Origin of the sequence: Streptomyces sp. NPDC005805 (assembly GCF_040630445.1) — a bacterium.
Lineage (GTDB): Bacteria > Actinomycetota > Actinomycetes > Streptomycetales > Streptomycetaceae > Streptomyces.
On the sequence record NZ_JBEXXN010000056.1, the window covers coordinates 1 to 51,082 of the forward strand.

Sequence of the window (51,082 nt, forward strand, 5' to 3'; positions counted from 1 at the left end):
CACACATGACGGTGATCTTCGCGAACTCTCAGACCGCGAAGATCACCACCGTCGACTACAAGCAGCAGTTGATCAATTACCCAACACTTTCTGAGACGCAACCGGGGCAGCCCCTCGGCGCACCGACGCGCCGAGGGGCCGTCCCGGCGGCCGTATTGCGGTGAACCGGCGGTGGGTGCCGCTTCGCCGGCCGCTCCCGGGGGGAGGGATGCGGCCATGGACGCGAACGACGCACACACGGGCGGCCGCTACGGCGAGGACGTGTTCCCGCCCGGACAGGCGGGCGAGGGGGAGCGGATCGACCTCGGCGCCCTCGCCTACGACGGGATCACCATGGCACGGCTGCGTGCCCTCGGCGCCGGGCCCGGCTGGCGGTGCCTGGACGTGGGGGCCGGGACCGGGACGGTGTCCCGGCGGCTGCTGACGGAGGCCGGGGTGGCGGGCGTCCTCGCCGTGGACCGGGACGCCCGCTTCCTGCGGGCGGAGGCGGTGCCCGGTCTGGACGTGCTGGAGGCCGACATCACCGCCGACGGCCCCGGTGGCCTCGACACCCTGGGCCCCGCCCGCTTCCGGCTCGTCCACGCGCGCTTCGTGCTGATGCACCTGCCCGAGCGGGAGCGCCTGATCACCCGGCTCGCCCGACTCGTCGAGCCGGGCGGGGTGCTGGTGCTCAGCGACGCGGTCGACCTGACGAGCGACCGCGCGCCCGCCACGCCGTACACCACCGCGATGCGGGCGATGTGGCGGGCGCTGCGGGACACCATCGGCACCGATGTCTCGCCGGTGCCCGCCTATCCGCAGGCGCTGCGCGCGGCCGGGCTGGAGTCCGTCGCCGCCGAGATCCAGGTGCCGCCCCTGCTGCCCGGCAGTCCGCTGAGCCGCTTCTGGGCGGACACCTGGGAGCGGAGCCGGGCGGCGATGCTCGCCACCGGGGCGATCGACGACGCGGGTCTGGACGCGGCGATCCGGTATCTCGGCTCCGAGGAGTGCGCCGCGCTGTCGGCCGGCATGCTCACCGCCTGGGGACACCGGCCCCGGGACGGCGCACCGCGCTGACCCACCGCCCGCCCGCCGCCCCGCCGGCCGTCAGGCGTACCGCGGCCGTCAGGTCTCGTCCGGCGGTGTCACCGGGATCTCCGCCCACACCTGCTTGCCCCCGCTCAGCGGCACCGCGCCCCACGCCGCCGTCGTCGCCTCCACGATCAGCAGGCCCCGGCCGCCCGTCGCGTCCCACTCCACCTGCGGCTTGACCGGGCTGCGCGGGGAGGCGTCGTTCACGGAGACGCGCAGGCGGTCCCCGGAGAGGGTCAGATTGAGCCGGACCTCGCCCTTGGTGTGCGCGATCGCGTTCGTCACCAGCTCGGAGACGACCAGCAGAGCCACGTCCACCTCCTCGCGCACCCCCCACGCCCGCAGGGTGCGGGCCGTGAAGCGGCGGGCGTGCTGGACCGCGTCCGGCAGGCGCCACACCGTCCAGTGGGTGCGCCGGGCGCGCGCCGGGGTGCCGTCGTAGCGCAGCAGCAGCACAGCCACGTCGTCGTCCCGCCTGTTCCCGTCGCCGAGCAGCCCGTCCGCGACGCGGCCGGGGTCGGCGGGGTCCGCGGCGGCCAGGGCCGCCCGGACCCGGGCCATCCCGTCCTCCAGGGACAGCTGCGCCGACTCCACCAGGCCGTCGGTCAGCAGGGTCAGCAGGGTGCCCGGGACGAGCCCCGCCTCGGTCATGGGGAACTCCGCGTCCGCGACCACCCCCAGCGGAGGGCCGCCCTCCACCACCGGCTCCCGGGTCGTGCCGTCCGGGTCCCGCAGCAGCGGTGGCAGATGCCCGGCCCGCACGAACCGCGCCTCGCCCTCCTCCATGTCCAGGTCGACATAGAGACAGGTCGCGAAAAGGTCGGTCTCCATGCCGACCAGCAGCCGGTTCGCCCGTGCCATGACCACGTCCGGCGGGTGGCCCTCCACCGCGTACGCCCGGACCGCCGTGCGCATCTGGCCCATGATGGTCGCCGCGCCCGCGCTGTGGCCCTGGACATCGCCGATCACCAGCGCCACATGCCCGTCGGCGAGCGGGATCACGTCGTACCAGTCGCCGCCCACCTCCAGCCCCCGGGTCGCCGGGAGGTAGCGGGCGACCGCCACCCCGCCCGGCAGCGGGGGCAGTTTGCGCGGCAGCAGGCTGCGCTGGAGCATCGTCGCCAGTTCGTGCCCGGCGTTCAGCGCGTGCGCCCGGGTCAGCGCCTGGCCGACCAGCCCGGCGACCGCCGTCAGCAGCGAGCGCTCCTCGGGGACGAAGGTGTGCGGCTCGTCCCACCCCACCAGGCACACCCCGACCATCCGGCCCTCCGCGGGCAGCGGCAGGACCGCCAGACCGCCCGGCCCGATGCCCCGCAGCCCCTCCTCCAGCCCGCCCGCCGAGGACCACAGGCTCATATGCCCCTCGCGCAGGGCGCTCTGGAGGGTCGGCAGCGCGTGGTACGCGGCGTCCGGCCACTCCGAGCGCCACTCGGACTGCCAGGTGCGGGGCCAGGCGTGGTGGTCGGGCGGGTCGAGCACGGTGACGAACAGCCGGTCCGCCTTCAGCTCCGCGAGCGCGATCCGGTCCGCCCCCAGCGGCCCGCGCAGCGCGGCCACCACCAGTCGGCTCACCTCCCGGACCGTGGTGGCGCCCGCCAGCCGCGCGGACAGCTCCTGCACCAGGGCGACGTCGTCGCTCGTGGGACGCAGATACGCCGCGTCCGCGACCACCCCGAGAATCCGGTCCGGCGCCCCGCCCGTCCCGGGGCACGGCCGGCACCGCACGCCGAGCCAGCGCAGCTCGCCCCCGGGCCGCCGGACCCGGAACGCCAGCTGGGTGCCGGCCGCCGGCAGCTTCCCCGGTTCCACCAGCTCCATCAGGGCGGGCACGTCGTCCGGCACCGCCCGGGCCAGCAGGGTCTCCGCCCGGCCGTCGAACTCGCCGGGGGCGACGCCGAGGAGCCGCAGCATCCGCTCGTCGGCGTCCAGGGCGCCGGTGGCCGGGGTGAGGGTGAACGCCCCGCCGTGCAGCGGGACGAGCGGGTGCCCGACCGCGCCCGGGGTCTCCGCGCGTCCGGCGGTCCGCGCGGTGGCCGCCTCCAGACCGGCCGCCACCTGGTCCGCGTACAGCTCCAGCAGTCCGCGCCGGTCGGCGTCGAAACCGTTCCCGACATCGCCCGCGACCAGCAGGCAGCCCAGCGGCCGTGCCGCCTGGCCCAGCGGGATCGCGCCGACGGAGAACGACGCCGGCCAGGACCCGGACACATGGCGCGGCGCGGAGTCCGGCACGGCCGTGTCGTAGGCGGCCCGTTCCGCCGGGGAGAGCCAGACCGCGCGTCCGCCGCGGAAGGCGTCGGTGGCGGGGGAGCGGCCGGACAGGGCGACGGCGGACGGCAGCCCGTACGTCCCGCCCCGGTCCCCGGCCACCTCCGCGAGCCGCAGCTCGTCGTCTCCCTCCGCCCGCACATAGACGGCGGCGAGCTCGGCCCCGCAGAACGCAAAGTCGTGCCTGGTCAAATTCTGTACCGCCTCCGTGCGCGGACGCGCGTCGCCACACACCCATGCTGCCGCCCGGCTCCGGGCGGCAGCCAGTTGGGAGCAGAAGGTGATGATGCCCCGGGAAGCGGCCCCCGTCAGCCCCCTTCACCGCGAAAGCGGCGCTCTGCACCGCGAACGCCGGGAGTGTCACCGAATGTCGGCGGGGTCGGACCGGGACGGCGGCACATGCCACGGCGTGTCACGGGCGGGTCCCGGCGCCGGGGTGGGCGGCCGGTGGGCCGGGGCGGGCGGCCGGTGGGCCGGGTGCGGGCGCGCTCGGGGGCGTTCGGTGCCGGGGCCCCGGCCGGGCGCGGGCGGGACGGGCGGCCTCCGGGGGCCGGGCCCGTGCGTGGACGGGGGCGTCAGACGGGCAGCGGGGCCCGGTCGCCGTGCAGGACGCGGAGCAGCCGGGCCACCTCCCCGGCCATCGCCTCCCGGGCCGGGCCGAGGTAGCGGCGCGGGTCCGAGAGGCGGTCGTCCGCCGCGAGGGCGGCGCGCGCGGCGCCGGTGAAGGTGCGGTTGAGATGCGTCGCTATGTTGATCTTCCGCATACCGGCGGCCACCGCGCGCACCAGCCCCTCGTCGTCCACCCCCGAGGAGCCGTGCAGCACCAGCGGGACGGGGACGGCCGCCGCCAGCCGGGCCACCAGGTCGAGGTCCAGGACCGCGTCCCGGGTGTGCATCGCGTGCGAACTGCCGACCGCCACGGCCAGCGCGTCGACCCCCGTCGCGGCGGTGAACGCGCGCGCCTCGGCCGGGTCGGTGCGGACCCCGGGGGCGTGGGCGCCGTCCTTGCCGCCGATCTCGCCGAGTTCGGCCTCGATGTGCACCCCGTGGGCGTGGCAGCGGGCGGCCGTCGCCCGGGTCCGGGCGACGTTCTCCTCGTAGGGCAGCTTCGAGGCGTCGAACATGACCGAGGTGAAGCCCAGCGCGAGGGCCTCGTCGACCAGCGCCTCGGACTCCGCGTGGTCCAGGTGCACGGCGACGGGCACGGCCGCCGCGCGGGCCAGCGCCAGCACGGCCAGCCCGATCGGGGCGAGGGAGCCGTGGTAGCGGACGGTGTTCTCGCTGATCTGCGCGATCACGGGCAGCCCGGCGGCCTCGGCGCCCGCGACGATCGCCTCGGCGTGTTCGAGCTGCACCACATTGAACGCGCCGACGCCCCTCCCGGCCTCGGCGGCGGCGCGCAGCAGGGCGTCAGTGGGGGAGAGGGGCATCGAGGTCCTCCGGCAGGGGTGGTCGTACGGGAGCGCGGACGGCGGCCCGGCGGTCAGGCACGGTCCGCGTCCAGGACCACGGAGCGGGTGAGGTTGCGGGGCGTGTCCGGGTCGTGGCCGTGGGCGCGGGCCCGGTGCACGGCGAGGCGCTGGGCGCGGACCAGGTCGGCGAGCGGGTCGCGGTCCGGGTGGTGGCTGTGGTGGCCGCCGGCCGCGCGGATGTCGGCGTCCAGCCCGGGCGGGACGGGGCCCAGCGTCCAGACCGCGCGGCCGGGCGCGGTGATGGCGACCGGGCCGTGCCGGTACTCCATCGCCGGGTACGCCTCGGTCCAGGCGCCGGCCGCCTCGCGCATCTTGAGGGCCGCTTCGAGGGCGAGCCCGTACGTCCAGCCGGTGCCCAGGAAGGTGACCTGCTCGGCCTCGGTGAGCGCTGCGACCAGGGGCTCGGCGAGGGCGTCCTCGGCGTGGCCGGCGGCCGTGGCGAGCGGGGTGAGGCCGTCCGGGGCGGTGCCGTCCGCTTCGAGGTGGGCGCGGAGCAGGGCGAGGGCGGTGGTGGCGAACCGGGTCTGCACGACGGAGCGTTCGTCGGCGAAGGCCAGCGGCAGGGTCTCGTGGGCGGCGCCCGCGACCGGGGTGGCGGGGTCGGCGGTGATCGCGGTGGTGGGGGTGTGCTCACGGACGCGGCCGAGGACGTCCAGCACCTCGGTGGTGGTGCCGGACCGGGTGAGGGCGAGGACCCGGTCGTAGCGGCGGCCGAAGGGGTACTCGGAGGCGGCGAAGGCGTCGGTGTGCCCGCCGCCCCCGGCCTCGCGGAGGGCCGCGTAGGACTGGGCGATGAACCAGGAGGTGCCGCAGCCGACGACCGCGACCCGCTCACCCGGCTTCGGCAGCACCCCGGCGACCTCGGGCAGCAGGGCGGCGGCGCGCCGCCAGCACGCGGGCTGCGAGGCGATCTCCGCCTCGGTGAACGAGGGCCCGGCGGAGGGCCGGGCGGAGGACCCGGCCGTACCGGGGGACGAGGAGGCGGGTGACGGCGTGGCTGTCATCTTCAAGGACTCCTTGTGCGTGAAGCTGCGAGAACAGCGGCACTTTCAAGCAGGTATGAGCATCAGGCGATGGGTGCAGTATTCAGCAGAACCGGTCCCGGGGTCCAGGGCCCCGGTGGGTCGCGGGCGGGGGCTAGCGTGTCGGTGCGCAGTCCCAGGTCCAGGAGGAGTCCGACACATGTCCAAGCACGAGCGGTGGAACGCCCTTCTGGAGCTGCTGGCCGCCGCGGGCCGGGTCGAGGTCGAGGAGGCCGCCGCCACCCTCGCGGTCTCGCCCGCCACCATCCGCCGTGACCTGGACGAACTCGCCGAGCAGCAGATGCTGGTGCGCACCCGGGGCGGGGCGGTGGCCCACGGCGTCTCCTATGAACTCCCGCTGCGCTACAAGTCCTCCCGGCACGCCTCCGAGAAGCAGCGCATCGCCGCCGCGGTGAGCGAACTCGTCGCCGAGGGCGAGGTGGTGGGGCTGAACGGCGGGACCACCACCACCGAGGTCGCCCGCGGCCTCGCCCTGCGCGCCGGCGGCGCCCGCCGCGAGACGCCCGACGCGGCGGGGCCGGTCTTCACCGTCGTCACCAACGCCCTCAACATCGCCGGGGAACTCGCCGTCCGCCCCCAGATCAAGATCGTGGTCACCGGCGGGGTGGCGCGCCCCCAGACCTATGAACTCGTCGGCCCGCTGACCGGCGGGGTGCTGAACGAGGTCGTCCTCGACGTCGCCGTCCTCGGCGTCGACGGCATCGACCCCGCGCTGGGCGTGATGACGCATCAGGAGGACGAGGCGAGCATCAGCCGTCTGTTCGCCGAGCGGGCGCGCCGGGTCGTGGTCGTCACCGACTCCTCGAAGATGGGCCGCCGCGCCTTCGCCCGGATCTGCGGCCTGGAGAGCATCGACGTGGTCGTCACGGACTCGGCGATCCCGGCGGAGGTGGCCGCGCGGCTGAAGGACGCGGGCATCAAGGTCGTCACGGTCTGACGGACCGTCCGGGCCGCGCCCCCGGTCCGGTCCGGTCCGCGCCCCGGGGCCGGTCCGGTCCGCGCCCCGGGGCCGGCGCCCGGCTCTACGGCCCCGGCGGCACCGCCAGGCTCTCCCGCCCCGGCGGCACCAGCCGCATCGTCCGTTCCAGCCATGCCGTCAGCGCCGTCGCCGGGGCCCGCAGCACCGCCGTGCCCTCACCGGTCGCCAGCAGCAGGCAGACCGTCTCCCGGCCGCCCACCCGGGCCGGCCAGATCCGCACGTCACCCGCCCCGCTCGGCCGGTACACCCCGTCGATCAGCAGCTCCCGCCCGAAGGTCCACCGCACCGGGTGCGGGGTGTCGATGTGGAAGGCGATGTGCACCGCGTACGGGTCGCCGGCCCGGTAGGTCAGCCGGGTGGGTACGGGCACCGGCGTCCGCGCCCCCGGCTGGGCCGCCAGCACGAGTTCGAACTCCAGCTCACGCTCCACTGCCGGGAGTGCTTCCGGCGCATCTTTCCGGAAACGGACGCTGCGTGCAGGCACTTGACGGTGCTCCTCACCCATGAGTGCGGTCTTCTCACGACCCACCAACGCGACCGGGCGCCCCCCGGATAGCGTCCGGCGGCGGCAGGGTCGCTTAGACCGCTTAACGGCCGCCCGCCGCCCGCTGACGGGCGGCGGAGGAGCCCCGCAGGAACGGAGTGCCGAGTGCCCCCGAGGAACGAGCGCCTGGCGCGCGCCGTCCGCGAGTCCGGCTACAGCTACGCCGAACTCGCCCGCCGCGTGCGGGAGATCGCCGCCGAGAACGGGACCGCCACCCGCACCAACTCCTCGGCCGTCGCCCACTGGGTCGCCGGCACCCGCCCGGCCCGCGCCACCGCCGGCCTGATAGCGGAGGCGCTCTCGCGCCGCCTGCCCGCCCCCGTCTCACCCGCCTCCCTCGGTCTGCTCCCCGACCGCACCGGCGACCCCGACGGCGGCCCGCCCGGCGACACCCCGGGAGACCATCCGCTCGACGCGCTCGACGGCCTCACCGGCGCCGACCTCCAACGCACCACCTGGGCCCGCACCGTCCCCTACAGCGTCGCCGCCGCCCGCCTCGCGCTCGCCGCCCCGCCGGCCGACGCGCTCCCGGCGTGCGGCGCCTCCCCGGACCGCGAGGCCGAGCCGCCGCTCCGGCCGGGCGCGGCCGGGGCCACCGAGGTGGCCGCCGTCCGCGACATGGCCCGCCTGTTCACCGCGATCGACGAGCGGTACGGCGGACAGCACGGCCGCTCCGCGCTGGTGCGCTACCTCCGCGACGACGTGACCCCCCTGTGCCGGGCCCGCTTCCGCAGCGAGGAGCACCACCGCGCGATGCTGTCGGCCGCCGCCTCGGTCGTCTACCTGGCGGGCTGGAAGGCGTACGACGCGGGCGAACAGGGCCTCGCCCAGCGCTACTACCTCCAGGCGTACGCCCTCACCCGCGAGGCCGGGAACGACCAGCACACCGCGTTCGTGCTCCGGGTCCTCGCCCACCACGGCATGGAGACCGGCCGTCCCGAGCACGCCCTCGACCTCGTCGACGAGGCGCTGCGCCGGGCCGGGGGCCGCTCCGATCCCGCGACCGAGTCCCTGTACGTGGTGACCCGGGCCCGGGCCCTCGCGATGGCCGGGCGGGCCCGGGAGGCGGTCGCGGAGGCGGCCCGCGCGGCGCGGCTGGTGGAGGGGGCGGACGAACGCGAGATGCCGTGGTGGGCGGGGCTCTGGGGTTCCCCGGGCGCCTGCGTCGGCAACCACACCGCGAAGGCCGCCGAGCACCTGGGCGCGTTCGAGCTCGCCGAACGGCACTTCAGCCACGCCGCCTGGAGCCGTGGCGGGGCGAGCGGCGGCCGGCGCCGTATCACCGCCCTCAGCGTCGCCCACACCGGCTCGATGCAGTGCCGGCAGGGGCTGGTCGAACGGGCCTGCGAGACCTGGACGGAGGCGCTCGACCTGATGGACGGCGTCCGCTCCGCCCGCGTCCGCCGCGCCGTCGCCGAGATGCGCCGGGACCTCGCCCCCTACCGGAACCGCCGGGTCCAGGCCGTCGCCGAGCTGGAGGAACGCATCCGGGAGTGGTCCAACGGGACCGAGGGGGCGGAGGCATGAGCGTTCCGCGCACGCCCCGGCGGCCCTCGGCGGCCCGGGGCGCGGTCAACCGCGTCACCACGGCCGCACTGATCGGCACCGTGATCGAGTTCTACGACTTCGCCCTCTACGCCACCGCCGCGGCCCTCGTCCTCGGGCCCGTCTTCTTCCCCGAGGCCGCGCCCGCCACCGCGACCCTCGCCGCCTTCGGCACCTTCGCCACCGGCTTCGTCGCCCGGCCGCTGGGCTCACTCCTCTTCGGACACATCGGGGACCGCTTCGGGCGCCGGGCGGTGCTGCGGTCCACCGTCCTGGTGACCGGGCTCGCCACCCTGGCGATCGGGCTGCTCCCCGGGTACGACCGGATCGGCACGGCAGCGCCCGTCTGCCTCGTGCTGCTCCGGTTCGTCCAGGGCCTCGGTATCGGCGGCGAGTGGACCGGGGCGGTGCTCCTCGCGGGCGAGCACGCGCCGCCCCGGCACCGCGGGCTGTGGGCCTCGCTGCCGCAGACGGGACCGGCCCTCGGCTTCCTCCTCGCCAACGGCTGCGTCCTCGTGCTCTCCGCCGCCCTGACCGCCGAGCAGTTCACCTCCTGGGGCTGGCGCATCCCCTTCTGGTGCGGCGGCCTCCTCGCCGTCGCGGGCTATCTGCTGCGCTCCGCCGTCACCGAGACCCCGGTTTTCGCCCGGCTGACCGGCGACGGCAGCCGCGCCGCCGCGCCCGTCCGGGAGGTCCTGCGCCGGCACGGGCCACGGGTCCTCCTCGTCGCGGGCGCGGTGACCTGCACCTACGCCGTCCACTACACGGCCACCACCTGGGCCATGGCGCATGTCACCGGCCGGGGCATCGCCACGGCGACCGCCACCCTGCTCTGCCTGATGGCGGCGATGGCCGTGATGGCGGCGGCCACCCCGGTCGCCGCCGCCCTGGGCGACCGCTGGGGCGCCCGCCGGATGAGCCTGGCGGGCTGCGTCGCGATGGCGCTCTGCACAGTCCCGTACGTGGGGCTGCTGGGCCGGGGCGGGCTGCCGGTGCTCTGGGCGTCGACCACCGTCCTCCTGCTGGCGCTGATCACGATGCTCGGCGTCCAGGGCCGGTTCGTACCGGGCCAGTTCACGCCCCGGCTGCGGACGACCGGCACCGCGCTCTCCTACAACCTCGGCGCGGTCCTCGGCGGGGCGCCACCCCGCTGATCGAGACCCGCCTGGCACTGGGCGCGGGGTCGGGCGCGCCGTGGGCGGTCGCCGCGTATGTGGTGGGGGTGTGCGGGGTGAGCCTGCTGTGCCTGCTGCGGCTCCCGGAGGTCCCGTCGGGAGAGGCCCCGCCGGAGGTCCCCGGGCCGCGCGGGGCCGGCACGACGGCCGGGCGGGGCGTGTCGGCCCCGACGGAGGGACGGGCCGTGTCGGACGAGGCCCGCTGAGCGCCGCCCCGGGTCAGCAGCACCACTCCGCGCGCCGCCAGGGCCGCCGAGGCGACCGCCGCCGACCAGCCCCACGCCCCGCCCCGGAACGACTCGCCGAGCAGGGCCACGCCGATCACCGTCGCGGCCGCCGGATTCGACAGGTTCACCAGGGCCAGCGGCGCGGCCAGCCCGCCCCGGTACGCGGCCTGGGACAGCAGCAGCCCACCCACCGCGAACGCGGCGACGAGCACCGCGACCAGAACGGTCAGCCACCAGGCCGGCGCACCGCCGGGCAGCGCACGCGTCAGGGCCGCCGTCACGGTCCGGGGGACGACGCCGTTCACCGGGGCACGCTCCCCACGGGGGCGCGCCCGGGCGCGGCCGCGGCTGCCGACACGGTTTCCGGTCCGCGAGGGGCGGGCCTCCCCGGATTCGTGGAGGCCGTCCTCTTCCCGGCCCTCGGCCTGCCCGCCGCCGGTCCCGGTAGCAGCCCCGAGCCCGGCCGGTGACCCTGGAGGCATGACGCGACAGCCCGGCACGGTCAGAATCCGCAGGGTCTACGAGGACCCCTCCGACGACGACGGCGTACGCCTCCTCGTCGACCGCCTCTGGCCCCGCGGCCTCGCGAAGACCCGCGCCCGGCTGGACGAATGGCCCAAGGCGCTCACCCCGTCCACGGAACTGCGGCGCTGGTACCACGGCCCGGACGGGGAGTTCGGCGAATTCCGGCGCCGCTACGAGCAGGAGCTGGCCGAGCCGCCGGCGGCCGACGCGTTGCGGAAGCTGCGTGCGGTGGTGGCGGACCGTCCGGTGACCCTGCTGACGGCGTCCAGGGACGTGGACACCAGCCATGCGGAGGTCCTGCGGGAGATCCTGACGGACCCGGACCCGGACGCGCCGGCCGGCTAGACCGCCGCCCGGTCCCTTCGGGCCGGCCCCCGCCCGTCAGCCCGTGACCGGGCCCGGGCCCGGCGCTCCGGCCCTTCCCCGTCAGTCCGTGACCGGGCCCCCGCCGCCCGTCAGCCGGGGCGCCTCGGCCACCGGGTCCACCGGCGGCGCGGGCCGCCGTCCCGCGTCCGCCGTCACCCGTTCCGCCAGTTCCTCCGCCCACCGCCGCAGGGCCCGGACGTCGATGCCGTACGGGTCGGGCCGGCCGGCGATCCGGTCCGCGCCCCGGCGCAGCAGCCGCGCGCCGCCCCCGTTGTTGCCGCGTGCCGCGTGTGTGAGCCCGACGGCGAGCTGCGCCAGCCCCTGCCACAGGTCCCGCTCCTCCTCGGGCCCGGACTTCCACGCGTCCTCGAACACCTCGTGGGCGTGGAACGGCATCCCCGCGTCCAGCAGCCGCTGCGCCTCCGCCAGCGTCTCGGCCGGTGCCCGCTCCACCCCCTCCGGCTGCCGTGCCACCCCGGCGGCACCGTACGGCAGCGGCCGCCCGAGCCCGTCCCGGGGACGGGCGTTGCGCGCCCTGCCCTCGGTGTCGCGGTCCCTGTCCTCCGTGCCGTCCATGCCGTCCATGGCTTCCATTGTCCCGCGCCGGTGCCTCCCCAGGCCCCCGGCCCGGCCACGCGCCACCTCGCACCGGGGCCCGGACAGAGTGTTGTATGGTTTCTCTTGCGTGTTCGGCCGGGGGAAACCCCAGGTCAACAGGACACCGGGACGTGGCGCAGCTTGGTAGCGCACTTGACTGGGGGTCAAGGGGTCGCAGGTTCAAATCCTGTCGTCCCGACGTGTTGTTCGGGAAGTGAGGTCCCGCCGGAGGCATCCGGTGGGACCTCGGTTCGTTTCCGGATGGTTGAGCAGGGATTGCTCACACGCCCCGTCCGTCACGGGTGTCTCCTGGCAAGGAGTACCGGATCGCGGCAGCGGCCCCGCGCCGCGGGACGGGAGGAGCGAGCCGTGTTCGACCCCGCAACCGTGTTCACCAGCACCAGCACGCTGTTCACCCTTGAACGCCTGGGCCCCGCCCAGCGCCGCACCGTGGAGCGCCATGTCCGCCGCTGGGACGCCGGTGCGCGGGCGCCCGGGGGCCTGCGCCGCATGCCCGGCTGCCTCACCGACGTGGCTCCCGTACCCGTGTACGCGGGTGCGCCGCGCCCCGTCTCCGGATACCTCGCGGACGCCGTCGCCCGCGCCCAGCGGCAGTTCGTCCTCCTCACCCCCGACTCAGCAGTGGTCTGCGTCTGGTGCCGGGGCGAGGAGCCGGTGGTGCGCTCCGCCCACTACGCCGACATCTCCGTTCGCCGGTTGGAGACCGATTCCGCGGGCTACGCGGGCCTCATGGCGACCGGCCTGTGGACGCCCGAGCGCGGCGCGGGCGGCCGCGAGGCCGGTCCGGGGCGCCGCCCCGCCGCCCTGCTGCTCCATTTCGGAGGGGACGCCCCGGGCCGGTCCTTCGGTGCCGAACTCGGGGCGCGGGCCGGCCGCTGAGACGCCCCGTGCCCCGCCGTGCCCCGGGCGCGATTGAGCAGTCATTGCTCTGATATTGGCCGGGCGGTGCCGGAAAAATCATCCTGAACCGATCACTCCCCCGTTTCACCGGAAACGGGGGTCTTTCTGCATGTGAGGATCACTGATGAAGACCGGAAAGCTCCTCGGCTCCCTCGCCCTGGTCGCCGCGACCGTCGGCGCGAGCGGTCACGCCCTGGCACCGGCCGCCGCCGCCTCGCCCGCCGGAGCGGGCCAGGCGCGCGCGGCCGCTGCCGTCCTGGGCGTGACCGAGGCCGAGGCGCAGCGTCGCCTGGACGCCCAGCCCGAGCAGACCGAGACGGCCGAGCGCCTGATCAAGGAACTCGGCGAGGCGCAGGCGGGCGCCTGGATCGACACCGAGAGCGGGGAGTTGAAGGTCGGCGTCCTCGACGAGGCGGGCGCCGAACACGTCCGCGAGGCCGGTGCCGTGCCCGTCCTCGTGAAGCGGTCCGCCGCGGAACTCGACCGCGTCCGCGAGTCCCTGGACGAGTACGCCCGGGGGAAGAAGACCGGCGGCCACGCCTGGGCCGTGGACGTCCCCACCAACACGGTCCTGGTCACCGTCGCCGACAACGCCGACCCCGAGGAGTCCGAGCGGCTGCTGGCCCACGCAGGCAAGCATGGGGAGTCGGTGCGCGTGGAACGCCTGGACGGAGCGATGGTGTCCAACGGCATCGACGTACGCGGCGGCGAGAAGATCACCGCGCGGGGCAACAGCGGCCAGGAACTGCACGACTGCTCCGTCGGCTTCAGCGCTGTCGACCGGATCTTCGGCATGCACCAGTTCTTGACCGCAGGCCACTGCATGGAGCCCGCCATCGCGGAATGGCGCAAGAACGGCCTTCTGCTGGGCCACGCCATCGCGACCGCGTACCCGGGCAACGACTACGCGTCGATCCTGCACGGCAACCTCCTGTCCTGGAACACCTCCGGCTACGTCGTCGGGGAGGGCGGCGCCGCGCTGCCGATCCGCGGCCATGTGGCCGGCTCGCACCTGGCCGGATCGCTGGTGTGCAAGTCGGGCCAGAAGACGGGCTGGACCTGCGGCACCATCACCAACAACAACGTGACCAACGACTACGGCGACGGGCCGGTCCACGGCAACGTGCGCACGGGCCTCTGCTCGGAGACCGGGGACAGCGGCGGCTCGGTCGTCAAGAACGGCCGGACGACCGCCAACCCGCGCTGGCTGGCGGCCGGCCTGGTGAGCGGTGGCGTCAGCTACCGCAAGACGGCGAACGGGCCCAAGATCTACTGCGGCGCCAAGGTCGGGCAGCTCTCGGTGAACTTCTACCAGCCCATCGAGGAGGTCCTCACCAACCTCAACCTGAACCTGGTGACCGTGCCGGAGTAGGCGCGCACGGCAGGCGCCGGGCGGGCTCAGAACACGCCGAACATCCATGTGCCCGGCGCCGCCGGATCGGTCCCGCAGTAGAAGTCCCGGCTGTGTGCGAGGAACTCCTCGCGTCCCAGCCGCAGCCGGCCGGTCGGCGCCAGGCGGCGCACCGCCTCCAGGGCCGCGTCCCGGGGGACGCCGTACCCTGCCAGGAAGCGGCAGTAGTCCCGTTCGTCCAGGAAGCCGTCGCGGTCGATGTCGCACACCTCGAAGACGAGTTCGCCGACGGCCGCCATGCCGTGGTCGAACGCCTCCGGCCGGCCGGCGAGGCGGTCGCACATGACGGCGGTGAACTCCTTGCGGCCGATGCCGTACGGAGCCCCGGCCGCCCGCGCGAGGCTCCGGTGGGCCGCCCGGTACGCCTCCACGAGACGGCGCCCCGACCCGAGGTCGGGGCGCGTTCCGCTGAGCGCGCACATCCGGGTGGCCGCCTCCTCGTAGTCCTCGGGTTCCAGCAGCCCGCTCCCGTTGACGTCGAGGGTGACGAACCGCCTGCCGTACTTGTCTTCGAGAAACTCGTTCAAGTCCATGAAAAGGCACCTTTTCCCGGATGTGAGGGTGTCTGCCTTCCCCAGGGAATGCCCGTCGGCTCTCCAGGGGGGTGAGCAGCCGCTGCTCAGACCAGCGCGGGTTCCTGCGCCCGGGCGGAGAACTTGAGCTCCACGACTTCGCGCATGGTCCGGACGGTCTCGGCGGGAATGCCGAGTCGAGTCTCCAGGTCGAGCAGCAGACCGGCCTCCTCACGCCCCGGAGGGCCGCCCGCATGGGCGAGTTCGAGACAACAGCAGTAGGTCTTCAGCCGCAGCTCGGGACAGGAGATCCGTTCGACCTCGCGCACCGCCTGGTCGAGGCTGCCTCCCGCCCCGGAGGCCAGTTCCTTCGCGGCGCGGTAGTAGCGCTGGAAGTCGCGCCCGAAGAACTCGGGCAGGGCCTTGGCGTAGGACTCCACGAGGGCGATCTGCTGCGAGGCCATGGCCTTGTCTGCGAAGCAGACCAGCATCATGGCGTGCACCATGGCGACCTTCTGCTCCGTCTCCTGCGGGGTTTCCGTCTGTACCGGCATGGTTCGGCGGTTCCTTTCTGGGGGCCCGGGGCACGTCAGGCCAGGGCGTACACGTCGTGCGTGGTGCCGGGAGCGGCTTCCTTGCAGACCAACGGGAGGTCGATGACGAACTTCGTGCCCTCGCCGGGCCCGCTCTCGCAGGAGATGGCGCCGTCGAGGAGGTTGGTCACGATGTTCTGGATGATGGCCAGCCCGAGACCGGTGCCGCCGAGCTCCCTTCCGGATGTCACGAAGGGCTCGAACATACGGGGCTTGATCTCCTCGCTGACCCCGCGTCCGTGGTCGGCGAAGGTGACACGGAAGCCGCTGTCGTCCGCAGCCCGGTTCAGCGCGATGTCCACGGGCCCGCCTGTCCCCGGCTCGTAGGCGTAACGCATCGCGTTCTGGAGGAGGTTGACGAGGATCTGGCTCAGATGGCCGGGGAACCCCTGCCACACCAGGTCGGTGTCAGGGTCGGCGTCCACCGAGACCGTGATCGCGTTCTTCTTCAGCTCCGGCCCGATGGTCTCCACGCAGTCGTCGACGATGGACCGGAGGTCCACGGAGGTCGGCTGGTCGGAGAGCTGGGAGGAGGAGAGCTTGCGGAAGCTCTGGATGAGTCGGTGGGCGCGATCGAGGTTCTTGTTCATCAGGCGTACGGACTCCCTGAGGTCGTCCACGGCCTCGGCCACCGTCGCCGCCTCGGTCTCCGGAAGCGCGGTGAGCACCTCGTCCGACAGGTTGCCGACCATGGAGCCGGCCGTTCGGGCCACACCGAGAGGGGTGTTCAGCTCGTGCGCGACGCCCGTCACCATCGCGGCGATGCTCTCCAGGCGGTCCTGGTACATCTCGTCGCGCATGCGCTGCTCGCGGCTGAGCCGCTCCCGCAGGCGCAGCGTCGAGTACGCGATGCACCAGTTCTCGATGAACAGCCGGGCGTCGGCGGCCAGATCGCGCCGGGTGTTGTCCGACAGCGCCGTGTCCGCGACGAAGACCAGCCCGCCCGGGGCGGGTGGCGGAGCCGCGCCGCGGGCCGCCGACGGCACGGACCCGTCCGCGTCCCCGTGCTTCTCCTCGCGCGCCTCGAAGGCGATGGCGAAGTACCGTTCGTCCAGGCCGATCCGGGGCCCGGGGTGGTCCACCATGAGCGGCAGTCCCTCGTGGTGAGCGCGGCGCAGCGCGGCGTGGAACTCCTCGCGGCGGTCGTCGAACCGGTGCGACTTCCCGGTGGCGATGACGGCGTCGCCCGTCGCCCCCAGGTCGTAGTTGAAGACGGTCGTGCAGTTGTGCTTCAGCTCCAGGAACTGGAGCGCCTCGCCCATGAAGACCTTGAGGTCGTCCGCGGTGCTGACGTGCTGGAGCGCCTTGGTGAAGCTCTGGAGCTGCTTGCCGTACGCGAGGAGGGTGGAGATGTCCTGGGAACTGCGCAGACAGGCGCGAACCACGGAGAAGAGCTTGGCCGGGTCCATGTCCAGCTTGTGCAGGTAGTAGTCGATGTCGTACTCGTTGAGGACGGTCTCTTCGGGGACCGTCCCCGCCTGCCCGGTCCGCAGGACGATGCGGGTGGAGCGGGGGCAGACCGTGCGTATCGTCCGGCAGAGGTCGAGGCCGGAGTCCTGCCGCTCCATGACCACGTCCACCACGGCGACATGGAAGACGGCGCCTCGGTGGAGCAGTTCCTCGGCCTCGGCCTGGCTGTGGACGCTGGTCAGTTCGAAGCCCTGGTCCCGCCAGAGCTTGTTCTTGAGGACCAGACGGGTGACGGAGTGCACGTCTGGGTCGTCGTCGACCACCAGGACCCGCCAGGAATTCGGGCCTTGCTGCTTGCCGCTCATCGTCCGGCACCTCCGGCGGTCCCCTCGGTGGCGCCCGAGCCGAAGTCGAAGGCGCGTTCCTCCCGGAAGCCGGCCCAGGTGCCCTCGCCGCTGATCTCCCGCACGCTCTCGTGGACCGACTCCAGGCTGCTGCGCCGGGACTCCAGGGCCACCAGTTCGTCGTAGGACTTGAGCGCGGTGCGGATCATGGTGGTGAGGCGCAGGGAGGTCAGATCGGCCTTGGGGAGGTACCCGTCGATCCCGTAGTCGCGGACCACGGCCTCCTCCGGGGCGCGGCCGGGCTGTCCGGTGCGGAGCAGGATGCGCACGAAGGCATTCCCGAGCTCCTCACGGATCGCCCGGCAGGCGTCGAGGCCGGCGTGGTCGGACTCCATCACCACGTCGAGCAGGAGGACCGCCACCTCGGGCTCCCGCTGGAGGACGCGGAGCGTCTCGGCGGCCGAGTGGGCGGACAGGATGCGCAGTCGGCGCCCGTTGTGGACCAGGGGGCGCAGGGCGATCCGGGTGATGTGGTGGACGTCCTCCTCGTCGTCGGCGACCAGCACGACATAGGGGTCGGGCCGGGGCGGCTCGTCCTTCGGGAGGTCGGCTGCCGGGTGCGGCGTCCGTACGGTGCTGGCGGACATCGTTGTCTCCGGTTCCTCTCGGGGTCAGGGCTTGGTGGCGCGCAGCAGGATCTGCGGGTACGTGGCCACGAAGGCGCTGCTGTGGCGCTCGGCGTCCTCGGCGAAGCGCATCTCGATGGAGCGCAGCACGTCACCCGGCAGCAGGTCCGGCCGGGTGTGGTGCAGGACCCGGGACGCCTGGGTGAACAGCTCCAGGAAGTCCTCGCCCATCTCGACGTTGTTGCGGAGGACGATGTCGAAGTCGCGCACCGTGAACCCGGCGTCGGTGAGCAGCGCGGGGAGCTTGCGGCCGACGGCCCCGTCGCTGCCGCCGGCCTCGTAGACGCGGGACCAGGCGTCCGTGGCCGCGGCGTACGGGGGCCAGGCGCCGCCGCCGGTGAAGAAGGAGTGGTCCTCCTCGATGACGAAGACCTGGCCGCCCGGGGGCAGCGCCTCGTACACCGCCTTCAGGAGGGGAGTGGGGTCGGACATGTGCTGGAGGACGAACCGGAGGATGCACTGGTCGAAGCCGACGCCAAGGCGCTCGGGCAGTGGGTCGACGCCGACGGTGCAGATGTCGATGCCGTAGTTCCTGGGGGCGGAGGCGGCGTCGAAGCGGGCGACCAGGTTCTCGTTCGCCTCCAGCCCGTACACCGGGGTGTCGGGGAAGCTGCGGCTCAGGAAGGCGCCGAAATTGCCGTCGCCGCTGCCGGGCTCGATGACGCCGACGCTGTCCCGCCCGAACCCCTTGGAGCGCAGCCATGCCGTCTCCCGGGGGCCGAGCACCCGGGTCTGCAGGTCCAGCATCCGGCCCCACTCGCGCAGCAGGTCCGGGTCCTCGATGTTGTCCATGATCCCCAGCGTCAACCAGGGGTTGTCGTCGTCGTCGACGATGTTCTGGAGGTGGCTGCCGGAGAGATCGAGTTCGGGCAGGTCGAACGTTTCGCGCATGAGGTCCCTTTCACCTGTCGCCGACCCGTCGGTCGGCTCTGTCGGGGTACCGGTGTCGGTTCCTCGACCCTGGCAAGGGACGTGCGGGGCGCAGGAGAGTAATTTGTACCCAGAGCCCCCGTTCGAAACTCTCTTCGCATGTGATGGCTTTGTTCTGCCGGGTGACGCACAGCACCGTGCGACCCGGCTGCCCCGGCCATGCCGACGCGTTCGATCAGCCGTTCAGCGCCGTCGCGAGCTGGGCCCGGGAGCGGACGTCCAGCTTCTGGTAGATGCGGGTGAGGCGGGCCTCGACCGTCTTGACGCTCAGGAAGAGCTTGGCCGCCGCCTCCTGGTTGCTCGCGCCCTGGCCCACCAGCTGGGCCAGACGCAGTTCCGCTTCGGTCAGGGCGGAGAGCGCCCCCGCCGCGCCCGCGGCGACCGGTTCCGTGGCCGTCGGATGCTCGGAGGCGAGGGCCAACCAGGGCGCGGCCCCCGCCCGTTCGAAGACCGCCGACGCGGCGGCCAGGGCGTTCGCCGCGGGGGACCGGCGGCGGCGCCGGCGTTCCACGCGGGCCAGGGCGATCAGGGCCCGGCCCTGCTCCAGCGGCAGCGAGGCCGCCTCGTACGCGGCGGCGACCGAGGTCAGCAGATCGGCCGCCTCGTCCACCCGGCCGCCGGCCGCGAGGCGCAGCGCCTCGGCGCGGTCGCAGCCCAGCAGGACGGTCGCGCGGCCGAGGCGGCGTGCCACCGGGCGGACCTCGTGCAGCAGTGCGGCCGCCTCGTCCGGACAGTCGCCCGCCACCAGGGCCTCGGCCAGCTCCTCGTGCCAGCGCAGCATCGACGGGTCCACCGCCCCCTGGTCCCGCTCGCCCGACTGGACCCGGCGCAGCGTCTCCAGGGCGCTGGTGATGTCACCGGTGAGCAACTGCACCCGGCCGAGGGCGTAGAGGCTGCGGGAGAGGAAGACATGGTCGCCCTCCTCCTCCGAGGCGCGCACACTGCGGCGGGCGTAACTGGCGGCGCGGGCGAAGCTGCCGCCCGCGGTCTCCGCCAGGGCCAGCGCGTACCAGGCGGGGCCGGGGGAGAGGCCCGCCTCCAGGGTGAGCGCCAGTGAACGGCCCGCGTGCGCCAGGGAGTCCGCGCAGCGGCCCTGCCGGGCCTCGACCTCGGCCAGGGTCCGGAACAGCTCGATGGCGTCCTCGACCGAGCCGCGCCGCTCCACCAGCGGCAGCAGGGTGCCCAGCTGCTCGCGCGCCTCGGCCAGCCGGTCGTCGAACAGGGCATGACGGATCGTCAGGATCTGGGCCGCGTTGCGGACGCCGAGGGGGCTCTTGCCCTCCTCCAGGGCGCGGGCCCGGGCGAGGACCGCCTCGGCGTCCTGGGAGCCGAGGAAGCGGTCCATCCGGGCCTGCACGGTGAGCGCCTTCGCCGCCGTGTCGTCGTCGCCGACGGACGCGGCCAGCGCCGCCGACTCGACGGCCGCCGCCCGGGAGCGCACCGGGTCGCCGTCGGCGAGGACGTACTTCATCGCGAGGCGCAGCAGCACCCCCGCCCGCAGGGCCGTATCGCCCTCCGAGTCCTCCATCGCGTGCGCGTAGATCTCGTCCAGACCGCTGAGGCCCTGCCCGGCTGTGTCCAGGACCGCCAGGCGGGCGCGCACCCGGTCGCCCGGGGAGGCGTCCCGGGCGAGGAGGTCGGTCGCCGCGCGCATCGCGAGGTCCGCGCGGGCGGCGCGGGCCCCCTCCCCGGCCGCGTCCACCAGGCGGGCGATGCGCCGGTCCCCGTGCAGTCCGGGCGTCGATTCGGCGGCGAGCAGGGCGAGTTCGGCGGCGAGGGTGCTGTTGCCGCGCCGCCGGGCGGTCGCCACGGCCGCCGACACCTCGGCCGCCAGCCGCTCGTCGGGCACATCCGTGGCCAGCGCCCGGTGCCGTACCGCCTCCACCGGGTCGTCCACGACCGCCGCGAGGGCCGCGTGCCCGCTGCTGCGCTCGGTCCAGCAGGCGTCGTGGACCAGGGTGGACGGGAACAGGCCCGCGGAGAACGCCACCCGGCCGTCCTCGGTCAGCCGGATCAGGGAGGCCCGCTCGGCGGCGGCGAGATCCGCCTCGGCGGTCGGCCGGCCCGCCCGGCGGATCAGCGTCGCCGAGGGCCGCAGCGCCAGCGCCGCGAGCAGCAGGGTGCCCCGGACCTCCTCGGGGACCGCGCCCAGCAGCGCGCGGGCCAGGTCGCGGGCGCGCCCCGACAGGGAGAGCGACTCGGCGTGGTGCACGGGGGTACGGGCGTCGGCCAGCGAGCGTCCGACGGCGAGGGCGAGGCGCGGGTTGCCGCCGCTCGCCTTGTGGATGCGGCCGGCCATCCGGGACGGCAGCCGGTGGTGGATCAGCAGTTCCGCGATCTCGTCGGCGTGCAGCGGCGGGACGTTGACCACGTCCGCCTCCGACGGCTCCCACAGCGGCTTCCCGGTGTGCGGGGCCTGACCGGCGGGCGGGGCCGCGTACGCGCCCGGCGAGTCCACGGCGAGGGCGCGCAGCGCGGGCGGGGCGAGGTGCAGGGCGAAGCGCAGCAGATCCGCGCTGGCCGGGTCGATGAACTGGTTGCCGTCCAGCACCAGCAGGGCCGGTCCCCGGGCCGCCAGCCTGCGCAGGACGTGGGCGAGGGCGAGGCGCAGGGCGACCGGGTCCCAGCCGCCGTCCGGCATGGGGGCCTCGCGGCACAGCACGGCGACGGCGTCCCGCTGGGGTCCCGGCAGGCCGTCGAGTATGTCGTCCCCGGAGCCGGAGCCGGAGCCGGAGCCGGAGCCGGAGCCGCCCGCACCGCGGTTCGTGCCGGGGTTCGCGCCGCCCGCGCCGGAGCCCGTGCCCGACGTGTCCGGGGAACCGGTGCCCGCGCCCTCGCGGGTGAGGGCGGCCGTCGCTATCAGACCGGCGGCCGCCGCGCCCGGGATGTCCCGGTCGGCGGGGAGCGCGGTCAGCCAGAGCACCGCCTCGCCCCGCGCCTGGGCGCGGGCGGCGACGGAGAGCGCCACCTCGGTCTTGCCCACCCCGGGCGGTCCGGTGAGCAGGGCGCGCCCGCTGCTGGCGAGGACGCGGTCCAGCCGGGCGAGCAGGTCCGTGCGCCCGACCGGCGCGGCGCGGTACTCCGCCGGTTCCATCGGCCCACCACCACCTTCCGGTGCGCGGGCCCCCTGCCCGTTCGACCAGAGGATACGAAGCCTGCCCCCGTCGTCGAGGCCCGATATCCGGCATACGGACAGGTACGGACTTGGGGGCACAGGCGCGCGCCCCCGACCGAAGCCGGGGGCGCGCTGTTGACCTGCGGTGATACTGGTTCGTGCCCGGTCAGAAGGTCAGGCTCCAGGAGTTGATCCAGCCGGTGTCACCCGAGGCCACATCGCGGACCCGAAGCTGCCAGGTGCCGTTGGCGGCCACCGTGGAGGCGTTGACCGTGTAGGTCGCGAGGACGTCGTCGGCGCTGTCCGAGCCGGACGAGGTCTTCAGGTTGCGCACACTGCCGTCCGGGGCGACCAGGTCGATGACCAGGTCACCGCGCCAGGTGTGCTTGATGTCCACGTCGACCTTGAGCGCGGCCGGGGCGTTGCCCGTACGGCCCGTGACGGAGATCGACGAGGTGACCGTCGCGTTGTCGCGGATCGTGACGTCGGTCGCGTTCGTGAACACATTGCCGCCCGGCGTGGTGCCGCCGCCGGTGACCGCGTTCACGGTCTTGGTGGCGTCGGCGATACCGGTGCCGCAGCCGCCCGAGCAGGTGCCGGGCAGCGGACGGGCGTTGGCCTTGATCGCGGACTCGATCTCGGCCGGGGTGAGCGCGGGCTTGGCCGACTTCAGCAGCGCGGCGAGGCCGGCGATGTGCGGGGCTGCCATCGAAGTGCCCTGGTAGGGCTTGTAGTTCTCGGCGCCCTGCGTGGTGGTGCCCGCGTTCAGCGTGGACCAGATCCCGTTCTCGGGGGTGGTCACGGTGCCCGGGGTGTCGGTGCCGCGACGGGTCTCGCCACCAGGGGCCGAGACGTCGATCGAGGAGCCGAAGTTGGAGTAGAAGGAACGATTCCCCTCGCGGCTGGTCGACGCCACGTTGATGATGTTGGCGCAGTTCGCGGGAGTGAATCCGGAGGCGTTGGCGTTGCTGTTGCCCGCCGCGACGACCACCGTGCTGCCGCGCTGGACGGCACCGTTGATGGCGTTCTGGTAGACGCTCGGGCAGGTGCTGCTGGCGCCGCCCAGGCTGAGGTTGATCACCTTCGACGGGGTCGGGTTGGCCGGGACGCCCGGCACGGACCCGCCGGAGGCCCAGGTGATGGCGTCGGCGATGTCGGCGGAGGAGCCGCCGCACTTGCCGAGCACCCGGATGGGCTGGATCTTCGCGTTGTACGCGATGCCCGCGACACCCTTGCCGTTGCCGGTCGCCGCCGCGATGGTGCCCGCCACGTGCGTGCCGTGCCAGGAGGAGTTGCTCGCCTTGGAACCGAGGCCGCACTCGCCGTCGGTGGCGTTCCAGTCGCCCTCGTCCTTGGCGTTGCTGTCGCGGCCGTTGCCGTCGCGGGCGTCGGCCGAGCTGGAGATGAAGTCGTAGCCGTTCACGACGTTGGCGGCGAGGTCCGAGTGGGCCGCGTAGCCGGTGTCGATGACGGCGACGGTGACACCGCTGCCCGTGGTCTTGTCCCAGGCGGACGGGACGTTCATGCCGCCCGTCGCCTCGAACAGGTCCCACTGCCGGGGGTATTCGGTGTCGTTGGGAGCGGCCGCCATCGCGTAGGCGCGGATGTCGGGCTCCACCGAGGCGACGGACGGGTCGGCCCGGAAGGCCGCCATCACATCGGCGACGTCCTTGGTGGACTTCTCCCCGCCGAGGTCGACGAGGGCCGACCCGCCGGCGAGCCGGCGTTCGAAGGACAGGCGCTCACCGGTCTCGGTGGCCTTGGCCTTCGCGTCGGTGGTGGCCGCGCTGTTGGACGCGGCCTCGGCCGCACCGGACTTGTACGTGACGATGACCTTCTCCACCGGCGCGGCCGGCAGGGTGGTCATCGACTGCGAAGCCGGTGCGGGCTGGGGTGCGGGAGCCATGGGCGCTGCGGCGAACGCCACGGGAGCCGTCGCGGCTACGCCGGCGAGCGTGGCGCTCGCTGCCGCGACGGCTATGAGTCTCCGCCTGGAACCGTTCAAGGTGTTCCTCTCAATGACGGTTTCGAGAGTCCGGGCGGGCGGCGCGGGAACCGTGGCGCAGCGTGGGGGGTTGCGATAACCCACGGTTCCCCGGGCCGGGTGAGCCCTCGCGCCGCCGCTCGGCACGTCGGCCCTGGGTGGGACCGACACCGGCCGAAACCCGATCTTCATGAACCTGACAGGCCAGTCCAGTGGACTCGCGGGTCAGGGAGGAACGGGAACCGCCGGTGGCCAGACAGTAGGAAAACCCGAGGTGAACGCGATACGGGGAAAACCCTTGTCACCCCTTGCCGGCACGAGGGTGGCGCAAGGGTCCCCGCTCCCGGACGGCCGGATCCGCTCCCCGTGGCGCGGCGGACGCGCAGGTCGCGCCGTACACCCGGGCCGCGCGGGGCCGTTGTCGGTGCCCTCGGCTAGCGTGCGGTGCCATGACGGAATTCGTACTGGTACCGGGCGCCTGGCTGGGGTCCTGGGCGTGGGACGCGGTCGTGCCCGCGCTGCGCGCGGCCGGCCACGGGGCGCACCCGCTGACGCTCTCGGGCGTCGCGGAGAAGCACGGAGCCGGCGGCCCGGCGGGTCAGCGGACCCATGTGCGGGACATCACCGGCGCGATCGAGCGCGGCGATCTGCGGGACGTGGTCCTGGTCGGCCACAGCTACTCGGGCATCCCCGTGGGCCAGGCCGCCGCCCAGATCGGGGACCGGCTCGCCCAAGTCGTCTTCGTGGACGCCGGGGTGCCGGCCGAGGGGGAGTCCTTCGCCTCCGCGTGGTGGGAGGGGCAGCCGGCCTTCGAGGCACGGCTCGCCGCGGACGGCGGCGACTGGGCGCTGCCCGGGCCGGAGGAGTTCGCGGGCCAGGACCTGACGGCGGAGTAGATCGCCCGCCTCCTGGAGCGCGCCCCCCCCGCACCCCGGCGCCAGTCTGACCGAAACGGCCGTGCTGTCACGGCCGTTGGGCGAGCTGCCCGCGACCTACGTCAAATGCCTCCTCGACGGCCCGGAGCCCACGCCCGATGTGGCGGAGCTGCTGAAGGGCGAGCGCTGGCGGCTGGTCGAGATGGACACCGGGCACTGGCCGATGTTCTCCCGGCCGGAGGAACTGGCGGGCATCCTGCTGGACGTGGCGGGCTGAACGGCGCGCGCCCGGGCCCCGGGCGCGGCGAGGCCCGGGTCCCGACGTGCCGGGTCCCGGGCCCTGGTCGTGGGGCGGCGCGGCGCGGGGAAAGGCGGGCGAGCCCACGCCCTCGTCGCGCGTCGCGTCAGACGGAGCCGAGGTCCGAGCTGACCCACCGCTCCGGGCGCATCCGGATCACGACCTGCTCCCCGTGGTTCGCCCAGGCGAACTCCACATAGCCCGCCACCTTCTCCGGCGGCAGATAGCGGGCGGAGATCTCGGTGAGCTGCTCCCGGGTGGCCTCCTCGGTGGCGATGACCGGGCCCTCCACCGACACATAGCGGATCGTCGGCTCCAGCCGGTCGGTCATCAGCGTGAAGCGGCCCGCCTCCGCGATGAGCCGGCCCTTGCGGGAGTCCCGGCCCGTCATGATCCACACATCGCCGCCCGGCGCGTACTGGTACCAGATCGGCACGGTCAGCGGGGCACGGTCGCCCTTCTCTCCCGCGTCCACCGCCAGTGCGGCCACATGGGGCTCGGCGAGGAACTGCTCACGCTCTTCACGGGACAGGGCCACGGTGACACTCCTTCGGTGAGACGTACTGCACCCCCAACGCCGGTGGCCCGTGCGGGATTCCACGGGGATCGGGTGTGCGAACGGATCCGGCCAAGCCTGACACCGACCCGGCCGCCCCCTGGCCGGGCGCGGACCGGGCACGGGCCGCTTCACCCGATCAGCGCAGCAACGCGGCGGGGTGCGGCGGCGGGCGGCCGAGAGTGGAGGGCGTCGGCCACCGCGACCCACCCACCCGGGAGTGCCCCATGACCAGCCTCGTCCGCCGCGACCTCGGCCTTCTCGCCCTGCGGGTGGGCACCGGCGCGGTCCTCGCCGCACACGGCGCCCAGAAGCTCTTCGGCTGGTTCGGGGGCGGGGGCATCGAGGGCACCACGAAGGGCATGGAGGCGATGGGCTTCCACCCGCCGAAGAGCAGCGCGGTCGCGGCGGGGGCAGTGGAGACCGGATCCGGCCTGCTGCTCGCCCTCGGTCTCGCCACCCCGGCGGCCGGCGCGGCCGCCGCCGGGAACATGGCGGGCGCGGTCTCCGTGCACGCCCCCGCGGGCTTCTTCGCCCAGTCCGGCGGCTACGAGTACCCGGCCTTCCTCGGCTTCACCGCGGCGGCGGTGGGCGTCATCGGCCCGGGGCGCTACTCCCTCGACCACCTCACCCGCCACCGCTTCGACCAGCCCTGGACGATCGCGGCCGCCGTCCTGGCCAGCGCGGCGGCCGCGGCGGCGGTGGTGGGCAAGCGCGCCAGGGACCAGGAGCGGGACGAGCCGGCGGACGACGACGCCGCCTCCTGACCGCCCCACGGCGTCCCCGCCCCACGGAGTCCCACGTCACAGAGCCCCCGGCCCACGGCGTCCCCGCCCGGCGGGCGCCGTGGCACCCGCCGTTCCCCCACGGCGCGCGGGAGGGGCCCGGCTCCCGAGCCGGGACCCTCCCGCACACCCCCGACGACCGGTCCGCTCAACGGGTCAGCCGCCACGGCCCCTTCGACCGGGCCGTCGCCACCAGCTCCTCCACCGTCGCCAGCTTCACCCGCGGGCGGCCCTCCCGGCGGCCCCGGTCCACCTCGGCCCGCTCGATCACGGCGAGCCCGCGCGCGTCGACCACGTCCCGGTTGCGCCGGCGGGCGAGGCGGCGGAACTCCCTGGCCGAGCCCGTCGGTTCCGGCAGCGCCCCGGCCACCGCGTCCGCGAGCAGGGTGCCCACGGTCTCGGCCGCGCAGGTCCGGTTGGCGCCGATCCCGCCCGAGGGCCCGCGCTTGATCCAGCCGGCGACATACGTGCCCGGCATCCCCGCCACCCGGCCGCCGTCGTGCGGGACGGTGCCCCGGTCCTCGTCGAACGGCAGCCCGGGCACCGGCTCGCCCCGGTAGCCGACCGCCCGCAGCAGCAGGCCCGCCGGGATCTCCCGCTCGCCCCGCGTGCCGTCCCCGACGGCCACGGCCCGCAGCGCGTCCGCGCCCCCGTGCCCGGCCGCCGCGGTGCCGCTTTCCGAGCCGCCGGCCACCGGAACGCCCTCGCCCGAAGCGCCGCGTGCGCCACCCGCGCCGAGGGCGGCCACCGGCGCCGAGTGGAAGCGGAGCACGATGCGCCGCCGCGGGCCCGGTGAGGCCGACCAGTCGACCCGTTCCCGGGGCACGTCCCGCAGGACCGCCGCCCTGCTGCCCGGCGCGGCGGAATCGATCGCGGGCCCGATACGCGGATCGTGGTCGTCCACGACCAGGTCCACGTCCGGCAGATGACGCAGGGCCAGCAGTTCGGAGCGGGTGCAGGCCGCGTCCTCGGGGCCGCGCCGCCCGAGCACCACCACCTCCCGCACCGCCGAGTCCCGCAGCGCGGCCAGGGCGTGCCCCGCGATGTCCGTGCCGGCCAGCGCCTGCGGACCGGCGACGAGGATGCGGGCGACGTCCAGGGCGACGTTGCCGTTGCCCACCACCACGACCCGTTCCGCGTCGAGGCCGACCGCGTCCGGGGCGACCTCCGGGTGGGCGTTGTACCAGGCGACGAAGGCGGTCGCGGGGAGGACGCCGGGGCGGTCCTCGCCCGGGATCCCCAGGCGGCGGTCGGCGGAGGCGCCGACCGCGTACACCACGGCGTCGTGGTGGGCCGCGATCTCCTCGGCCGAGACGTCCCGGCCGACCGTGAGCCCCAGGTACATGCGCACCCGGGGGTGCCGGTGGAACCGGGCGAAGGTCTCCCCGACCCTCCTGGTCGCCGGGTGGTCGGGCGCCACGCCGTACCGCACCAGCCCGCCGGCCACCGGCAGCCGGTCGATCAGGGTGACCTCGGCGCCGGTGTGCAGCAGCAGGTCCTCCGCCGCGTACATCCCGGCCGGGCCGGTGCCGACGACCGCGACCCGGATCGGGCCGAAGTCGGACGGCAGGCTGCGCGGGAAGGAGGGCTCGCCCCAGGCGTGGAAGTTGGGGCCGGCGGGCTCCGGTTCGGCGGCGGGCCGGTCCTCGTACCAGGCCGCGTTGATCTCCGCGTACTCGCGCAGTTCGGGGCGGAGGCTGTCCACGGGGAAGATCGCGTCGACCGGGCAGGCGTCGGCGCAGGCGCCGCAGTCGATGCAGGACTTCGGGTCGATGTGGAGCATCTCGGTGCTGCCGAAGGCGCGTTCCTCCGGCGTGGGGTGGATGCAGTTGACCGGGCAGACGGCCACACAGGTGGCGTCGTTGCAGCAGGTCTGGGTGATCGCGTAGGTCATGTCCTGCCCGGTTCAGATCAGATGGGCGCGCTTGTAGAACACCAGCGCGGGCTTGGTCAGCAGGCCGGCCGAGGCGAGGAAGTCCATCAGGCCCGAACAGCTCGACCGCAGCATGGACTTGTGGTGCTCGTTCGCCCGCGCCTCGGCGAGCGCCCGCTCGGGGTCGAGCCCGGCGTTGGCGTAGACGTTCTTGTTCCACATGCTGGTGACGATGAAGTACGAGGCGACCGCCACCACGAAGGCGTTGATCCGGCGGCGCAGCGCGCCCGCGCCCCGCAGCCGCTTGCGCGTCTCGTCCCGGGCGAACTTCATGTGCCGGGACTCCTCGACGACATGGATGTTGTTGATGGTGCGCACGAACGGGACCACGCGTTCGTCCCGCATCCAGTCGCGCTGCATCACGTCGAGGACCTCCTCGGCGACCAGGATCGCCGCGTAGGCGGCCTCGCCGAAGGCCAGGGTCTTGAAGACGCGGCCCAGTTCGAGCACCGGGCGGGCCGGGCGGTACGCCGGGGCGCCGAGCTTCTGCGCGCCGCGGGCGAACATGATGGAGTGCCGGCACTCCTCGGCGATCTCGGTCAGCGCCCACTGGAACTCGGCGCCCGTGGGGTCCTTGGCGTAGATGTCCCGCAGCACCATCTGCTGGAGGATCATCTCGAACCAGATCCCCGTACTCGCCACGGACGCGGCCTCCTGCCGCGTCAGCTCCTTGCGCTGGGCCTCCGTCAGCTCCGCCCAGTAGGCGGTCCCGTAGAGGGTGCACCACTCGGGGCTGGTGCCGTGGAACCCCTTGTCGAGCGGGGTGTCCCAGTCGACCTCCACGGCGGGGTCGTACGACAGGGTGGCGGACGAGTCGAGCAGCCGCCGGGCGACCTCTGGTTCCTCGGGCCGGTCGCCGTGGACCTCCGGGCGGACCGTGCTGCCTGCCATGTCGGCTCCTTCCGTGGTGTGTTCCGTGGCGTTGTTCGGGGCGTGTTCCTGGGCGTGCCGCGCCTTGTTAGACGGACCGTATAGTAAGAGCGTCCAGGGGGCCTACCCCTCGGTAGAAACTTTGTCAGCAGGGCGTCCGGCCGGCGCCTGATCGTGTGATCTTCGTCCGCCGCGCCCTGGCCCCGGCCTGACGTTCTGTGATGCGCGCCGGTGGAGCGGGGTATGCGCGCCCCCGCGCGCCCGTCGATTCGCGCCAACCTTCCATCCTTTTCGGGCGCTCTCCCGCCCGTAACGCTCCGTTAACCGCGCCAGCGCCTTTGCACAGTTAAAGTCGCCTTGACCATCTGTTGACCAATCCTTGGTGCCCGTAAAGGGTCCCGTTCGTGTGCGAGGGGGTGGAGAAGTGTGAGGTGCGATGCCCTGGTTGGGCTTCGCGGTGTCATCGCCGCCGCCGATCGGCCTCCCCGGGCCGCTTCCGGCCTTCGCATCCGCGTACACACCCGGTAAGGCATCGGCCAAAGATCGGTCAGTCCCCCCGCACACCGCCATGACGGCCCGACGCGCCCCGCCGGCGCGCCAGGAGGATCACACACGCCATGCAGCCCCTCATCGACAACGCCCGTAGTTTCGGACCGCGCCCTGAGGAGTTCGCCGAGCTCGCGGCAGGCCAGTCCCCCCAGGTCCTGTTCATCACCTGCTCCGACTCGCGGGTGGTGCCCGCTCTGATCACCGGGGCCCGCCCCGGTCAGCTCTTCGAGCTGCGCACCGCCGGCAACATCGTCCCCCCGTACACCCCCGAACGGCCGTCCAGCGAGGCGGCCACCGTCGAGTACGCCGTCGAGGTCCTCGGTGTCCGCGACATCGTCGTCTGCGGCCACTCCCACTGCGGGGCCGTCGGCGCCCTGGTGCGCGGCGACGACCTCACCGGCGTCCCCGCCGTCCAGAGCTGGCTCGCCGGTGCCGACCCCCGCCCCACCGGCGGCGAAGCGGATCCGGCCGTCGCCGAGGGCGTGCAGAACCATGTCCTCGCCCAGCTCCTCCGGCTGCGCTCCTACCCCTGCGTCGCGGGCGGGTCGACCGCCGGCCGGCTCACCCTGCACGGCTGGTACTACGAGGTCCACACCGGCGCCGTCCTCGCCCACAGCGGCACGACCGACACCTTCGAGGCACTGTGAGGACCGCGATGACGACCCCCGCCACCCCCGCCACCCCCACCGACCGGTCCACCTGGCGGCAGGACTTCGCCGCCTCCCTCGTCGTCTTCCTCGTCGCGCTGCCGCTCTGCGTCGGCGTGGCCGTCGCCTCCGGCGTCCCCGCGGAACTCGGCCTGGTCACCGGCATCGTCGGCGGCATCGTCACCGGCCTGATGCGCGGTAGCAGCCTCCAGGTCTCCGGACCGGCGGCCGGGATGACCGTCCTCGTCTTCGAGGCCGTCCGCGAGTTCGGGCTCCCCCTCCTCGGGGTGATCGTCCTCGCCACCGGGCTGCTCCAGATCCTGATGGGCACCCTCCGGCTCGGGCGGTACTTCCGGGCGATCTCCGTCTCCGTCGTCGAGGGCATGCTCGCCGGCATCGGACTCGTCCTGATCGCCGGCCAGTTGTACGCGATGACCGCCGCCGACGCCCCCGCCTCCGGTATCGGGAAGCTCGCCGGCCTGCCCGGCGCCCTCCTCGGCGCGGCCGGCAGCACCGAGGCGCTCGCCTCCCTCGCGGTCGGCGCCGGCACCATCGCCGTCCTCGTCCTGTGGAAGCGGGCACCCCGGGCGCTGCGCACCGTGCCCGGCCCGCTCGCGGCGGTCGGCCTGGCCACCGCCGTCTCCCTCGCCGCCGGACTGCCGGTGGCCACCGTCGAGGTGCAGGGGCTCCTCGGCTCCCTGCAACCGCCGCCGCTCAGCGCCTTCGGCGAACTCGCCGGGATCGGACTCCTCGGCACGATCGTCGCCTTCACCCTGATCGCGTCCGCCGAGTCCCTGTTCAGCGCCGCCGCGGTCGACCGCCTGCACGACGGCCCCCGCACCCAGTACGACAGGGAACTCGTCGCCCAGGGCACGGGCAACGCGGTCTGCGGCGTCCTCGGCGCGCTGCCCATGACGGCGGTGATCGTCCGCAGCGCCGCCAACGTCCAGGCCGGGGCGCGCACCAAGGCGTCCCGGGTGCTGCACGGCGTCTGGCTGCTCCTCTTCGCGGCCCTGTTCCCCGCGGCGCTCGCCTGGATCCCGATTCCCGCCCTCGCGGGCATCCTGGTCTACTCGGGCGCCAAGCTGGTCCCCGTCCGCTCCCTGCGCGCCCTCTGGCGCGACCAGCGCGGCGAGGCCCTGATCCTGGTGGCCACCGCCGTGTCCATCGTGGCCGTCAGCATGTTCGAGGGCGTCCTCATCGGGCTCGCGCTCGCCGTGTGCAAGACCGCCTGGGAGGCGTCCCACGTCCGTCTGGAGGTCGTCGACAAGGGCGCCGGGCCCGTCCAGGTCCACCTCTCGGGGAACGCGACCTTCCTCCGCCTCCCGAAGATCCTGGACAGCCTGGAGGCCCTGCCCCGGGACCGGCCGGTCGAACTGGACCTCGCCCATGTCCACCACCTCGACCACGCCTGCCGCACCGCGCTGGAGACCTGGGCGGAACGGCACAGCCGCACGGGCACCGAGCCGGTGACGGTCCGTCCGGGGTAGCGCCGGGGCGCCGTGGTGCGGTTCCGCACCCGGTGGGTGGTGGACCCGGGGCCACCACCCACCGGGTGTCCGGCCGTACGGGCCCCGTCCGCCCGGCCCGCCGTGCCCGTGCCTGTGAGCCCCGGTATCAGGACGAACGCCTGCCTGGCTGGCCCGGGTGTGCGCCGGAACGATGGCCGGGCGGGACGGACCCGGCCCCGCCCCCGGTGCGGTCCGTCCCGGCCGTCGCCGTGCCCGGCGCCGGTTCCGCACCGGCCCGAAAGGCAGTGATCCCCCGTGAGCCGACTCCCCGACGCCCCTCAGGACCCGCCCGGCGAGGACGCCCCCGGGCGGTGGCGCTACGCGGGGGTCTTCCTGCTCCTCTTCCTCTTCGGCACCGAGACCTTCCTCGTCTCCCCGCTGCTGCCGACCATCGCGGAGGACATCGAGGTCTCCGAGTCCGCCGCGGCCCACAGCGTCACCGCCTATGTGCTGGTGTACGCGATCGCCGCGCCCTTCCTCGGACTGCTCAGCGACCGCTTCGGACGGCGCCGGGTGCTGCTCGCCGGGACCGCGCTGTTCCTGCTCTCCAACGTCGCCGCCGCCCTCTCCACCGGGCTGGCCCCGCTGATCGTCTCCCGCGCGCTCGCCGGACTCGCCGCCGCGGCCGCCGGTCCCGCGATCTGGGCGCACATCGCCGAGACCGCCCCGGACCGGGTCCGCGGCCGGGCGCTCGGGCTGGGGATGGCCCTCTTCTCCAGCGGCCAGGTCATCGGCGTCCCGCTCGGCGCGTTCCTCGCCGGACTCGCCGGCTGGCGCTCCGCGTTCCTCGCCCTCGCCGTCGGGACCGCCGCGGCCGTTCCGCTGCTGCTGCGCCAGGTCGCGCCCGCGGCCCCCGGAGCGGCGGCGCCGGAGAGCGGGGCGATCGGCTCCGTGCTCGCCGCGTGGCGGCACCCGGCGCTGCGCAGGGCCCTCGGCGTCAACACCGCCTTCCACGCGGCCAATCTCGGCGCCTACACCTTCCTCGGCGTGGTGCTGGTCGACCGCTTCGACCTGTCCGTGTCGGCGCTCGGGCTGGTCGGCGTCCTCGTCGGCGCGGGCAGCGTCGCCGGTTCGCTGCTCGGCGGGCGCCTCGGCGACCGGGCCCGGGCGGCGGGGCGTACGGACCTGCCGCTGCTGCCGGTCTGGGCACTGCTGCTCGCCGCCGGGATCGCCCTGTCGGCCGCCGGACCGGGCATCGTGCTCGCGCTCCTGGGCGTGGCGGTGTGGTTCCTCGCCAGCGGCGGCTTCGTGACCGACCAGCAGACCCTGGCCGGTACGGCGGCTCCCGAACTGCGCGCCACCTCCAGCGCCTGGCTGACCTCGACCATGTACGCGGGCACCGGCGTGGGCGCCTGGGCCGTCGGCGGCTTCGGCAGCGCGGGCACGGGCACCCTGGTCGTGGGCGTCGGACTGGCGCTGGTGGCGGCGCTCGGCGCCCTCGCGGTCGGCCTCGGACTGCGCCGCGCGCCGGGCACCCCGGGCACGCCGGGCACCACGGACGCGGCCCAGGAAGCGGCGGCCGGCACCGGTCCGGACGCGGCCCCCTCCGGGAGCGCGGCGCGTTCCTGACGGACAGGAGGGCGGCAGGCGGGCTCCCGGCCCGTCCGCCGCCCTCTCGTCCGTCCGCGCTCAGCCGGCCCGGCGGTCCGCCGCCGCCCCGCCCACCGCACGCAGCGGCCGCTCGCACAGCGCCGCCATCCGCGTCCGGTCCGGCTCGCTGAGCGGTGTGAACAGCAGCACCAGGGCCGAGGGGTCGTCCACCGGATGGAACGAGGAGAGGGACAGCGCCATCGGCGCCGACCCGGGCGGCTGGACCCTCACCGTACGGGCCGTCAGCTCCGCCACCGAGTGGCAGCCCCACCAGTGGCGCAGCTCCGGGGCGTCCTCCTCCAGCCGCAGATACACCTCGCCGGTCCGGGGGTGGGCGAGCGCGGGCCCCGCCTGGGCCCGGAAGTGCTGGAAGATGTTCATCGCCAGCGGCTCCCAGTCGTGCAGCACGGTCCGCAGCCGCGGGTCGGCGACCATCAGCCACATCAGATTCCGCCGGTCGGCGGGCACCGACTCCGGGCTGCCCCACAGCGCGCTCCACGGCGCGTTCCAGGCGAGCAGGTCGAAGTAGCGGTCCAGCAGCACCGCCGGGCTCGCCGGCCAGGAGTCGAGGACCGGGCGGACGGCCTCCGCCAGACCGCCCGACTCCCCGCCGGACGCCACCGGTTCGTGGTACCCGGCCAGCCGCATCGCGTGCCGCAGCCCCGCCGCGTCCAGCCTCAGCGCCCGGGCGACCGCCGTCAGCACCTGCCGGGACGCGGTGACCCTGCCCTGCTCCAGCCAGGTGTACCAGGCGAGCCCGACACCGGAGAGGGAGGCCACCTCCTCCCGGCGCAGCCCGGGGGTGCGCCGCCGGGGAGTCGCGGTGAGACCCACATCGGCGGGCTTGAGCAACTCGCGGTGGGCGCGCAGGAAGGCGCCCAGTTCCTGACTGGGGCCGGGGGCGGGGGCGGAGGGGCTGGCCATGCTGGTGTCTCCTCGGGCCTCTCGGCCTGGATCGGTCGAACGGCGGCGGGCGGAACGGGAGGAGCCCTCCCGTCCTGCCCGCTCACCCTATGCGGTGCTCCGGTCACCGGGCGAGACCTCCTCGCGGGCGTCGAGGGGTGGTTCGGCCCGGTTTCCCGGCTCGGCTTCCCGGGGCGTTCAGGCCCCCGGCTGGGCGGAGTCGCCCGGCTCGGCGGTGCGCGGGGACAGCCGCCACAGGCGCACCGGCATACTGCTCACCCGCCCCCGTTCGCGCTGCCGCGCCCACCCGGCCCGGCCGACGGCACGGAAGAACTCCGCCCGCACGGTGGGCTCCAGGACGGTCGCGTAGTAGTCGCCGAAGGTCGCCGCGTGGAAGTGCTCGTACTGCGCCGCGTCCCGTACGGAGACCTCGGCCCGGCGCTCCCAGGAGTCCTCCACCGTGAAGAACCGGCCCAGCAGATCGCCGAGTTCACCGGCCGGACGGGTGCGGGTGGCGATCGGCAGGACGCCGTGCGCCGCGAACAGGCCCGGTACCGCGGCCCGTTCGACGCCGAGCTCCGTCAGCGCCTCGCGCACGATGTCGTCCTCGCCGCCGAGCCCGTGGTCGTCGCGGGCGGGGTGGTACGAGGTGAGCAGGAAGCTGCCGCCGGGCGCCAGCCGGTCCCGGACCCAGCCGAGGACGCGTTCCTCCACCGGGTACAGCCAGTGCAGCACCGAGGTCATCGTCACCGCATCGGCCGTCAGCGGCAGCGCCGGGGGCGCGGTCAGATCGGCCCGGTGGAGCACCGCACGGTCCCCGAAGGGGCGCAGGCGCGCGGCGGCCTCGGCGATCCGGTGCTCGGAGCGCTCCAGCCCGGCCGCGAGCCGCAGGGCGGGGTACCGGGTGAGGGCCGCCTCCAGCAACTGGCCTATGCCGCTGCCCAGATCGATCAGCGTCCCGGCCTCGGCGGGCACCCGGTCCAGGACCCAGTCGCGGTCGTGCACCTGGCGCAGCCGGCTGGCGTCGTCGTATCCGCCCAGGACCCGGGCCTGGTCTTCGGTCTCGGACAGGGTCACGGGCGGGCCTCCTGAGGAGCGGGTGCGGGTGCGGATGCCGGGACGGTGGTGGACGCGGACGCGGGCGCGGATGCCGGGACGGCGGCGGACGCGGGCGCGGCGATGAACTCCTCCAGCCGCCGCCGTACCTCGCCCTGGTCGTACCGCTTGAACAGATTGATCCGGTTGCGCGCCAGGTCCCCCCGGTGCACGAGTTCGTAGAGGTGCTGGCGCTGCCCGAAGCCGTCGCCGGTCAGCTCCCAGGCCAGGCGCAGCAGGCGGGACTTGCGGTCCGCGTCGATGCCCCGGCCGCGCATGTACCGGTCCAGGAAGGGCCGCAGCCGGGGGTGGGCCAGGTCGTTCTCGGTGGGCTGCATCAGCAGCCCGGAGGCCCCGATCCGGCGCAGCACGTCCACCGCGTCGTCCGCCACCTCCGCCGACCACACCCGGCTCGCGGCCGTGTCGCCCGGGGCCAGCAGGCCGCCGTCGGTGCGGGCGGCCCGGGCCTCGGCCGCGTCCAGGAACAGCTCGGTCAGCTCCGCGTAGGAGGCGAGCCGGCCCAGGTCCTCCTGGATGTTGCGGAAGCCGTCGACGCCGATGCTCTCCGCCACCAGGGTCGCCGTCCCCAGCAGGGTGCGCAGCCGCTCCCGGTAGCGGACGTGGCCGATGTACGCGGACCAGGCGTTGATGCGGCCCAGTCCGGTGCGCGCCAGGTCCGCGTCCCGCAGCAGGAACACCCGGTCCCACGGCACCAGGACATCGTCGAAGAAGAGCATCGCGTCCTGCTCGTCGTACCGCGCCCCCAGCGGATGGGCGTGGCCCCACGGCTCGGCGCCCAGCGGCTCCCGGCAGAGCGTCACCAGGCCCGGGGTGTTCAGCGGCAGCGCGAACCAGACCACGAACCGCTCCCCGCGGCGCTGCGCGAAGGACGCCGACAGATACACCAGCACCTCGTGCGCGAGCGGCGCGAGGGTGGTGAGCTGCTTGGCACCGCGCACCACGATGCCCCGGTCGTTCTCCTCCAGCACCCGCAGCGCCAGGTCCGGATCGTCCACCGGGTCGGCGGAGCGGTCGATCTGCGGATCGCCGAGCGCGTGCGAGAGGACGAGGTCGTTGGCCGCGCAGTGCCGGTACCACGCCTCGGCGTTGGCGCCGAAGCCCGGGTGGGACGCCTCCAGCCGGTGGCGGAAGTCATAGACGCCGACGGCGATCGAGGCCATGAAGGCGGGGGAGCGGCCGTGCTGCCCCAGGGAGGCCGCGTGCCAGAACTCGGCGCTGCGGCGCTGGAGGCGCAGCTCCTCCAGGGTGCGCGGCGGCTGGTAGGCGCGGGCGGTCCGCTGCCCGGTGCCGGGGTCCTTCCAGGTGAGGAGTTCGTGGTGCTCCGGGTCGTGCTGGAGGTCCAGCAGTGCGGCGAGGGCGTCGACGGCGGGCCGGAACGCCGGGTGGCGGGCCGGGTCCTCGATCCGCTTCCCGTCGAGGTACAGCTCGCGTCCGTCGTCGAGTTCGGCACGGTACCGGTCGCCGCTGAGCAGCCCCCGGCCGCCGCCGGATGCGGATGCGGAGCCGGTGCCGGCGCCCGTGCGGGCCCCGGCGTCGGCTGCGGTGTCGGGCAGGGTCATGTACGGGCTCCCGTGGGTGACATGGGCGGTGCGACGGGCGGGTGGGCCAGCGCGTGGTACGCGCCGTGGTGGTAGAGCAGGGGTTCGCCGGGGACGGCGTCGGCGGCCGCGACCCGGCCGACCAGCAGCGCGTGGTCCCCACCGGGCAGCACGGTGTGCAGCCGGCAGTCGAACCAGGCGAGGCAGTCCTCCAGCACCGGCGCCCCGGTGACCTCGGTGGCCATGGGCGCGACGGAGAACAGGCCGAGCGCCCGTCCCGCGCCGGGGGAGGCGAAGTGCCGTGCCAGCGGCTGCTGATGACCGGCGAGGACGGAGACGGCGAACCGGCCGCTCGCGCGGACCGCGGCCGTCAGCGGGCTGCGGGCGTCCACGGCCACACTGACCAGCAGGGGGTCCAGGGACAGGGTGCAGAGCGAGGAGACGGTCTTCGCGAAGACCTCCTCGCCGTGGCGGGCGGTGAGCAGGGCGACCCCGGTCGTCCAGCGCCGCGCGGCGGCGCGGTACGCCTCGGCGGCCGCGGAACGTGGGGGCGGCGCCTGCGCCGCGGCTGTGTGGGCGGGCGGGGTGGCGGCTTCACCGGTCCCACCAGTCCCACCGGTCCTGGTGGTCCCGGTGGTCCCGGCGGCTCCGTAGCCCGTGCCGGCCCCGGCGTCGGCGGTGCCGGAGTTCGCGGGACGCGGGGCGGGGGCCTGGGCCCCGGCCGTGCGGTCGGTCCGCGCGGGGGCCCCGGTGGTCCCGGTCCCGGTGGTTCCGGTCCCGGTGGTCCCGGGGCGCGGGGTGGTGCCCGGGGACGCGCCCGGCGGGCGGCGGGCGTTCACCGCAGCCCCACGCGGTAGGCGCGCAGCCACTCGTCCACCTGCACCAGATGGTCCAGGCCGCCCACCGGATTGGGCGCGGTCCTCGGGCTCGGCAGGGTCCGGCCCTCCGCGAGGGCCCGGCGCACGGTCTGGCGGTCCACCAGGTCGAACACCGGGGCCGCCGGATCGGCGACCAGCTCATGGGCGCGTTCGGTGAGCACCCGGGTGTACCGCACGGCGGGGGTGGACGGGTAGCCGCTCTTGGGCCGGTCGGCGACCTGCGGCGGCAGCAGATCGCGCACGGCGTCCCGCAGCAGCCCCTTCGACCGGCCGCCCGGGGACTTGAGCGCCCACGGCACGTTCCACGCGTACTCCACCAGCCGGTGGTCGCAGAACGGCACGCGGACCTCCAGCCCGACCGACATGCTCACCCGGTCGACGCGCTCCAGCAGGGGCGGCAGCCAGCGGGTGAGGGCCAGATGGAACAGCTCGCGCACCCGGCGGTCGCCGTCCGGCTCACCGGGCAGCAGGGGCGTCCCCGCCAGCGAGGCCCGGTACTGGTCGGCCGTGTACTCCTCGGGCCGGACCTCCGCCCGCACCTCGGGACGGAGCAGTTCGGCGGGCGTGGCCCGGCCGTGCAGCCAGGGGAAGGTGCCCGAGGCGAGGGCGGCCGGGTCGTGGAAGTACGGGTAGCCGCCGAACACCTCGTCCGCCGCCTCCCCGGACAGGGCGACCGTCGACCGGCGGCGCACCTCGCGGAAGAGCAGATGCAGCGAGGCGTCCATCTCGCCCCAGCCGGGCCGGTCCCGGGCCCGCAGCACGGCCTGCCGGGCCTCCAGCAGATCGTCGTCGGGGACGAGGACGGAGGTGTGCAGGGTCCCGATGTGCTCGGCCGCGGCCGCCACGAACGGGGCGTCCGCGCCGGTCCGCCAGGCGTCCGGCGCCCGGTCGGCGCTGCCGGGGAAGTCCACCGAGAAGCTGCTCACCTTCCCCTGCCCCGCCCGGCTGCGGCCGAGGGCGGCGAGCGCGGTGATGGCGCTGGAGTCCACCCCGCCGGAGAGCAGGGTGCACAGCGGGACGTCGCTCATCAGCTGGCGGTCCACGGCGTCGGCGAGCAGGGCGCGCACGGTGCGCCGGGTGGTCGCGGCGTCGTCGGTGTGCGGCCGGGAGACGAGCTGCCAGTAGCGCGACTCGCGGGTCACCGAGCGGCGCACCCGCACCAGGTGCCCGGGCCGGACCTCGCGCAGCCCGCGGAACAGGCCGTGCCCGGCGGTGGGGGCGGCGGGCAGCGCGAACAGTTCGGCGATCCCCTCGGTGTCCAGCTCGGCGCTGAAGAGGGGATTGGCGAGCACGGCCTTCGGTTCGGAACCGAAGAGGACACCGGTGCCGTGGGCGTGCCAGAACAGCGGCTTGACGCCCAGGTGGTCGCGGACCAGCAGCAGTTCCCCGGCGCGTTCGTCCCACAGGGCGTACGCGAAGATGCCGTTGAAGCGGCGGGGCGCCTCCGCGCCCCACTGGAGGTGGGCGCGGAGCACGACCTCGGTGTCCGAGCGGGTGCGGAACGCGTGCCCCAGGGACTCCAGTTCACGGCGCAGATCGGTGTGGTTGTACAGCTCGCCGTTGTACGCGAGGACCGCGCCGGGGGTGTGCGGGGCGGCGCCCGGTGCGTGCGGGGCGGCTGCCGGCCCGGCGGCGAGGGGCTGGACCCCGCCGTCCAGGTCGATCACGGCCAGACGCCGGTGGCCGAGGGCCGCGCGCGGGGAGAGCCAGGTCCCGGCCGCGTCGGGGCCCCGGCACGCCAGGGTCGCGGTCATGGCGTGCACGGTGTCGGCGTGCGCGCGCAGGTCCCGCTCCCAGTCGAGCCATCCGGTGACTCCGCACATCTACTGCTCCCGGGGGGTGTGGGTGTCGGCGGGCGGGGGAGTGGGTCCGGGCTCGGCCGCGGGGGCGGTGGCCGCCGCCTCCCAGCGGCAGCCGTGCCCGGTCGGCCCGTTGCGCAGGCGGTGCGACGGCTCGAAGCCCTTGGCGCGGATGTTCGCGGACAGGGCCTCGGTGCAGTACGTGCACGGCGAGGCGAGGGTGAGCCGGACGCCGGAGCGGCGGGCCTTCTCGCGGTAGTCCCAGATGGCGCAATGCGTGATGGTCAGCGCGGCGCGGGCGGACGGAGTAGCGGGTGCCGGGTCCGTCGCCTCGTCGAACTCGTAGTCCGATCCGTACAGTTCGGCCTGGCGCGCGATCCGGTGCACGGGGTCGGCGGCGCCCCGGCCGTGGTCGGGTTCCACATCGCGGTGGACCTCGGCGTTGGCACGGGCCCACTGGACGAGGGACTCCTCGCCGTAGCGCGCCACGAGAAAGCGTTCCATCAGCGCCTGTCCCCGGAAGAACACCCGCTGCCAGTCGGTGGCGGTGCCGGCCGCCGGGTCGGGGAGATCGGCGAAGATCTCCGACTGGAGGGCGAACCACTCGGTGAGGGGGACGTCGTCGTCCTGCGCGGCCAGCAGCCGGGTCAGCCCGGCCTCGGCCTCGTGCAGCCGCTGCCGCCACAGGGCGGAGCGCTCGGTCTCGGGCATGGCGCGGTAGGTGTTGCGGAGGGGGTCGGCGGGGCCGGTGTGCCGGCCGGGGGCGCGCGGATCGCCCAGTAGGGCGGTGAGGGGCCGTCCGGGCTCCCCGGTGCCCGCGCCGTCGTCCGGAACGGACGCCGGGGTGTCGCGGGGACCGCCGCGCGCGATGCCTCCTTCGGGCGCATCGCTCATGGTGGATCTCCTTCGCCAGGCTGCCGGTCGGGCGGACCGGTCGGTTCCTCGTCCCCGGAAACGCTACGAACCCCGGTGACCGCCCCAGAAGCCCCGAAAGGCGGCACCCCTGGCGACGATCGGCGCGGGGGGGTGTACTCCGAAGGTCGCCGTGGGGGTGGGGGGTTGGGGGTGCGCGGGCGTCGTCGACCGGGCGCGCCCGCCGCGACCGGGTCGCCCTGCGGGCATGCCCGCAGGGGTTTCCGGACTCCGCCGGGGCGGGGGCGGGCGTGACGCCCGGCGGAGGGGTCGCTCTGCGGGCACATGCCAGGCGCTCGCGCGAGCGAGCCCGGGCGGGCGCTGGGGCGGGGTTGCTCTGCTGGCCGCGCCCGCCGCGGCGGTGGCTGCGACGCAGAGTCGCTGTGCGGGCGCGCCCGCTGGGGTGGTCCGGGCCCGCTGCGGCGGCGGGGGCGCCGGTGGCCGGAGGCGCGTGCCGAGGCGGGGGCGCTCTGTGGCGCATGCCCGCAGGGGGTTCCGGACTCCGCCGGGGCGGGGGCGGGCGTGACGCCCGGCGGAGGGGTCGCTCTGCGGGAGGGGGGCACGTCGCCAGGCGCTCGGGTGGGTGCTGCGGCCGCCGCCAGGCAGGCCCGGACGGCAGCGCACAGCGAACCGCCCCGCCGACTCGGCGGGGCGGCCGGAAGCTCCCCCGGGCCCGGTCCGCGCCGCGCCGGGTCCGGCCCCGGCGTCCGGGCGGGCGCTTCCCTGCGGGTGGCGCACGCCAGAACCGGGCCTGGGCCGGGGGCGGACCGGGCACGGCCCGGACCGGGTGCGGGACGCGGAGGCAGGCGCGCCCCGCAGGGGCGTGAAGGTTCAGACCGCCAGGCCGTGGCGGTGGGCGTACAGCGCGGCCCGCAACCGGTCCGACTGGCCGATCTTGCGCATCGCGTGGGTCAGGTGCTTCTTCACCGTCGCCTCCGCGAGCGCCAGCTCGCGCCCAATCTCCGCGTTGCTCAGCCCGCACGCGAGCTGCGCGAGCACCTGGCGTTCGCGGTCGGTCAGGCCGCAGTGCTGCGGCAGCGGCTCCTCCGCCTGCCCGGCGAGGCCCGCCGACTGCGCGGCCCGGGGCGGGGGCGGGGCGGGCAGGAAGACGGAGCCGCCCGCCGAGGCCAGCGCCACCGCTCGGATGATCCGCTCCTCGGGCAGGTCCAGCGGGAAGCAGCCGCTCGCACCGGCGAGCAGCATCCGGCTCGCCTCGGCGGTGCTCTCCGCCCGCCGCAGCAGCAGAATCCGGCTGTCCGGCACCACGTCGGCCGCCCGCAGCCGGGCGACCAGCGCCAGGTCCTCGGCGAGCGAGCCGCCCCGGCCCAGCAGGACCACGTCCGGCCGTACCCGGCGCAGCGCCTCCGGCAGCCGGTGCGGCTGGCCGGTGCTGCCGACCACCGTCGTCCCCGGGTCGGCGGCCAGGACGCTGCGCAGTCCGGCGCTGGCGACCGGGTGCCGCTCGGCGAGGAAGACCCGGGTGACGGGCGCCGCCGCCGGGTGCGGCTCGTGCCCGGCGCAGGCCGGGTGCCCGCAGTCGCACCCGGTGGCCACCGACATCAGCCGGCGCCGGGCCCGGCCCGGCGCGCGGTCCTCCGCCTCCGGCAGCAGCTGGTGTCCGGCGATCAGGTCGAGCGGGTTGTCTATCTCCGCGTGCAGCGCGTGCGGGTCGCGCCACCCCTGTGCGGTGGTCAGGGCCGTCACCGGGAACCTCCCGGCAGAGCACGGAGGCGGTCGATCGGTCTGCGGCGGTACGGCTTCACGTGAGGTCCCCTCGGCGGTGGCGTGTCCGGGGTGCGGTCCCGGTGGCGGGCGCGGGCCCGCGGCAACCGGCCGGTCCGCCCCGCGCGGTGGGCGCGGGACGAGCGGGCGGGGGTGCGGATCGGGCCACGGCAGGGCGAAGGCGCGCGGAAAGACGTGGGAAGGACGCGGAAGGCGCGCGGAAAGACGCGGAAGGACCGGAGAGCGCGTCCGGTCAGCGCCCGGCGGACGGGCGACAGGACTCGTCGAAACACCGTCGGTGCCACGAGCCGCCGATACCGACCAGCGTGAAGTCGGTTCGCCGAATGACCATAAAGAGAGCGTAGGTCGGGGCCCGGGCCGGGTCAACAATGGCCGGATCACGCGCACATGAGGGAATCGTGTCTTCCGTACGACGGATCCCATGACCCCGGGTATCAGCATCAACACCTGGCTGGCTGCGGGCCGTCGGCCTCCCGCACGCTTCGTCACGGCGGCGACCAAAGCGGACCCGGAAGCGAACCCGGAAGCGACCCGAAGACGGACGCGGACACCGACGCGGACACCGACGCGGCCCCCCGCCCGGCCGCCCCCCGCGCCGCCCACCCGCCGCGACGCCCCCCGGCCGGAAACCGCCCCACCGCCGCCCACCCGCCGCGACGCCCCCCGGCCGGAAACCGCCCCGCCCCACCCTGGAGGACCCGCATGACCGCCCACCCCCGCCGCCCCGCCGGGCGGCCCGGCGCACCGCGCCGGGAGGCCGGCGGATGAGGCGGTACCTCGCACGACGGCTGCTGTTCGCCGTGCCCACCCTGCTCGGCGTCACCGTCGTGGTCTTCGCCGCCGTCGCCCTCGTCCCCGGGGACCCGGTCACCGCGCTCCTCGGACCCGGCGCGCCCGCCGAGGCCCGCGCCGCCCTGGAGCAGCGGCTCGGCCTCGGTGAACCCCTCGCGGTGCGGTACGCGCACTGGCTCGGCCACGCCCTCCGGGGCGACCTCGGCATGTCCGTCTCCGCCCAACGCCCCGTCGGCGACCTGCTGCTGCCCGCCGCCGGGCAGACCCTCGTCCTCGCGGGCGCCGCCTTCCTCCTCGTCCTCACCGGCGGGACCCTGCTGGGCGCGCTCGGCGCGGCCCGGCCGGACGGACCGGTGGGCCGGCTGTCCCGCGCGCTCGGCACCCTAGCCGTCTCCGCGCCGCAGTACTCGGTCGCCCTGCTGCTGATCGCCGTCTTCGCGGTCGGGCTGCGCTGGTTCCCGGCGGGCGGCACCCAGGACGTGTTCGCCGGGGGCGGGACCGGCGACCGGCTGCACCACCTGGTGCTGCCCGCCGTCGCCGCCGCGCTGGTGCCCCTCGGGCTGACCGCCCGGGTCTTCGGCACCGCCCTCGGGGACGTCCTGCGCTCCGACCTCGCCGACGGGCTGCGCGCCCGCGGCCTGGGCCGCACGGCCGTGCTCCGCCACTGCGTGCACAACGCGTCCCCGGCGCTGCTGACCATCGGCGGGCTCCAACTCGCCTATCTGCTGGAGGGGGTGGTGTTCGTGGAGACCCTGTTCGCCTGGCCCGGCCTCGGCCGGCTGCTCTACGACGCGCTCACCGCACGCGACCTGGTGCTCGTCCAGGCGGGCGTCCTCCTCGTCGCCGTCGCCTTCGTCGGCGTGAACATCGTGGTGGACACGGCCCACGCCCTCGTCGACCCCCGGCTGCGGGGTGCGCTGTGACCGCCCCGAGCCCCGCGCCGCCGCTCGCCCCCGAGGCGCACCCGGCGTCCCGCCCCGCCGCACAGGCACCGGCCCCGCCGACCCCGCGCCGACGCGTGCTGCGCCGCCCCGGACTCCTGATCCCCGCGCTGGGCGCCGCCGCGCTGCTGGTCCTGGCCGTCGCCGGACCGCTGCTCGCGCCGTACGACCCGGAGGCGGGCAGTCTGCGGGACCGCCTCCTCCCGCCCGGCAGCCCCGGGCACCTCCTCGGCACCGACACCCAGGGCCGCGACCTGCTCAGCCGCCTGCTCGCCGCCGCGGGCCCCTCCCTGCTCGGCGGCCTGCTGCCGGTCGCCGTCGCGACCGCCGCGGGCGCGGTCCTCGGCATCGTCGCCGGGCTCGGCGGCCGGGCCACCGAACACGCCCTCCTCCGCACGCTCGACGTCCTCTACGCCTTCCCGGGCGTCCTGCTCGCCCTCACCATCGCCACCGTGATGCGGCCCGGCCTGGCGGCGACCGTCGTCTCCCTGTCCGTCGTCCTCACCCCCGCCGTGACCCGGGTGGCCTTCACCGAGGTACGCCGGGTGCGCACGGCCGAGTGGCTGGAGGCGGCACGGGTCACGGGCGCCGGGCGGGCGGCGGTGACGCTGCGTCAGGTGGTGCCCGTCGTCGCCCCCGTCCTGCTGGTCTACGCGTCCTCCCTGGTCGGCCTCGCCGTCGTGTACGCGGCGGGGCTGTCCTTCCTCGGGCTGGGCGTACCGCCGCCGGCCGCCGAATGGGGCGCGATGCTCGACGAGTTGAGGCCCAGCCTGCTCACCAGCCCCGAGGTCGCGGCCCTCCCCGCGATCACCGTCCTGCTGGTCTCCGTCGTCTTCAACATCCTCGGCGAGGCGCTGCGCCGCCACACCGGCCCCGGCCGCAACCTCCGGACGGAGGCCGGACGATGACCACCTCCCACGCCCGCGCCGTCCGCGCCGAACGGCTCGACGTGCGGGACCTCACCGTCGTCCACCACGGCCCCGACGGCCCGGTCCGTGCCGTGGACGGGGTCTCCCTGAGCGTCGCCCCCGGCACCGCGCTCTGCCTGCTGGGGGAGTCGGGCAGCGGCAAGTCGACCCTCGCCCGGACCCTGATCGGGCTGCCCGGCCGCGCCGCCGAGGTGCGCGGCAGCGTACGCCTCTCCTGCACCGAACTCGGCGGCCTCGGCGAGCGCGCGCTCGCCGGCATCCGGGGCCGGCGCGTCGGCTACGTCCCCCAGGACCCGGACGCGGCGCTCGACCCGTTGCGCCGTGTCGGCGCACAGCTCACCGAGGTGCTGCTGCGCCACCGGGTCACCGACGGCCGCCGCGCAGCCCGGGCCGCCGTACCCGGGCTGCTCGACGCGGCCGGGGTGGCCGACCCCGTGCGCGTCGCCCGCAGCCACCCGCACGAGCTGTCCGGCGGACTGCGCCAGCGGGCCGCCGTCGCCCTGGCCCTCGCCTGCGGCCCGGGGCTGCTGATCGCCGACGAACCGACCACCGCCCTGGACGCGTTGGTGCGCGCCCGCGTCCTGGACCTGTTCGCCCACCTCGTCGAGGAGCGCGGTATCGCGCTCCTGCTGGTCACCCATGACATGGGCGTGGCCCGGCGGATCGGGCACCGGGCGGCCGTGATGCGGGCCGGCCGGATCGTGGAGAGCGGCCCCGTGGACGTACTGCTGCGCGCGCCCGAACACCCGTACGCGGCCGCGCTGGTGGCCGCCGCGCTGCCCGGGGGAGGCCGCGGATGACCCCCGACCTGCCCGGCCGGGCCCCCCGCCCCCGGCCGACCGAGAACACCGGGCCCGTCCCGGTCGCCGGGCACCACCCGGGCCCGGGCCCGGGTGCGGGGCCCCACCTCGTCCCGGGGGCGGCCACCGGCACTGGCCAGGGACCCGCCCCGGTCCCGCCCGTGACCGGCAACGACCCCGCCCCGGGCCCGCCCGCCGCCCCCGCCCCGGACCTGCTCCGGCTCGACCACGTCACCAAGCGCTACCGCGCCTCCGCAGGACCGCCCGCCGTCGACGGGGTCTCCCTGCGCGTGGCGCCCGGCGAGACGGTCGCCCTGGTCGGCGAGTCCGGCTCGGGCAAGTCGACCCTGGCGCGGCTCGCCCTCGGGCTGCTCGCCCCCGACCGGGGGACCGTCCGCTTCGCCGGGCACGACCCGTACCGGCTGCGCGGCCGGACCGGACGCGGCGTCCGCGCCCGCCTCCAGTTCGTGCCGCAGCAGCCGCGTGGTTCGCTCAACCCCGCCCTGCGCGCCGGGGACGCCGTGGCCTTCGCGCTGCGCGTACACGGGGTGCCCCGGCGGGAACGCCCGGACCGGGTGGCCGAGTTGTTCCGGCAGGCCGGTCTCGACCCCGTACTGGCCCGCCGCTATCCGCGCGAGCTGTCCGGCGGGCAGGTCCAGCGCGTCGCCGTCGCCCGGGCCCTGGCCACCGCCCCCGAGCTGGTGGTCTGCGACGAGCCCACCTCCGCCCTGGACACCACCGTGCAGGCCCAGGTCCTCGACCTGCTGACCGGGCTCCAGGAACGCCTCGGCCTGGCCTATCTGTTCATCTCCCACGACCTCGCCGTGGTCCGGCACCTCGCCCACCGGGTCCTGGTGCTGCGCGGCGGGCGGGTGGTGGAGGAGGGCGCCACCGCCGCCGTCTGGGACACGCCCGGCCACCCGTACACCCGCGCCCTGCTCGCCGCCGACGGGCACACACCCCCGCCCGCCGCCGGACCCGGCCTCGCCCCCGAACCTCACCCGCCCGTCCCGACCCCGACGACCCCGAGGAAGCCATGACGCACCACCCGCATCCCCGACCACAGGCCACGGCCACTACCGCCACCACGACCCGCCACCGCACCTCCCTCCGCGTCGCCGGACTCGCCGCCGCCCTGCTGCTCGCCGTCACCGCCTGCGGCACCGGCTCCGCCGCCGGCGGCAAGGACGCCGACGGGCGCGGCACCGGCGGCGGCACCCTCGCCATCGGCGCCACCGGCAAGATCCCCAACCCCGACACCGTCATCGGCGGCGCCGGGTTCGAGGGCAAGCGCCTGGTCGGCTTCCAGCTGTACGAGGGCCTCACCCGCTACGACCTGTCCCGGGCCGACGGCCCGCCCGAGATCACCGGCGCCCTCGCCACCTCCTGGGAGGTCGCCGACGACCGCCGGACCTGGACCTTCACCCTCCGCAAGGGCGTCACCTTCCACGACGGCACCGCCTTCGACGCCGACGCCGTCCTCTTCAACCTGGACCGCTACCTCAACAAGAAGAGCCCGCACTGGACCGAGGCCCTCGGTGCCGCCGCCGGCGAGTACGCGGGCGGCATCACCCGGTACACCAAGCTCGCCGAGGACCGCGTCCGGCTGGTCACCGCGAAGCCGAACGGGCACTTCCCGCAGGACCTCGCCCATGTCCTGATCGCCAGCCCGGCCGCCGTGCGCAAGACCGGGTCCGCGAAGTTCTCCGAACAGCCCGTCGGCACCGGCCCGTTCCGCTTCGTCCGCCAGAAGCCCGGCGAGGAGATCGAACTCGCCCGCTTCGACGCCTACTGGCGCGGCGCGCCCAAGGTGGACCGCCTCGTCGTCAAGGCGCTCCCCGACGCCGCCGCCCGCACCGCGGCCCTGCGCTCCGGCGCGGTCAACTGGATCGAGTACCCCAACCCCGACGACATCCCCTCGCTCAGGGCCGACAAGGCGCAGATCCTCACCAACAGCTACGACCACCTCTGGTACTGGATCCTCGACACCACCGCCGGGCCCTGGCGCGACCCGCGCGTCCGCCGGGCCGCCAACCACGCGATCGACCGCGAGGCGATCGCGGAGGAACTGCTGCACGGCACCGCCGAACCGGCCCGCCAGGCGGCCCCCCGCGGCACCTTCGCCCACGACCCGGCGGGCGACGTCTACGACCACGACCCGGCCAAGGCCCGCCGGCTCCTCGCCGAGGCGGGGCACGCCAAGGGCTTCACCACCTCCGTCACCGTGCCCACCGGCGGCTCCGGCAACCTGATCCCCGTCCCGATCGCCGAGGCGGTCCAGCGCGATCTGGCCGCCGTGGGCATCAGGGCCGAGATCCGCACCACCGACTGGTCCACCCTGATCGGCGCGGAGGCCAAGGGGGAGGTCGCCCTCGGCTCCGAGGCCATCGCCCAGTCCACGACCCTCTTCCAGTCCGAGGCGCTGCTGCCGCTGTTCATCGGCACCGGCAGCCCGTTCTGGACCGGCCACTACGGCAACCCGAAGGTCGACGAACTCCTCGCCTCCGCCGCCGCCTCCCCCGACCGGGCGGCCCGCGAGGCCGACTACCGGGAGGCGCTGAAGCTGGTCACCGCCGACGCGCCCTGGCTCTTCGTCGTCAACGACCGCAACCCGCGGGCGCTGTCACCGGCCGTCCGGGGGTTCGTCCAGCCGCAGTCCTGGTTCATCGACCTCACGACCGTCCGGGTGTCCTCATGACCGTCTCCCATCCGCCCCTCTCCCACCCGCCCGCCGTGCCCCTGCCGCCCAAGTGGGGCATCACCCTCCCGCTGCCCGGCCTCACCATCGACCGGCACCGCTTCCTCGTCGAGCGGCTGCCCGACCTCGGCTACACCGATGTGTGGAGCGCGGAGGGCGGCGGCACCGACGCCTTCACCCCGCTCGCCACCGTCGCCGCCTGGTCGCCGTCGCTGCGCATCGCCACCGGGATCGTGCCCGTGCACACCCGCGGCCCCGCCGTGCTCGCCCAGACCGCCGCGACCCTGGCCCAACTCGCCCCCGGGCGGCTGCTGCTGGGCATCGGCGCCTCGGTGCCGGCCCATGTCACCGACATCAACGGCATCCCGTTCGACGAGCCCTTCAAACGCACCCGGGACGTGCTGCGCTTCCTCACCCGGGCGCTGCGCGGCGAGCACATCGCCGGGGACTTCGACACCTTCTCCATCACCGGCTACCGCCTGCCGCACCCGCCCGCCGAACCCGTGAAGGTCATCCTCGGCGCCCTGCGGCCCGGGATGCTGCGCCTCGGCTTCCGCGAGGGCGACGGGGCGATCACCAACCTCCTCTTCCCCGAGGACGTGCCGAAGGTGCTGGACGCGGTCGGCCCGCAGCCGCCGGGGAAGGAGCTGGTCGTCAAGGTCTTCGTCTGCCCCACCGACGACACCGACTACGCCCACCGGGCCACCCGCCCCTTCCTCGCCTGGATCCTCAACCGGGAGCCCTACCGGAAGTTCCACGAGTGGCTGGGCCACGGCGAGCTGCTGCGCGAGTCCCATGAACGCTGGGCCGAGGGCGACGTGGACGGGGCGCAGAAGGCGCTGCCCGACGAGGTGGTGGACGGCCTCTTCATCAGCGGCTCTCCCGAGGAGTGCCGGGAGAGGATCCTGCGCTACCACCGCCCCGGGGTCACCACCATCCAGCTCTATGTCTCCCTGCCGCCCGAGGTCTTCGTCAGCCGGGCCAAGGTCCTCGACACCCTGACCCGGCTCGGCCCGGCCGCCCGCTGAGGAGGCGCCCGTATGGAGCTCGACATACGCGGTGGGGTCCGCGCCGCCCCCGTCGCCGGGGACACCCCCGAGGAACGGCAGGTCCTCCGCTTCGCCCCGGACCCCCGGGAGCGGGACGCCGACCCGGAGCACATCGCGCGCACCGCCCGCGAGCACGAGGAGGACGGTCTCGACAGCGCCCTCGTCGTGCAGTCCAGCTCCTGGCCGGACCCCTGGCTGGTGGCCGCCTGGGCGCTGGCGGCCACCAGCCGGCTGCGCACCGCGGTCGCCCACCGGGCCGGGACGACGGCGCCCACCGCCGCCGCCCGGACCCTGGCCACCCTGGACCGGCTCTCCGGCGGGCGCGCCTCGGCCCATCTGGTCGTCGGCTCCAGCGACGCGGACGTGGCGCGCGACGGGGACCTCCTGCCCAAGGCGGACCGGTACCGGCGGGCGGGGGAGTACCTGGAGCTGTTCCGGCGCAGTCTGACGGAACATCAGGACTTCGACCACGAGGGCGAGTTCTACACCGTGCGCGGCGCCCGCGCGGGCCTGTTCCCCCGGCCCCGCGCCGAGCTGCTGTCCTTCGGCGGCTCCTCCCCGCAGGGCGTCGCCCTGGCCGCCCGTCACGCCGATGTGTACGCGGTCCCGAGCCTGCCCCTGACGGCGACCCGCCGCCTCATCGCCGAGGTCCGCGCGCAGGCGGCGGCCCACGGCCGGAGCCCCCGGATCTGGCGCCATGTCACCGTCGTCACGGCGCCCACCGACGAGGAGGCCGAGGCCCGGGTCCGGCGCATCCGGCGGGACGCGGTGCGCCTGGCCGCCACCGGTGCGGGCGCGGCCCGCCGGCTGGACGCGGTCCAGCTCGACCGGGACCGTGAACGCGGCCGGGCCGAGGCGGCGCCCGCCACCGACGCCGAGGGCGCGGCCCGCCGGCTCTCGGCGTACGTCGCCCGGTCCCTGGCCGGCGCGTACGTCGGCTCCCCGGCGACCGTCGCGGGGCGGATCGGCTGGCTGCGGGCGGCGGGGGTGGGCGTCGTCCAGCTCGACATGGCCGTGGAGACCGAGCAGGACCGGGAACTGCGCCGCGCGCTGGTCGCCGCCCTGCGCTCCTCGTACATCCCGCCGGTGCCCCGCCGTACCGCGCACGTCCGGCAGGGGTGGTGAAGGGGCCCCCGGTTTCCCGGACCGGCCCGGGACGGCGACCGGCATCGCTATCACGGGCTTCGGCGGCGATGTGCTGATCGCCTCCCCCTGGTCGGCGCGGATGCCGGAGACCTACGGCACCGGGCCCGGCGGGATCGCCGCCGCCTTACTCACCCACGGCCAGGTGTACGCCGTGTTCATGCCCCTGGGCGTCCTGCTGGTCCGGGTGCCCCCGCCGGCCGGGGCACGCGTCCCGGAGCAGCCCGGGCCGCGCGTCCCCGCCCGGGCGAACGGCCCGGACCGGCCGGGGACCGGGGAGGTGTCCGCCGCCGGGGCCTGATCGTCCTGTCCTGGTGCTGGGTCGGCCTGCCCCTGGCCTACGGCCTGTACGAACTGGTCCGCAAGGCGGCGCAGTTGTGCACGGGCTGAACGCGCGCCGCCCGGCCGCTCGCCCGCCTCAGAAAGTGTTGGGTAATTGATCAACTGCTGCTTGTAGTCGACGGTGGTGATCTTCGCGGTCTGAGAGTTCGCGAAGATCACCGTCATGTGTG

Annotated in this window: 40 protein-coding genes, 1 tRNA gene and 3 pseudogenes; 21 read left to right on the plus strand and 23 right to left on the minus strand. The window is 75.2% G+C overall.

Annotated elements, in window-relative coordinates; genetic code table 11:
* The first annotated feature begins 216 nt into the window (after nucleotides 1-216).
* Entirely contained in the window at nucleotides 217-1,056 is an 840-nt protein-coding gene (locus ABZ457_RS24960; protein ID WP_359161205.1) for a methyltransferase domain-containing protein, read from the plus strand.
* A gap of 48 nt (nucleotides 1,057-1,104) precedes the next feature.
* On the opposite strand, the gene ABZ457_RS24965 is transcribed toward ABZ457_RS24960, so the two are convergent.
* From ABZ457_RS24965 to ABZ457_RS24975, 3 genes are all read right to left on the minus strand, one after another.
* Nucleotides 1,105-3,528 (minus strand): SpoIIE family protein phosphatase, encoded by a 2,424-nt coding sequence (locus ABZ457_RS24965; protein WP_359161208.1) that lies wholly within the window; start codon nucleotides 3,526-3,528, stop codon nucleotides 1,105-1,107.
* 383 nt (nucleotides 3,529-3,911) lie between these two features.
* Nucleotides 3,912-4,766, minus strand: coding sequence for a class II fructose-bisphosphate aldolase (locus tag ABZ457_RS24970; RefSeq protein WP_359161210.1), 855 nt, complete (start codon nucleotides 4,764-4,766; stop codon nucleotides 3,912-3,914).
* A gap of 53 nt (nucleotides 4,767-4,819) precedes the next feature.
* Nucleotides 4,820-5,812, minus strand: a complete 993-nt coding sequence (locus ABZ457_RS24975) for an SIS domain-containing protein (protein WP_359161212.1) — start codon at nucleotides 5,810-5,812, stop codon at nucleotides 4,820-4,822.
* Nucleotides 5,813-5,990: 178 nt separating this feature from the next.
* Between ABZ457_RS24975 and ABZ457_RS24980 the strand changes: the two genes are divergently transcribed.
* The gene (locus ABZ457_RS24980) at nucleotides 5,991-6,788 is read left to right on the plus strand and encodes a DeoR/GlpR family DNA-binding transcription regulator (protein WP_359161215.1); all 798 of its coding nucleotides are present in this window, start codon (nucleotides 5,991-5,993) and stop codon (nucleotides 6,786-6,788) included.
* Between the two features lie 85 nt (nucleotides 6,789-6,873).
* Here ABZ457_RS24980 and ABZ457_RS24985 read toward each other — a convergent pair whose 3' ends face one another.
* Entirely contained in the window at nucleotides 6,874-7,260 is a 387-nt protein-coding gene (locus ABZ457_RS24985; protein ID WP_359161218.1) for an SsgA family sporulation/cell division regulator, read from the minus strand.
* 219 nt (nucleotides 7,261-7,479) lie between these two features.
* Here ABZ457_RS24985 and ABZ457_RS24990 point away from each other — a divergent pair, with 219 nt between their 5' ends.
* Complete coding sequence (locus tag ABZ457_RS24990) at nucleotides 7,480-8,901, plus strand: hypothetical protein (protein ID WP_359161221.1); 1,422 nt, start codon at nucleotides 7,480-7,482, stop codon at nucleotides 8,899-8,901.
* Nucleotides 8,898-10,073 (plus strand): MFS transporter, encoded by a 1,176-nt coding sequence (locus tag ABZ457_RS24995; RefSeq protein WP_359161224.1) that lies wholly within the window; start codon nucleotides 8,898-8,900, stop codon nucleotides 10,071-10,073. Before ABZ457_RS24990 ends, ABZ457_RS24995 begins: the two co-directional genes overlap by 4 nt.
* Here ABZ457_RS24995 and ABZ457_RS25000 read toward each other — a convergent pair.
* Nucleotides 9,994-10,545: pseudogene (locus ABZ457_RS25000) on the minus strand (hypothetical protein); the annotation flags it as partial. The gene ABZ457_RS24995 and the pseudogene ABZ457_RS25000 sit on opposite strands and share 80 nt — an antisense overlap.
* 256 nt (nucleotides 10,546-10,801) lie before the next feature.
* On the opposite strand from ABZ457_RS25000, the gene ABZ457_RS25005 reads away from it, so the two are divergent.
* A complete protein-coding gene (locus tag ABZ457_RS25005) occupies nucleotides 10,802-11,191 on the plus strand; it encodes a DUF488 family protein (protein ID WP_359161227.1) in 390 nt (129 codons plus the stop codon).
* Nucleotides 11,192-11,272: 81 nt separating this feature from the next.
* Here ABZ457_RS25005 and ABZ457_RS25010 read toward each other — a convergent pair whose 3' ends face one another.
* Nucleotides 11,273-11,788 (minus strand): DUF309 domain-containing protein, encoded by a 516-nt coding sequence (locus ABZ457_RS25010; RefSeq protein WP_359161313.1) that lies wholly within the window; start codon nucleotides 11,786-11,788, stop codon nucleotides 11,273-11,275.
* Nucleotides 11,789-11,934: 146 nt separating this feature from the next.
* Here ABZ457_RS25010 and ABZ457_RS25015 point away from each other — a divergent pair.
* The 3 genes from ABZ457_RS25015 to ABZ457_RS25025 all read left to right on the plus strand — a co-directional run bounded on the left by ABZ457_RS25015 (nucleotide 11,935) and on the right by ABZ457_RS25025 (nucleotide 14,102).
* Nucleotides 11,935-12,008 (plus strand) — tRNA-Pro (locus ABZ457_RS25015).
* A 170-nt stretch (nucleotides 12,009-12,178) separates the two neighbouring features.
* A complete protein-coding gene (locus tag ABZ457_RS25020) occupies nucleotides 12,179-12,709 on the plus strand; it encodes a hypothetical protein (protein WP_359161230.1) in 531 nt (176 codons plus the stop codon).
* A 145-nt stretch (nucleotides 12,710-12,854) separates the two neighbouring features.
* Nucleotides 12,855-14,102 (plus strand): S1 family peptidase, encoded by a 1,248-nt coding sequence (locus ABZ457_RS25025; RefSeq protein WP_359161233.1) that lies wholly within the window; start codon nucleotides 12,855-12,857, stop codon nucleotides 14,100-14,102.
* A gap of 26 nt (nucleotides 14,103-14,128) precedes the next feature.
* Here ABZ457_RS25025 and ABZ457_RS25030 read toward each other — a convergent pair whose 3' ends face one another.
* The 7 genes from ABZ457_RS25030 to ABZ457_RS25060 all read right to left on the minus strand — a co-directional run bounded on the left by ABZ457_RS25030 (nucleotide 14,129) and on the right by ABZ457_RS25060 (nucleotide 23,598).
* Nucleotides 14,129-14,674, minus strand: coding sequence for a hypothetical protein (locus tag ABZ457_RS25030; protein WP_359161236.1), 546 nt, complete (start codon nucleotides 14,672-14,674; stop codon nucleotides 14,129-14,131).
* Nucleotides 14,675-14,760: 86 nt separating this feature from the next.
* Nucleotides 14,761-15,207, minus strand: coding sequence for a hypothetical protein (locus ABZ457_RS25035; RefSeq protein WP_359161239.1), 447 nt, complete (start codon nucleotides 15,205-15,207; stop codon nucleotides 14,761-14,763).
* A gap of 35 nt (nucleotides 15,208-15,242) precedes the next feature.
* Complete coding sequence (locus ABZ457_RS25040) at nucleotides 15,243-17,021, minus strand: HAMP domain-containing sensor histidine kinase (RefSeq protein WP_359161241.1); 1,779 nt, start codon at nucleotides 17,019-17,021, stop codon at nucleotides 15,243-15,245.
* Nucleotides 17,018-17,647, minus strand: coding sequence for a response regulator (locus tag ABZ457_RS25045; protein WP_359161244.1), 630 nt, complete (start codon nucleotides 17,645-17,647; stop codon nucleotides 17,018-17,020). The genes ABZ457_RS25040 and ABZ457_RS25045 overlap by 4 nt, the downstream gene beginning before the upstream one ends.
* A gap of 24 nt (nucleotides 17,648-17,671) precedes the next feature.
* On the minus strand, nucleotides 17,672-18,577 hold the full coding sequence (locus ABZ457_RS25050) for a methyltransferase (RefSeq protein ID WP_359161247.1): 906 nt from the start codon (nucleotides 18,575-18,577) through the stop codon (nucleotides 17,672-17,674).
* 214 nt (nucleotides 18,578-18,791) lie between these two features.
* Nucleotides 18,792-21,710 (minus strand): LuxR C-terminal-related transcriptional regulator, encoded by a 2,919-nt coding sequence (locus ABZ457_RS25055; RefSeq protein WP_359161250.1) that lies wholly within the window; start codon nucleotides 21,708-21,710, stop codon nucleotides 18,792-18,794.
* 187 nt (nucleotides 21,711-21,897) lie between these two features.
* Nucleotides 21,898-23,598 (minus strand): S8 family serine peptidase, encoded by a 1,701-nt coding sequence (locus tag ABZ457_RS25060; protein ID WP_359161253.1) that lies wholly within the window; start codon nucleotides 23,596-23,598, stop codon nucleotides 21,898-21,900.
* Between the two features lie 566 nt (nucleotides 23,599-24,164).
* Between ABZ457_RS25060 and ABZ457_RS25065 the strand changes: the two are divergent.
* Nucleotides 24,165-24,867: pseudogene (locus tag ABZ457_RS25065) on the plus strand (alpha/beta hydrolase).
* A gap of 127 nt (nucleotides 24,868-24,994) precedes the next feature.
* On the opposite strand, the gene ABZ457_RS25070 reads toward ABZ457_RS25065, so the two are convergent.
* Nucleotides 24,995-25,426, minus strand: coding sequence for a pyridoxamine 5'-phosphate oxidase family protein (locus ABZ457_RS25070; protein WP_018848283.1), 432 nt, complete (start codon nucleotides 25,424-25,426; stop codon nucleotides 24,995-24,997).
* A gap of 245 nt (nucleotides 25,427-25,671) precedes the next feature.
* Between ABZ457_RS25070 and ABZ457_RS25075 the strand changes: the two genes are divergently transcribed.
* A complete protein-coding gene (locus ABZ457_RS25075; RefSeq protein ID WP_359161256.1) occupies nucleotides 25,672-26,211 on the plus strand; it encodes a DoxX family protein in 540 nt (179 codons plus the stop codon).
* A gap of 166 nt (nucleotides 26,212-26,377) precedes the next feature.
* Here ABZ457_RS25075 and ABZ457_RS25080 read toward each other — a convergent pair whose 3' ends face one another.
* A complete protein-coding gene (locus ABZ457_RS25080) occupies nucleotides 26,378-28,123 on the minus strand; it encodes an FAD-dependent oxidoreductase (protein WP_359161259.1) in 1,746 nt (581 codons plus the stop codon).
* Nucleotides 28,124-28,135: 12 nt separating this feature from the next.
* Nucleotides 28,136-29,053 carry a diiron oxygenase gene (locus ABZ457_RS25085; RefSeq protein ID WP_359161262.1) on the minus strand — a complete coding sequence of 306 codons (918 nt, stop codon included), beginning with the start codon at nucleotides 29,051-29,053 and terminating at the stop codon, nucleotides 28,136-28,138.
* A 596-nt stretch (nucleotides 29,054-29,649) separates the two neighbouring features.
* Here ABZ457_RS25085 and ABZ457_RS25090 point away from each other — a divergent pair.
* The 3 genes from ABZ457_RS25090 to ABZ457_RS25100 all read left to right on the plus strand — a co-directional run bounded on the left by ABZ457_RS25090 (nucleotide 29,650) and on the right by ABZ457_RS25100 (nucleotide 33,308).
* Nucleotides 29,650-30,228 (plus strand): carbonic anhydrase, encoded by a 579-nt coding sequence (locus ABZ457_RS25090; protein ID WP_359161265.1) that lies wholly within the window; start codon nucleotides 29,650-29,652, stop codon nucleotides 30,226-30,228.
* Between the two features lie 8 nt (nucleotides 30,229-30,236).
* Nucleotides 30,237-31,718, plus strand: a complete 1,482-nt coding sequence (locus tag ABZ457_RS25095) for a SulP family inorganic anion transporter (protein ID WP_359161268.1) — start codon at nucleotides 30,237-30,239, stop codon at nucleotides 31,716-31,718.
* Nucleotides 31,719-31,994: 276 nt separating this feature from the next.
* The gene (locus tag ABZ457_RS25100) at nucleotides 31,995-33,308 is read left to right on the plus strand and encodes an MFS transporter (protein WP_359161271.1); all 1,314 of its coding nucleotides are present in this window, start codon (nucleotides 31,995-31,997) and stop codon (nucleotides 33,306-33,308) included.
* A 60-nt stretch (nucleotides 33,309-33,368) separates the two neighbouring features.
* On the opposite strand, the gene ABZ457_RS25105 is transcribed toward ABZ457_RS25100, so the two are convergent.
* From ABZ457_RS25105 to ABZ457_RS25135, 7 genes are all read right to left on the minus strand, one after another.
* A complete protein-coding gene (locus ABZ457_RS25105; RefSeq protein ID WP_359161274.1) occupies nucleotides 33,369-34,253 on the minus strand; it encodes a helix-turn-helix transcriptional regulator in 885 nt (294 codons plus the stop codon).
* 177 nt (nucleotides 34,254-34,430) lie between these two features.
* On the minus strand, nucleotides 34,431-35,309 hold the full coding sequence (locus tag ABZ457_RS25110; protein WP_359161277.1) for a class I SAM-dependent methyltransferase: 879 nt from the start codon (nucleotides 35,307-35,309) through the stop codon (nucleotides 34,431-34,433).
* Nucleotides 35,306-36,907, minus strand: coding sequence for a 4-hydroxyphenylacetate 3-hydroxylase N-terminal domain-containing protein (locus ABZ457_RS25115; protein WP_359161280.1), 1,602 nt, complete (start codon nucleotides 36,905-36,907; stop codon nucleotides 35,306-35,308). Before ABZ457_RS25115 ends, ABZ457_RS25110 begins: the two co-directional genes overlap by 4 nt.
* On the minus strand, nucleotides 36,904-37,725 hold the full coding sequence (locus ABZ457_RS25120) for a flavin reductase family protein (protein WP_359161283.1): 822 nt from the start codon (nucleotides 37,723-37,725) through the stop codon (nucleotides 36,904-36,906). Before ABZ457_RS25120 ends, ABZ457_RS25115 begins: the two co-directional genes overlap by 4 nt.
* A complete protein-coding gene (asnB, locus tag ABZ457_RS25125) occupies nucleotides 37,722-39,587 on the minus strand; it encodes an asparagine synthase (glutamine-hydrolyzing) (protein ID WP_359161286.1) in 1,866 nt (621 codons plus the stop codon). The genes ABZ457_RS25120 and asnB overlap by 4 nt, the downstream gene beginning before the upstream one ends.
* Entirely contained in the window at nucleotides 39,588-40,457 is an 870-nt protein-coding gene (locus ABZ457_RS25130; protein WP_359161289.1) for a hypothetical protein, read from the minus strand.
* Between the two features lie 849 nt (nucleotides 40,458-41,306).
* Entirely contained in the window at nucleotides 41,307-42,179 is an 873-nt protein-coding gene (locus ABZ457_RS25135; protein ID WP_359161292.1) for a response regulator transcription factor, read from the minus strand.
* A gap of 803 nt (nucleotides 42,180-42,982) precedes the next feature.
* On the opposite strand from ABZ457_RS25135, the gene ABZ457_RS25140 reads away from it, so the two are divergent.
* The 8 genes and pseudogenes from ABZ457_RS25140 to ABZ457_RS25175 form a co-directional block, all read left to right on the plus strand.
* Entirely contained in the window at nucleotides 42,983-43,933 is a 951-nt protein-coding gene (locus ABZ457_RS25140; RefSeq protein ID WP_359161295.1) for an ABC transporter permease, read from the plus strand.
* Entirely contained in the window at nucleotides 43,930-44,859 is a 930-nt protein-coding gene (locus ABZ457_RS25145) for an ABC transporter permease (RefSeq protein WP_359161298.1), read from the plus strand. The genes ABZ457_RS25140 and ABZ457_RS25145 overlap by 4 nt, the downstream gene beginning before the upstream one ends.
* Complete coding sequence (locus ABZ457_RS25150) at nucleotides 44,856-45,680, plus strand: ABC transporter ATP-binding protein (RefSeq protein WP_359161301.1); 825 nt, start codon at nucleotides 44,856-44,858, stop codon at nucleotides 45,678-45,680. Before ABZ457_RS25145 ends, ABZ457_RS25150 begins: the two co-directional genes overlap by 4 nt.
* 161 nt (nucleotides 45,681-45,841) lie before the next feature.
* Nucleotides 45,842-46,720 carry an ABC transporter ATP-binding protein gene (locus ABZ457_RS25155; RefSeq protein WP_359161303.1) on the plus strand — a complete coding sequence of 293 codons (879 nt, stop codon included), beginning with the start codon at nucleotides 45,842-45,844 and terminating at the stop codon, nucleotides 46,718-46,720.
* Nucleotides 46,717-48,378, plus strand: coding sequence for an ABC transporter substrate-binding protein (locus ABZ457_RS25160; protein ID WP_359161305.1), 1,662 nt, complete (start codon nucleotides 46,717-46,719; stop codon nucleotides 48,376-48,378). Before ABZ457_RS25155 ends, ABZ457_RS25160 begins: the two co-directional genes overlap by 4 nt.
* Nucleotides 48,375-49,406 (plus strand): LLM class F420-dependent oxidoreductase, encoded by a 1,032-nt coding sequence (locus ABZ457_RS25165; protein WP_359161307.1) that lies wholly within the window; start codon nucleotides 48,375-48,377, stop codon nucleotides 49,404-49,406. Before ABZ457_RS25160 ends, ABZ457_RS25165 begins: the two co-directional genes overlap by 4 nt.
* Before the next feature lie 12 nt (nucleotides 49,407-49,418).
* On the plus strand, nucleotides 49,419-50,552 hold the full coding sequence (locus tag ABZ457_RS25170; RefSeq protein ID WP_359161310.1) for an LLM class flavin-dependent oxidoreductase: 1,134 nt from the start codon (nucleotides 49,419-49,421) through the stop codon (nucleotides 50,550-50,552).
* 13 nt (nucleotides 50,553-50,565) lie between these two features.
* Nucleotides 50,566-50,769: pseudogene (locus ABZ457_RS25175) on the plus strand (MFS transporter); the annotation flags it as partial.
* Nucleotides 50,770-51,082 lie beyond the last annotated feature (313 nt).

Excerpts from the sequence above, each read along its gene's own strand:
- ABZ457_RS24960 (WP_359161205.1), top strand. The coding sequence starts at position 217 with ATGGACGCGAACGACGCACACACGGGCGGCCGCTACGGCGAGGACGTG.
- ABZ457_RS24970 (WP_359161210.1), bottom strand. The coding sequence starts at position 4,766 with ATGCCCCTCTCCCCCACTGACGCCCTGCTGCGCGCCGCCGCCGAGGCC.
- ABZ457_RS24975 (WP_359161212.1), bottom strand. The coding sequence starts at position 5,812 with ATGACAGCCACGCCGTCACCCGCCTCCTCGTCCCCCGGTACGGCCGGG.
- ABZ457_RS24980 (WP_359161215.1), top strand. The coding sequence starts at position 5,991 with ATGTCCAAGCACGAGCGGTGGAACGCCCTTCTGGAGCTGCTGGCCGCC.
- ABZ457_RS24995 (WP_359161224.1), top strand. The coding sequence starts at position 8,898 with ATGAGCGTTCCGCGCACGCCCCGGCGGCCCTCGGCGGCCCGGGGCGCG.
- ABZ457_RS25005 (WP_359161227.1), top strand. The coding sequence starts at position 10,802 with ATGACGCGACAGCCCGGCACGGTCAGAATCCGCAGGGTCTACGAGGAC.
- ABZ457_RS25010 (WP_359161313.1), bottom strand. The coding sequence starts at position 11,788 with ATGGACGGCACGGAGGACAGGGACCGCGACACCGAGGGCAGGGCGCGC.
- ABZ457_RS25025 (WP_359161233.1), top strand. The coding sequence starts at position 12,855 with ATGAAGACCGGAAAGCTCCTCGGCTCCCTCGCCCTGGTCGCCGCGACC.
- ABZ457_RS25030 (WP_359161236.1), bottom strand. The coding sequence starts at position 14,674 with ATGGACTTGAACGAGTTTCTCGAAGACAAGTACGGCAGGCGGTTCGTC.
- ABZ457_RS25035 (WP_359161239.1), bottom strand. The coding sequence starts at position 15,207 with ATGCCGGTACAGACGGAAACCCCGCAGGAGACGGAGCAGAAGGTCGCC.
- ABZ457_RS25040 (WP_359161241.1), bottom strand. The coding sequence starts at position 17,021 with ATGAGCGGCAAGCAGCAAGGCCCGAATTCCTGGCGGGTCCTGGTGGTC.
- ABZ457_RS25045 (WP_359161244.1), bottom strand. The coding sequence starts at position 17,647 with ATGTCCGCCAGCACCGTACGGACGCCGCACCCGGCAGCCGACCTCCCG.
- ABZ457_RS25050 (WP_359161247.1), bottom strand. The coding sequence starts at position 18,577 with ATGCGCGAAACGTTCGACCTGCCCGAACTCGATCTCTCCGGCAGCCAC.
- ABZ457_RS25055 (WP_359161250.1), bottom strand. The coding sequence starts at position 21,710 with ATGGAACCGGCGGAGTACCGCGCCGCGCCGGTCGGGCGCACGGACCTG.
- ABZ457_RS25060 (WP_359161253.1), bottom strand. The coding sequence starts at position 23,598 with ATGACCACCCTGCCGGCCGCGCCGGTGGAGAAGGTCATCGTCACGTAC.
- ABZ457_RS25075 (WP_359161256.1), top strand. The coding sequence starts at position 25,672 with ATGACCAGCCTCGTCCGCCGCGACCTCGGCCTTCTCGCCCTGCGGGTG.
- ABZ457_RS25080 (WP_359161259.1), bottom strand. The coding sequence starts at position 28,123 with ATGACCTACGCGATCACCCAGACCTGCTGCAACGACGCCACCTGTGTG.
- ABZ457_RS25085 (WP_359161262.1), bottom strand. The coding sequence starts at position 29,053 with ATGGCAGGCAGCACGGTCCGCCCGGAGGTCCACGGCGACCGGCCCGAG.
- ABZ457_RS25090 (WP_359161265.1), top strand. The coding sequence starts at position 29,650 with ATGCAGCCCCTCATCGACAACGCCCGTAGTTTCGGACCGCGCCCTGAG.
- ABZ457_RS25095 (WP_359161268.1), top strand. The coding sequence starts at position 30,237 with ATGACGACCCCCGCCACCCCCGCCACCCCCACCGACCGGTCCACCTGG.
- ABZ457_RS25105 (WP_359161274.1), bottom strand. The coding sequence starts at position 34,253 with ATGGCCAGCCCCTCCGCCCCCGCCCCCGGCCCCAGTCAGGAACTGGGC.
- ABZ457_RS25115 (WP_359161280.1), bottom strand. The coding sequence starts at position 36,907 with ATGACCCTGCCCGACACCGCAGCCGACGCCGGGGCCCGCACGGGCGCC.
- asnB (WP_359161286.1), bottom strand. The coding sequence starts at position 39,587 with ATGTGCGGAGTCACCGGATGGCTCGACTGGGAGCGGGACCTGCGCGCG.
- ABZ457_RS25130 (WP_359161289.1), bottom strand. The coding sequence starts at position 40,457 with ATGAGCGATGCGCCCGAAGGAGGCATCGCGCGCGGCGGTCCCCGCGAC.
- ABZ457_RS25140 (WP_359161295.1), top strand. The coding sequence starts at position 42,983 with ATGAGGCGGTACCTCGCACGACGGCTGCTGTTCGCCGTGCCCACCCTG.
- ABZ457_RS25150 (WP_359161301.1), top strand. The coding sequence starts at position 44,856 with ATGACCACCTCCCACGCCCGCGCCGTCCGCGCCGAACGGCTCGACGTG.
- ABZ457_RS25160 (WP_359161305.1), top strand. The coding sequence starts at position 46,717 with ATGACGCACCACCCGCATCCCCGACCACAGGCCACGGCCACTACCGCC.
- ABZ457_RS25165 (WP_359161307.1), top strand. The coding sequence starts at position 48,375 with ATGACCGTCTCCCATCCGCCCCTCTCCCACCCGCCCGCCGTGCCCCTG.
- ABZ457_RS25170 (WP_359161310.1), top strand. The coding sequence starts at position 49,419 with ATGGAGCTCGACATACGCGGTGGGGTCCGCGCCGCCCCCGTCGCCGGG.